This window comes from Yersinia mollaretii ATCC 43969, assembly GCF_013282725.1.
Classification (GTDB): domain Bacteria; phylum Pseudomonadota; class Gammaproteobacteria; order Enterobacterales; family Enterobacteriaceae; genus Yersinia; species Yersinia mollaretii.
On the sequence record NZ_CP054043.1, the window covers coordinates 1268774 to 1326444 of the forward strand.

Sequence of the window (57671 nt, forward strand, 5' to 3'; positions counted from 1 at the left end):
ATAGACGGCAGCGCTTCGATAGTGACGCCAGCAGGCGCTAATTTAGGCAGCGCGCGGGCCACCATCGCATTGTAGGAACCACTGCGCAAGCTACCTAGCAGGGTAACAATTTTAAGGGGTTGCTGTGACATAACGTACTCCCGATAAGTGAATAAATGATGCTGTTCCACCCCCAGAGTAGGACAAACTTGCGCGATATAACAATCACTATCTGCTGTCTCCCGCCTGAAAATTTCACTTAACTCTTTGTCATCAGCGGATTTATTGCACTGAAATTGTGATCGCCGGATAAAAACGGAAAAATCGTTTCAATCCGTTATCAAGTCTGCGCGTGGAATGCCGTTAATAGATCTTGAGCTATCCAGCTCTCTGACATTGAGCGACACGATAATGCTAAAAACCACTCAAGCCCGATTCACCTTACTCGTAAGTGTGTTTTTTATTCTTTTGCTAGTCATCACTGTGGTGGTGATTCAGCTTTTTGTGACACCACAACTCAAACAATCTGAAAGTACCATTGTTGGCAATAGCGTTGACCAAATCGCGACGGCCATCACCGCGCAAATGAATAAAGTGGAAGCACAAGCCCGCAGTATTACTCAGGCGGTTGCCATTATGGACAGTAATACCATCGACTCATTATTACCGGGGCTGGTGGATCAATACGGCGACAGCAATGTGTTTGGTGGCGGTATTTGGCCACTGCCCAATAAACGTGAGCAAGGAGTGGCTAAATTCAGCACCTTTTTTGCCCGAAATGGGGAAAATAAGTTAACGGTTAACACCCATTGGAACTCCCCGGAATCGCAGAATTATTTTGAGCAGTCGTGGTACAAAGATGGCTTAAATGCGCCGAAAGGCTTCTGTGCCTGGGCTAAAGCCTATCAGGATGACGCCAGCCCGCAGCCGAGAACCAACTGCGCGATGGCGATTTATAAAGGCAACGAGGCATATGGCGTTTCAACCATTGACGTCACTTTAGGCTTCTTTAACCGCTTGGTTAAAGAGATGGAGCAGAAAGTGAACGGCACCATTCTGATTGTCGAAGCAGATGGCAAGATTGTGGGTAGCAGTGCCTTGGCGGATGGCAAAGCAGAGCTAAAAAATCTGTCTGATTTTGCGAGCAGTTTGCCGATGGCAGCAGAAACTCAGCGGTTGTTGCCGCAAATGAAAGACCAAAAATCGCTGGAGAGCGAATTTGATGTCGATGGCACCTCTCACACCCTGTTTATCCGCCCGATCGCCAATAGCCCGTGGTATTTGGTGACTGACCTGCCAACCAGCTTACTGGTCAAGCAGAGCCACAGTATCCTGATGCATTTGGGGCTAGTGCAGATTCCTATCATGTTGTTATTGCTTCTGTTCTTGGTGTTCTCTATCCGCGTCTTTATGAAGCGCTTAGCGAATTTGAAGGAGAATATCACCGCACTGTCTGCGGGCGGGGCAGATTTAACTCAGCGCTTACCGGAGAGCAGCAGTCCGGAGTTCAATGCCATTAACCAGAGTTTCAACGCATTTATCGACTATTTGCAGCAAATGATGCGTCAGGTCGGTGAGAGCAGTCTGGCTATCGCCTCGGCATCGCGTGAAATCGCCAGCGGTAATCTGGATTTATCTGCCCGTACTGAAGATCAGGCCAGTTCAATTGAAGAGACGGCGGCTTCGATGGATGAGCTGACCAGCACGGTGAAGCAGAATGCGGATAACGCCAGCCACGCCAACCAACTGGCGATGGATGCCTCCGCCGTGGCGGTGAAGGGTAGCACGGTAGTGAAACAGGTGGTGGATACCATGGGTTCCATCAATCATTCATCGAAGAAAATTGTCGATATCATCAGTGTGATTGATAGCATCGCCTTCCAAACCAATATTCTGGCACTGAATGCGGCGGTAGAGGCGGCCAGAGCCGGTGAGCAGGGGCGTGGTTTTGCGGTGGTGGCATCGGAGGTGCGTAATTTGGCGCAGCGCTCGGCAACATCCGCCCGCGAGATCAAAAAGCTGATTGAGGATTCGGTATCTGATATTGCGATTGGTACGGGTTTAGTGGCTGATGCGGGCACCACCATGGATGATCTGATGAGCGGTGTCTCCAATGTGGCGGCATTGATGAATGAGATTATGTCATCTAGCCAAGAGCAGAGTCTGGGTATCGAGCAGGTTAATTTGGCGATTAATCAATTAGATAATTCGACTCAGCAAAATGCGGCGCTGGTGGAGCAAGTGGCGGCAGCGGCACAAGCCATGCAGGATCAAACCTTGCAGTTAGAAAGTGTGATTAGTGGCTTTAAGGTATAGATAGGAGTGTGAAGGGGTGACCGCACCTAGGGGCGCTTCGGTGGCTTACGCCACTACGACCCCAACGGCACGTTTCCCCTTCATTTGAATCTATAAACCCGTCCGGAGACTGTGGGGCGACTGCACCGATGGGCACTTCGGCGGCTCACGCCGCTACGACCCATTCGGCACATTTCCCCGCTTATCAATGGGCCATCAATCTCGGATTTTTACGTATTACTCGCGGCGAATTTTACTGGCAAATAAATTGCCCAGTGATTGGATTAATTGCACGGTGATAATTAACACAATGGCGGTAGTGACCGTCACAAAAGTATCAAAACGCTGATAACCATAAGTAATGGCTAAATCCCCAATCCCGCCGCCGCCGACAGTTCCCGCCATGGCGGTCGCCCCAATCAAACCAATAGTGGCGGTGGTCAGGGCCAATATTAGCGATGACAATGCTTCGGGTAATAGAAAATACCAAATCGCCTGCAAAGGGGTCGCGCCCATTGATTTTGCCGCTTCCAGAATACCGGGGTTCACATCCAGTAATGAGTTCTCTACCAGCCGACCAATATAGGGCGCGATAAAAATAATCAGCGGTACAATCGCCCCCGGTGTGCCAATAGTAGTATTCACAATCAGGCGAGTTAGCGGAATAATCGCGACCATCAGAATAATAAAGGGTAGTGATCGGATGATATTGATCACCGGATTAAGAATATTATAAAAGGTACGATTCTTAATTAATCCGCCCGGTCGGGTCACCACCAATAGAATCCCCAGCGGAATACCAATAAGAGAACCGATCACCAATGAGATACTGACCATCACCAGTGTGTCGTGTAGCGCTTGAACAAATTGATCCAGTGTAATGGCGGTTTCTATCATCAACTTATTTCCTGTATATCAATACCCGTTCCTGTCAGGTAACTGATGGCATCATCAATGGTGTGATTCTCACCGGTTAATAACAGCACCATGTGGCCGAGAGTGGTGTCCTGTATCTCTGACATGTTGGCAAACAGAATATTAACGCCAATGTCATATTGCTTGATGAGCTGATTTATCACCGGCTGAGTGGCTATCGACCCCATAAAGGCCAATCGGAATTGACGGCCTGCATGACTATGATTCAGCAATTTTTTCACACTCTCGGGCAAACTATCTTTTATGGCGGTGCGGACAAAATTAAGAGTAGTGGGGTGTGTTGGGTGACCAAATACGGTTAATACCGAACCCTGCTCAATAATTTGGCCATTCTCCATCACCGCCACCTTATTACATATTTTTTGAATCACTGACATTTCATGCGTAATTAGCAAGACCGTAATGTTGTATTGCTGATTAATTTTCTTCAGCAATAATAAAATTTGAGCGGTAGTTTGTGGGTCCAGTGAGGAGGTGGCCTCATCACATAATAGGATCGATGGGTTGGTGGCCAGTGCACGTGCAATACCCACTCGTTGTTTCTGACCACCCGATAATTCGTTAGGGAAGCTGTGGCTCTTATCACCTAGGCCAACAAAATCTAACAGTTCAGCGACACGCTCCTGAATAAATTTTTTGTTTTTTCCCAATAAGATGAGTGGCATAGCGACATTTTTATAAACCGTCTTTGATTCCAGTAAATTGAAATTTTGGAATATCATGCCAATGTCTTTTTTCAGCAGCCGGAGCTGCTCTTGGCTAAAATCATGCAGGTTTTTACCATCAATAATCACATTGCCTGATGTCGGGCTTTCCAGCGAGTTGACCATCCGTAATAAGGTGCTTTTCCCTGCACCGCTATAACCGATGATGCCAAATATATCGCCATTTTCGACAGTTAAACTGACATTATTCAATGCCTGTAATTTGATGCCTTTGCGCTCAAAGGTTTTAGAAATATGCTGAAGCTCAATCATCAGGTTATTCCATTAGTTCAGATAATCAGGCAGCATATAACCTGTATACTTTTCGTCTTCTAGAATATATTTTTTGAACTCAGGCGAGTGATATCCCGCAATAATATCTTTGGCAAACTCAGCGTCTCTGTTTTTACCCGCAACGGTAACGACATTAACAAATTGTGTGGTGGACTTTTCAAGTTGCAGGGCTGAAGTGAGTTTGATTCCGTTAGAGACGGCAAAGTTACCTTGAATGGCACCAAAGTCTACATCAGGCAGCGCCCTGACTTGCTGAGCATTATCCATCTCTTTGATCACCAGATGATACGGATTTTCTGCAATATCCTTCTGCGAGAAGGTCGCCGGATCAATTTTTGCTTTCAGCTTTATCCAGCCTATAGATTGCAGCAAAAGTGCCGCACGGTACTCGTTTGAGGGTTGGTTCGGGACTGAAATCCATGCGCCATCTTTGGGTTTATCTTCTTTTTGGTGCTTATTGGAGTACAGCCCCATGGGTGGCGTTGGCACCTGAACAATACCTGTATTATCAATACGTAGCCGTTCATTTATTGCTTGCAGATAGATCGGATGCTGCATGATATTGCCATCAATTTCACCTGTACTAACAGCATTATTAACCTGAATGCCATCATTGAAATCTTTATATTCAATGCGATAGCCTTTTTTTATCAAATAGGGGGCTACGCCTTTTTCGAATTGCTCTTTATACGGGCCAGGATTAAACCCTAATTTAATCAATTTCTTCTCCTCACTGTGAGCATTCAGTGAAGTTAAAATAATTAAGCTAAAGAGGGGGACTGCCAGTGAACGCATTCTCATCATCATTTCCCTGTGGAATAAAGTTTAATTCAGTGTCTAAAGAAGCATTTATTCACAAGGTTGCAGGTGATTGCGTTGGCGGTAAACGAAGAATATAGACTTAGCTTATCCATAATAAAGCTATGGCTGTGGCTATATTAGGAGAGCATCAGGAGAGTATCAGGGGGAGTCATAAGAAGATAATTAACCCACTGCGCGGTCGTGTTGTCGCGCAGCGAGTTTTATCGCGATAAAACTGAGTTTAGCCCTGAATCAGATTCGGGATTTTCACATCAGGATTAACATCGGCGTCATAGTCCACACCGTCGATCGAGAAACCGAACAGATTTAGGAATTCTGTTTTATAGCCAACAAAATCAGTCAGTTGATAAATGTTGTCATTGGTGACCTGATCCCACAACTGTTGTACTTGGCTTTGAACTTCAGGGGCCAGCTCTTTGTAGTCAGCACGCAGACGACCTTCCTGATCCAGGTGTGGTGCATTGCCGCACAGGCTCTCTTTATACAGCGAATAGACCTGCTCGATACAGCCTTCGTGCGTGCCTTTCTCTTTCATCACTTTGAATAACAAAGATAAATAGAGTGGCATCATTGGAATAGCAGAGCTGGCTTGGGTCACAACGGCTTTCAGCACCGACACTCGGGCATCGCCGCCGCCATGGGCTGCTAAGCTATCGCGAATCGCCAGCACCTTTTGGTCCAGATCCTTTTTGGCCGCGCCAATGGAGCCGTTCCAATAGATATCATGGGTGATTTTTTCGCCCAAATAGGTGAAAGCGGTGGTTTGCGCGCCTTCAGCCAGCACGCCAGCTTCCAGCAGTGCATCAATCCACATCTGCCAGTCTTCGCCGCCCATGACCGCAACAGTATTGTCGATCTCTTCTTGGGTTGCTGGTTGCAGCACCGCTTCTTTGATCACTTCTTTATCGGTATCAAGGCCACGGAACTTAACTTCATGACCGATCGGTTTCAGTGTGGAGTTGAACACTTCACCGGTTTTTGGGTGAGTACGGCGTGGCGAAGCCAGACTGTAGATCACCTGATCAACTTGACCTAAATCTTGTTTGATCGCGTCAATGGTGAGCTGTTTAATCTGATCGGAGAAAGCATCGCCATTGATGCTCTTCGCGTACAGACCTTTTTGCTCGGCAAACTTATGGAATGCCGCGCTATTGTACCAACCCGAAGTCGCGGGTTTGTTCTCTTCGCCAGGACGTTCGAAGAAAACACCCAAGGTATCAGCACCACAACCAAATGCAGCGGTAATGCGAGCTGCCAGCCCGTATCCCGTTGATGCACCAATCACTAATACTCTTTTTGGGCCGTTAGCGATTGCGCCTTTTGCGGTGACATAGTCGATTTGTTTTTTGACGTTGGCTTCACAGCCCGCCGGGTGAGCAGTCACACAGATAAAGCCGCGTACTCGTGGTTTTATAATCATGGATACCTCAAATTTAGGGATATAGTTAAGTGTTGAAGTCACTGGCAATGCTGATTTTGCTCGCTCAGGCCGCTGCACAGTTCAGACACATAAAGCAAGATTATCAAAATTAGCGATAATCTGCTCCAGCGCTATAGCTTCACACTCATTTTCCAATACAAAAACTGGAGAAAATGCGCCCCAGTAAGTCATCCGAGCTAAATTCACCGGTAATTTCACTCAATGACTGTTGTGCTAAACGTAACTCTTCTGCCAGTAACTCACCAGCGTAAGCGCTTACTAACTGCTCGTGGCCCTGCACCAGATGTTGTGCGGCAGTTTCCAGCGCCTGCAAATGGCGGCGGCGTGCCAGAAAACCCCCTTCAGTATTGCTGGTAAAGCCCATGCTCTGCTTCAAGTGGTTTCGCAGCAGATCAATACCTTCGCCTGTTCGGGCGGATAAGCGAATGAGTGAGTGACCATTCACTTCCGTTAGCCCTAGCGTCTCACCAGTGATATCTGCTTTGTTGCGCACTACAGTGATAGGGAGTGTTGAGGGTAAACGCGCCATAAACTCCGGCCAAATCGCGGCGGGCTCAGTGGCATCAGTGGTGGTACCATCAACCATAAACAGCACTCGGTCAGCCTGTTCTATCTCATTCCACGCACGTTCGATACCAATGCGCTCAACTTCGTCACTCGCTTCGCGTAAACCGGCAGTATCAATGATATGCAGTGGCATCCCATCGATATGAATATGTTCCCGCAATACATCACGGGTGGTTCCTGCAATATCGGTGACAATTGCCGCTTCACGACCTGCTAACGCATTGAGTAGGCTAGATTTACCGGCGTTAGGGCGGCCGGCAATCACCACTTTCATCCCTTCGCGCAGCAAACTGCCTTGGCGGGCTTCAGTACGCACCTGCTCCAGCTCGGCCATTACGCCGTTCAATTGACCTTCAATTTTGCCGTCGGAAAGGAAGTCAATTTCTTCATCTGGGAAGTCAATGGCAGCCTCAACGTAGATTCGCAGGTGAGTAAGTGCTTCCACCAATTGATGGATGCGAACTGAAAACGCCCCCTGTAATGAGTTCACCGCCGAGCGCGCAGCTTGCTCTGAGCTGGCGTCAATCAGGTCGGCAATCGCCTCTGCTTGCGCCAAATCCAGCTTGTCGTTGAGGAATGCGCGCTCAGAGAACTCACCTGGGCGAGCAATGCGCAGCTCTGGCAGGGCTAGAATGCGTTTTAACAGCAGATCCAGTATCACCGGGCCGCCGTGACCTTGCAGCTCCAGTACGTCTTCGCCTGTGAAGGAGTTCGGGCCGGGGAAGTAGAGAGCAATACCTTGATCTAGCGTGCTGCCATCGACGTCTTTAAACGGCAGATAATCGGCATAACGGGGTTTGGGTAATTTACCCAAAACTGCCTGCGCGACGGCGGCGGCGGCACGACCTGAAACACGTAAAATACCCACGCCACCCCGGCCTGGCGGCGTTGCTTGTGCGACGATAGTATCAGTGGCGCTCATGGTTATTTCTCTCTTTAACGTATTGTTTTTGCACAAGCCTGAATCACTAAAAATCAGGCTTCTGTAAAAAGAATAAGGCGGTCATATTGACCGCCTTGATACCCTGCTAGCTTGACGTCACAGCGTGGTTAGCTGTTTTCTTTCACCCAAATCATTGATTTGAGATTCGTTCGTTGGCTGTCTCGCTACAACGCCAATTAATGGGGTATCTATCCTACTAAGACTGTTTTTTCTTATCGCGGCTGTGTAAGCCACGTTTTTCCAGACCACGATAAATCAACTGTTGTTGCAGGATGGTCACGAGGTTACTGACGATATAGTACAGTACCAGACCTGCCGGGAACCACAGGAAGAACACAGTGAAGATAACAGGCATGAAAGTCATGATCTTCTGCTGCATCGGGTCAGTCACGGTGGTCGGTGACATCTTCTGAATGAAGTACATGGTGATACCCATCAGAATTGGCAGAATGTAGTACGGGTCTTGTGCTGACAGGTCATGAATCCACAAGATGAATGGCGCGTGGCGCAATTCAACCGAGCTCATCAACATGTAATACAACGCCAGGAAGATTGGCATCTGAATGACCAGCGGTAAGCAGCCACCCAGTGGGTTAACCTTCTCTGCTTTGTACAGCGCCATCATTTCTTGACTCATACGCTGCTTATCGTCGCCGATACGCTCACGCATGGCAGCCAGTTTCGGCTGTAGCAAACGCATTTTCGCCATCGAGGTGTATTGCGCCTTCGTCAGCGGGTACATGATACCGCGCACGATAAAGGTGATAACAATGATGGAGAAGCCCCAGTTGCCGACAAAGCTGTGAATGAATTTCAACAGTTTGAACAGTGGCTGAGAGATAAACCATAACCAACCATAATCAACTGTCAGGTCCAGATGTGGTGCGATAGCCGCCATTTTGTCCTGAATTTCCGGGCCAACCCACAAGGTGGCACCCAGTTGTTTCTGCTCACCCGGTTGAATCACGACTGGCATACCTTTAAAGCCGATAGCCGCCAGACCGTTACCCAAATCAGCAGAGTAGAAGGTGTTGGTTTCGTTGGCCGCAGGAATCCACGCCGTGGCGAAATACTGCTGCAACATCGCAACCCAGCCACCTTTGGTGGTGATGTCTAATGTTTTGTCTTCGATATCACTAAAGCTGTATTTTTTATATTTAGTGTCATCAGAAGAGAATGCCGCTCCACGATAAGTATGCAGCGCAAAGTTATTGCTGCCGGTATCACGGTGTTTAGGCAAGTTAATGCTTTGTTTCAATTGACCAAACAGCGTCAGTTCCAATGGGGCATCTGAGGCGTTTTTAACGTGATAATCCACGCCAATGGCGTAATCGTTACGTTTTAGCACGAAAGTCTTGGTGAAAACGGAGCCGTCTTTGCCGGTGAAGGTCAATGGAATGCGCAGTTCATCCTGACCATCTGCTAATACAAAGCTGGTCTGTGGGACTTCAAACAGCGGGCGCTCACCATTCGCTGGATTATCCGGGCCGCTTTTGCCTGTCAGACCGCTTTGCGCCTGATAAACGAAAGCTGGTGTGGTTTCCAGTAATTCGAAAGTTTTGTCTGAACCCAGAGCATCCGGGTAAGCCAGCAGGTTAGCCTGCTCGATGTCACCGCCACGGGTATTAATGGTCAGAGACAGCACATCAGTTTTGACAGTAATCAGTTGACCCTGACCACTGGCTGGCACGGCCTGACTTGCTTTATCACCGGGAGCAGTATTCGCAGTCTGTTGCGTGGTCTGGGCCGTGGATTGTGGATTGTTATCCACTTGCCAGGCTTGCCAGATCATGAAAGACACGAACAGCAGAGCGATGAGTAGAAGATTGCGTTGCGAATCCATCGTTAGTGTTCTCTGTTATCGTCGGGTTTCGGCGGCACGGGATCATCGCCACCTGGGTTCAAAGGGTGGCATTTTAATACGCGTTTCAGTGTTAACCAACTGCCTTTTATCATGCCAAACCGGCGCAATGCCTCAATTCCGTAATGAGAGCACGTCGGATGGAAACGACAACGCGGCCCCAACAGCGGACTTATCACGAGCTGATAGCCCCTGATTAGCCCGATCAGGATGCGGGAGCCTGGCGACAGTGGCGACGCCATAATTTTTCCAAAGCTTCCGTCAACGCACGGTTATCGAGGTCAGCCACACCTTTTTTCACCAAAACGACAAAATCCATAGACGGCAACGTGTGCTGATGCAAACGGAAGCTTTCGCGGGTTAGGCGCTTTATCCGATTGCGTTCATGAGCACGTTTGACATGTTTTTTGGCGACGGTAAGACCGATGCGGGGATGCCCCAGCTCGTTCAGGCGGCCGAGGATGGTGATTTGCGGCGTGCCAGCCCGTAGTGGCTGCTGGAAGACGAAAGTGAAATGACTGGGAGTTAACAAACGTAACTCCCTAGGAAATGCTAGCTTAACCACTGAGATGGTTAGCTTTTATTACTTAGAAACAGTCAGACGAGAACGGCTTTTCGCACGACGGCGAGCCAGAACTAGACGACCATTTTTGGTGGCCATACGAGCACGGAAACCGTGGCTACGGTTGCGCTTCAATACGGACGGTTGGAAAGTGCGTTTCATAGCGATTTCTACCTAAACTTAAAATAATTACTGATTCAGTAAACGCGTTTGGCTGCTCGGAGTGAAGACACCGACGCCTCAATCGCAACATATAAAGAAGCGGGATTGTAATAATTGTACAGTCCTGAGTCAATTGACATTGCGCACGCCCGCACAGAAGTTTTCTGTATCGGGAGTTTACCAAGAGCCTGTCCGTGTTTACTGCTGGTCTCTTTTTGACCGAGGCCATCAAGATAACAGTCATCACACGTAGGGGTGAAGATTATACGGACTCCCGAATAAATCGCAAGGATCGCCGTGAGATCCTTTATGGAATAATGAGGATCAGTTGCCGGAAAAGGGGAAGGTGATACCAGTATAATCTGAAATATTTTGGGATCCTTGACGATGAGGGGCACGAAAAGCTGTGCGCTGGGTTACACTCCTAACAGAAGTTATGCCCTGTGGATAAAAAGGATCTAATCTGTGAGGAAGGGGAGGATCTATTGCTCCTTTTGCGCTATGATCCGCCATTCCGATCGCATCTACTACTCTGGGATCACTACTCCGGGATCGTGGGGAGATGTTAGTCGTAAAAACAACCGAAAAACGGTTCGCATGTCACCTTGGCTTGCTACAGGCCATATTGGCGTGTGTCAAAAACGATGAGTTGCAAAAATCCTGATTTCTTTCTTTTATTGATCTTGTTCGAGTGGAGTCCGCCGTGTCACTTTCGCTTTGGCAGCAGTGTCTTGCCCGATTGCAGGATGAATTACCTGCCACAGAATTTAGTATGTGGATACGCCCCCTACAGGCGGAACTGAGTGACAATACTCTGGCGCTTTACGCACCTAATCGCTTTGTACTGGACTGGGTCCGTGATAAGTACTTAAACAACATCAATGGCTTACTTAATGACTTTTGTGGCAGCGAGGTTCCCTTACTGCGTTTTGAAGTTGGGAGTAAACCCGCAGTAAGAGCGGCACACAGTCATCCAGTCACCGCCAGCGTTAGCGCACCTGTCGCTCCGGTTACCCGTAGCGCACCTGTGCGTCCGAGTTGGGATAGTTCGCCTGCTCAGCCTGAACATTCTTACCGTTCGAATGTTAACCCGAAGCACACATTTGATAACTTCGTTGAGGGTAAATCGAACCAATTGGCCCGCGCAGCAGCACGTCAGGTAGCTGATAATCCGGGAGGTGCGTACAACCCGTTATTTCTCTATGGCGGTACAGGCTTGGGTAAAACTCACCTGTTACATGCTGTGGGGAACGGCATCATGGCTCGTAAAGCCAATGCCAAAGTGGTTTACATGCATTCAGAGCGTTTTGTGCAAGATATGGTCAAAGCCTTGCAGAACAACGCGATAGAAGAGTTTAAGCGCTATTATCGTTCGGTTGATGCACTATTAATCGATGATATTCAGTTCTTTGCCAATAAAGAACGTTCGCAGGAAGAGTTTTTCCACACCTTTAATGCCTTGTTAGAAGGTAATCAGCAGATCATTCTGACGTCAGATCGCTATCCAAAAGAGATCAATGGTGTAGAAGATCGTCTGAAATCGCGGTTTGGCTGGGGCCTGACGGTGGCGATTGAGCCTCCGGAACTGGAAACCCGTGTCGCGATCCTGATGAAGAAAGCGGATGAAAATAATATTCGCTTGCCGGGTGAAGTTGCGTTCTTTATTGCCAAGCGTCTGCGTTCCAACGTCCGTGAGCTGGAAGGGGCATTAAACCGTGTGATCGCCAATGCCAACTTTACTGGGCGGGCAATCACCATAGATTTTGTTCGCGAAGCGCTACGTGACTTACTGGCATTGCAAGAAAAGCTGGTGACTATCGATAATATTCAAAAGACTGTCGCAGAATATTATAAAATCAAGATCGCTGACCTGCTCTCCAAACGGCGTTCCCGTTCGGTAGCCCGTCCACGCCAAATGGCGATGGCACTGGCAAAAGAGCTAACCAACCACAGCCTGCCTGAAATCGGCGATGCGTTTGGTGGCCGCGACCATACCACGGTGTTGCATGCTTGCCGCAAAATTGAACAATTGCGCGAAGAAAGTCATGACATCAAAGAAGATTTCTCTAACTTAATCAGAACATTATCCTCCTAGCGCTATGAAATTTATCATTGAACGTGAGCATCTGCTAAAACCGCTGCAACAGGTCAGTAGCCCGCTGGGTGGACGCCCGACATTGCCTATTCTGGGTAACTTGTTGCTGCAAGTGACGGAAGGTTCTTTGCGCCTGACTGGTACTGATCTGGAGATGGAGATGGTGGCTTGTGTTGCCCTGTCCCAGCCCCATGAGCAGGGTGCTACGACGGTACCCGCAAGGAAGTTTTTTGATATCTGGCGTGGTTTGCCGGAAGGGGCCGAAATTACCGTCGCATTAGATGGTGATCGCCTGCTGGTGCGCTCTGGCCGCAGCCGCTTCTCGCTATCCACCTTACCGGCGGTAGACTTCCCGAATCTGGATGACTGGCAAAGTGACGTTGAATTCACTTTACCGCAAGCCACCTTGAAGCGTCTGATTGAGTCCACTCAGTTCTCGATGGCCCATCAAGATGTGCGCTATTACTTGAACGGCATGCTGTTTGAGACCGAAGGCGAAGAGTTGCGTACTGTCGCGACCGATGGCCATCGTCTGGCGGTATGCTCAATGCCGATTGGTCAGACGCTGCCGTCACATTCAGTGATCGTGCCACGTAAAGGCGTGATGGAGCTGGTGAGATTACTCGATGGTGGTGATACGCCACTGCGTCTGCAAATTGGCAGTAACAACATCCGCGCCCATGTCGGTGATTTTATCTTCACCTCCAAGCTGGTTGATGGCCGTTTCCCTGATTATCGCCGCGTATTGCCGAAAAATCCGGACAAAACGCTGGAGGCGAGCTGTGATTTGCTGAAACAGGCTTTTGCCCGGGCAGCTATCTTGTCTAACGAGAAATTTCGCGGCGTTCGGCTCTATGTTAGCCAAAACCAGCTCAAGATTACGGCCAATAACCCTGAGCAGGAAGAAGCAGAAGAGATCCTCGATGTCAGCTACGACGGGACGGAAATGGAGATCGGTTTCAATGTCAGCTATGTGCTTGATGTGCTCAACGCACTGAAGTGTGAAGATGTGCGCCTGTTACTGACGGATTCAGTCTCCAGTGTGCAGATCGAAGACGGAGCCAGTCAGGCAGCAGCCTACGTTGTCATGCCAATGCGTTTGTAATATTTATCGGGCTATCTTACTTGCCCCTTTGCGATTGGGCAGTGCTCGCCATCCTCACGTACATTAAGTACGCTCCGGTGGCTGTGCGCTGGCCGCACGCAAAGGGCCTGCGACGATAACGCCCTTGATAGTTCGATTACTTTGATAGTTCGATAATGAAGAAATTTGCAGCATGGCTTTGACGCGTTTACTGATTAAAGATTTTCGAAATATCGAATCGGCAGACTTGGCGCTGGCGTCGGGTTTTAATTTTCTTGTCGGCCCCAACGGCAGTGGAAAAACCAGTGTGTTGGAGGCGATTTATACCTTGGGTCATGGCCGTGCTTTTCGTAGTTTGCAGGCTGGGCGAGTGATTCGTCACGACTGTGCCGAATTTGTGCTGCATGGTCGGGTTGATGTGAATGAGCGCGAATCATCTGTAGGCCTAAGTAAAAGCCGGCAGGGTGATAGCAAAGTGCGTATTGATGGCACTGACGGGCATAAAGTGGCTGAATTGGCGCAAATGCTGCCCATGCAACTAATTACCCCCGAGGGTTTTACCTTATTGAATGGCGGGCCAAAATTTCGGCGCGCTTTTTTAGACTGGGGTTGCTTTCATAACGAACCCGGTTTTTTTACGGCCTGGAGCAATCTGAAAAGATTACTTAAGCAGCGCAATGCCGCGCTGCGCCAGGTTAGTCGCTATGCACAAATCCGGCCTTGGGATCAAGAAATCATCCCGCTGGCCGAGCGTATTAGCGAGTGGCGGGCGGCATACAGTGACGCAATTGCGGCAGATATTTCAGCCACATGCGCCCTGTTCCTGCCAGAGTTCGCCCTGAGTTTCTCTTTCCAGCGCGGTTGGGATAAAGAGAGTGACTACGGTGAGTTGCTGGAACGCCAGTTTGAGCGTGACAGAGCGCTAACCTATACCGCCATCGGGCCACATAAAGCGGATTTCCGCATTCGGGCCGATGGTACGCCGGTAGAAGATCTGCTATCGCGCGGTCAGCTAAAATTGCTGATGTGCGCACTGCGGTTAGCGCAGGGTGAGTTTCTCACCCGACAGAGCGGGCGGCGTTGCCTGTATCTGCTTGACGATTTTGCTTCCGAATTAGACACCGGCCGTCGTCGTTTATTGGCCGAGCGTTTGAAAGCTACCCAAGCCCAGGTTTTTGTCAGTGCAGTGAGCGCTGAGCAAGTGACCGACATGGTAGGCGAAAAGGGCAAGATGTTCCGCGTGGAACATGGCAAAATAGAGGTTCAACCACAGGATTAAAGATGAGCGAGAAACGTTGATGTCGAATACTTATGACTCCTCAAGTATCAAGGTATTAAAAGGGCTGGATGCGGTTCGTAAGCGTCCGGGCATGTATATCGGTGATACTGATGACGGTACCGGTCTGCACCACATGGTATTCGAGGTTGTGGACAACGCTATCGACGAAGCCCTCGCTGGCCACTGTAAAGAAATTATCGTCACCATCCATTCGGATAACTCTGTTTCTGTACAGGATGATGGCCGTGGTATCCCAACCGGTCTGCACGAAGAGGAAGGGGTATCAGCAGCTGAGGTCATCATGACCGTGCTGCATGCTGGCGGTAAGTTTGATGATAACTCTTACAAAGTTTCCGGCGGTTTGCATGGCGTGGGTGTGTCAGTTGTTAACGCCTTGTCTGAAAAACTGGAGCTGGTCATCCGCCGTGAAGGTAAAGTTCACGAGCAAACTTATAAAATGGGTGTGCCGCAGGCCCCTCTGAAAGTTGTGGGTGAAACTGACCTGACCGGGACTACCGTGCGTTTTTGGCCGAGTTTCGAGACGTTCACCAATAACACTGAATTCCAGTATGAAATTTTAGCTAAGCGCCTGCGCGAGCTGTCATTCCTGAACTCCGGCGTTTCAATCAAGCTGAAAGACAAACGCAATGATAGAGAAGACCACTTCCATTACGAAGGTGGTATCAAGGCGTTTGTTGAATATTTGAGCAAAAACAAAAACCCAATCCACCCGAAAGTGTTCTATTTCTCCACCGTGAAAGATGATATCGGTGTGGAAGTGGCATTACAGTGGAACGATGGTTTCCAAGAAAATATCTATTGCTTCACCAACAACATTCCACAGCGTGATGGTGGTACCCATTTGGTGGGCTTCCGTACGGCGATGACCCGCACGCTGAACAGCTACATGGATAAAGAAGGCTACAGCAAAAAAGCGAAAATCAGTGCTACCGGTGATGATGCCCGTGAAGGTCTGATTGCTGTGGTTTCGGTGAAAGTGCCAGATCCTAAATTCTCCTCACAGACCAAAGATAAACTGGTCTCTTCTGAGGTGAAAACAGCGGTCGAAACACTGATGAACGAAAAGCTGGTTGAGTATTTGTTAGAAAACCCAACTGACGCCAAAATCGTTGTAGGCAAAATCATCGATGCAGCCCGTGCTCGTGAAGCTGCGCGCAAAGCCCGTGAAATGACCCGCCGTAAAGGCGCGCTAGACTTGGCTGGTCTGCCAGGCAAACTGGCTGACTGTCAGGAACGTGACCCTGCATTGTCCGAACTCTACTTAGTGGAAGGGGACTCAGCGGGCGGCTCTGCTAAACAAGGCCGTAACCGCAAAAATCAGGCCATTTTGCCGTTAAAAGGTAAAATCCTGAACGTTGAGAAAGCACGCTTTGACAAAATGCTCTCTTCGCAAGAAGTGGCAACACTGATCACCGCGCTGGGTTGTGGCATTGGTCGGGATGAATATAACCCGGACAAATTGCGCTATCACAATATCATTATCATGACCGATGCCGACGTCGATGGTTCGCACATCCGCACTCTGTTATTGACCTTCTTCTACCGTCAGATGCCGGAAATTATTGAGCGTGGTCATGTCTTTATCGCTCAGCCGCCACTGTACAAAGTGAAGAAAGGCAAGCAAGAGCAGTACATCAAAGATGATGATGCGATGGAAGAGTACCAGATGTCGCTGGCACTGGATGGCGCAGCACTGCACATCAATGCCCATGCTCCGGCACTGGCGGGTGAACCGTTAGAAAAACTGGTGGCTGAGCACTACAGTGTTCAGAAAACCATTGCTCGTATGGAGCGCCGTTATCCGCGTGCTCTGCTGAATAACCTGATTTATCAGCCAACGCTTCTCGAAGAAGATTTGAGCAATAAAGAGGTGGTGACGCAGTGGATTGATTCGCTGGTAGTCTTGCTGAACGAGAAAGAGCAGCACGGCAGCAGCTACAGTTCAGTGGTGCGTGAAAACCGTGAGCGTCAGTTGTTTGAGCCAATTTTACGTATCCGTACTCATGGTGTGGATACTGACTATGAGCTGGACTTTGATTTCATCCACGGTGGTGAATATCGCAAAATCTGTCTGTTAGGCGATAAATTGCGTGGCTTAATCGAAGAAGACGCCTTTGTTGAACGTGGTGAGCGCCGTGTACCAGTTTCAAGTTTCGAAGACGCATTGGATTGGTTAGTGAAAGAGTCCCGTCGTGGTCTGGCAATCCAGCGCTACAAAGGTTTGGGTGAAATGAACCCAGAGCAGCTGTGGGAAACCACAATGGACCCAACCAGCCGCCGTATGCTGCGAGTGATGGTGAAAGATGCCATTGCAGCAGATCAGCTATTCACTACTTTGATGGGCGATGCGGTTGAACCTCGCCGGGCATTTATCGAAGAGAATGCGCTGCGCGCAGCTAATATCGATATCTAATCTGCGGGTAAGATAAGCGACAAAAATCCAGAGCAGGAAACTGTCTCTGGATTTTTTTTGCCTGAATAGAGTGCATTTGGGGTGCTGAGGGGGCAACTATTGTGCGGCACACAGACCTTACTAGCATTTGTGCGCTGAATCGCGTTAGCATGAAGTATTAGTTAAATAAATCTGAGGACCCTATGGCAATTGAATTGATCGCTATCGATATGGACGGCACGTTACTGAATCCGCAGCATGAAATCACACCACGGGTCAAGCAGGCCATTGATGCCGCCCGAGCGAAAGGTGTTTGCGTGGTCTTAGCCACAGGCCGACCTTATATCGGGGTCCAACGTTATTTACGCGAACTGAATATGGAAAACAGTGGCGATTATTGCATCAGCAATAACGGTGCATTGGTCCAAAAGGCCGCCACAGGTGAATGTATTTTGCAGGAAACTCTCAGTTTCGAAGATTATCTCTATTTCGAAGCCTTATCGCGCAAAATGGGCGTCAGTTTCCAAGCTTTTGATTTTGATACTCTCTATACCGCTAACAAAGACATCAGCAAATACACGCTACATGAAGTGTTATTGACCGGTATCCCATTGAAATATCGGGCTGTGGAAGAGATGGACCCGACATTACGCTTCCCGAAAGTGATGATGATCGATGAGCCTGAAGCACTTGACCGCGCATTAGCCATGATGCCCGCCGAGGCTTTCGAGCGCTTCACCATCATGAAGAGTGCGCCGTTTTATCTAGAAATCCTGAGCAAGCGCGTTGATAAAGGGACTGGCGTGAAAATGCTGGCTGACCATCTCGGCATCGCGCAAGAAAATGTGATGGCGTTGGGTGATCAGGGCAATGATATTGCGATGGTTAATTACGCGGGTGTCGGGGTGGCAATGGGCAATGCGATTCCTGAGCTAAAAGAGATCGCGCAGTTTATTACCACCACGAATAGTGATGATGGTGTGGCGGTGGCCATTGAGGAGTTTGTAATTTAGGTTTGGATCACTCGTTTTGGTGATCGGTTCGGTTGTTATAACTTCAGTGTTCACCTTGGCTCTGATGCCTCAACCGCCAAATGGGCCATGAGCGTGGCCCCTTTGGAAACCCGCGCTTCGCACGTATCGCTTGTCCACTGCGTGGATTCCCTCTCTCATCGTTTCGGCTGACGGACCGCCGTGATTCGCTCCTGCTCAAGCACGGCTCGCTCGGCATCCATGCCTCGCGTCCTACCTTCACTCTTCACTCGGCAGCTCAAATGTGCTTTTAAACTTCAAAGTCAAAACCATGATTTTTAGGTCTTGGGTCTTGGGTCTTGGGTCTTGGGTCTTGGGTCTTGGGTCTTGACCTTGAGCGCAATCAGAAAAATTGCCGACAAAGTTTGCGGGCCGAATGAGCCGCATGGACGCGGCGAAAGGGGCTGTCGAGCTGGGAGCGAGTCAGCGCCGGTTCGATAAGCCGGCAAGCTGTAGGAGGGAATGGCGAAGCCACAATATTTCGCGCAAAGGCGCGGGTGTTGGGCCGCCGCCCTGCGGCCCGACTCGGTTGAGGCGACGCAGGTAAAGTGATCACCGAACGAATATCAACCGAAACCAGATCCAGTCCTCAACCGAAACCAGATCCGGTCATCTGTTGAAGTATCAGAGCTAAAGTAAACACTCAAGCCTCAACACAAAAAACCGGAGCTACCTCCGTAGCAGACAATCGATCACCAAATTCACGCCCCCAAAATCCCCTTCACTATCTGCACATCCTGAACCCCTAACCCGGTTAAATCTGCCAAGGTTAGCTGTTGATCATTGTCCCTGAAAGAGGCATTTTCCGCCAAAACAGTCCCTATCTCAGTCAAGTTGTGATGGGCCAAAAGTCGTTGCTGAAATGCGGATGAAATTTCCCCAAATTCAGTGCATTGCGCCCATGAGTCCACCAGGATTTTATCAGCCTTCGCCACCAATTCTGGTGCCAGTTCGTGTTTGCTCGCGCCATCTGCGCCAACGGCGGTAATGTGTGTGCCAGTCTGAATATCCGCAGCTTGCAAAATCGCCTCTCGGCTGGGGGTGGTGGTGACAATAAACTGGCAGTGGCTGGCTAATTCTGCGGCACTTTGCGTGGTATTGACCTCAAAACCTTCCGCCTGAGCATATTGCCGATACTCCTCTAATGCGATTTCACTGCGGCCCCAAACCCATAGCTGGCGGCATGAAATCACACTTTTCAGGTACATCAGATGCAACCGCGCCTGCATACCTGTGCCGACGATGCCGATGGCGTTGATATGTTTGGGGGCGCAAAGTTCGGCAACAATACGCCCGGCCAGCGCAGTGCGCAGTGCGGTCAGCCAACCCTCATCAAGCAAAATGGCTTGTGGCTCACCGGTTTGGGCCGAAAAAGCCATCATCAACCCCTGATTACTGGCTAGCCCTTGCGCTGGATTATCATAAAATCCACCAGAAACCTTCACCACGAACTGTTCATCGCCCTGTAGATAGCCACTTTTGATGCAACAATCACCATTGGCTTGCGTAAAGAGTAAATGCTGAACGGGCGGCATCTGTACCCGCTGTTGGCTAAAAGCAATAAAACCCTGTTTGAGCAGCAACGTGATGGCATCGGCATCGAAACGGTCGAGAATTTGTTGTTTGTTGAGGATGATCATTCGCCAACGGCTCCCAGATATTTTTCCAGCACAATGTTTTTCCCGCACAATACCACCGCGATCTTCTTACCTTGCCATTGTGGGGCCAGCTTCAGGGCTGCGGCGAGTGCCACACCCGCCGCGCCTTCAATCATCCAGCGGTCAGTGCGGGCAATCAGGCGCATCGCCTCTTTAATCTCCTGTTCGCTGACCAGCACTTTCTGATCGATTAACTGCTGGCAAAGCGCGAAGGTGATTGCCTCTGGCTCGACCCCTCCAGCCGTGCCGTCTGACAGTGTCTCTTGCTCTGCCACTTCCTGAATCTGCCCATTTTGCAGGCTGGTGTACATGCTGGTGGCATTGGCGGGCCAGCAGCCAATAACCTGTGTCTTATCAGCGAGTTTCTTCAGCACGGTTGCGATGCCAGAGATCAGTCCGCCACCGCCGACGGCCACAAATACCGCATCAAGATCCGGCTGTTGCTCAACCATCTCCATACCACAGGTACCTTGCCCGGCAATAATTTGCGCATCGTTATAAGGGGAAATATAGATTTTTCCTTGCTGCTGCGCGGCGATACCGGCGGCTAACTCCGCATTTAAGGCATTTCCCGCTATCAGCTCAATGTGGCCGCCGAGTGCGCGAATGGCTTCCAGCTTGATAGCTGCCGCCTGTTCCGGTGCATAAATAGTGGATTTGACCCCGGCTAATTTTCCTGCCAGCGCCATTGCCTGACCATGATTACCGGTGGAGGCCGTGATAACCCCCTGCTGGCGCTGCTCATCTGTTAATAACCGCAGCTTATTGCTGGCACCGCGAAATTTAAAAGAACCGGTGTGTTGCAGATGCTCACATTTGAGATAGACCTCGCAACCTGTGTGTTGTGACAGTAGTGGGCTGTGATCCAGTGGTGTCACTCTCACTTGTGGCCGCAATGCTTGGTGGGCTTCTTTGATGGCATCAAATAGTGTATTCATGTCGGTTCCTTAAAATTCTTCAGCGTTTTTTTATACTTTTCAACTGGTTGTAAACAGTGGCACGGCCGATGCCAAGGATTTTTGCCACGTAGCCCGCCGCATTCTTGCCGTTAAATGCCCCTTGTTGATAGAGCGTTTCAACCAGCATTCGGCGGCTAGCGTTGTTCAGTGTCGCCAGTGTGAGTTGCTGCTGTTGCAGCCATTGATGGATATAAGTATTGATGCGCTCCTGCCAATCATCTTGAAACAGCACATCAGGCTGTGGTTGGAGTTGATGGCCTGATAGAAACTTATCCAGCACGGCTTTGGCACTTTCAAACACCGTAATATCCAGATTGATGCACAACAGCCCGATAGGTTGCCCCTGATCATCCCGCAGCACAGTGCTGATGGAGCGCAACTGACGACCATCCCAGTTACGCTTTTGGTATGGGCCGATCACCTGTGAATGCGGGTCAAATTGCAGTTCACTGAGATTGGAGTCCTCGCCTAATTCCCGCTGTGAATAGTTATTGGCGATATAGACCAGCGACTGGCTGGCTAAGTCGTGAATGGCGACCTCCGCATAGGGGGAGAAAAGCATGGCGATCGCATCGGCAATCGGTTGGTAGCGGCTAAGCATAGATCACATCATTTAGAATAAAAAATCCATATTAGACTTATTATTCTAAATATCTACCTATAATGTCGGCTCTGTCCAACATTGCCATCAGTGGGTTTACCTGAATCGGGTACGGGCAGTGATATAATCTCTATAAATGATTTCGCCCGTTGTATCACCGGAGCCAGCATGATTAGCCAGAAAGATGCCCCTTGTCAGGAACAGCAACTCACTTTTGATCCCAGAGGGCATCAGCTCACCAATATCAATGTTTGGACGCCGGACAGCCAGTGGCTGGTGTACGACGTGCGGCCCAATGGTGGGATGTTTAGCGGCTTAACCATTGAGCGGGTTAATTGTGTCACCCGTCATATTGAGGTGATCTATCGCGCTCAGCATGGCGCTCATGTCGGGGTGGTGACGGTAAGCCCTGATCTGCCCGCGCGTTATGTGTTTATCCACGGGCCGGAGTATCCAGACAGTTATTGGCATTATGATTTTCATCATCGGCGAGGGGTGATTGTTGCTGAGCCGGATAGAGAGCTGGCGGTGACACTGGATGCCCTAGATATCACCGCACCTTATACGCCCGGCGCTTTGCGTGGCGGCACGCATGTTCACGTTTTCAGCCCTGACGGTAGCCGCCTTAGCTTTACCTACAACGACCATGTGCTGCATGAATTAGATCCCGCGCTGGATTGCCGCAATGTCGGTATTGCTCTGCCGCTGCATGGAGTTAATCCGCCGAAGCATCACCCCCGTGAATACGATGGTAGCCACTTTTGTGTGTTGATCAGCCGCACGACGCCCACACCACAGGCGGGCAGTGATCAAATTAATCGCGCTTACGAAGAGGGGTGGATTGGCACGCAGGGGTATCTGAAAGCAGACGGCACCCGCCAGCGCTGGGCGCTCGCTTTTATTGGCGATACCCTTTCAGCGCAGGGTGAGAAAATCCCAGAAATCTTTATTGCTGATCTGCCTGAGCAGGATCGAGACTATGCCCGTGCGGGCGATGCGCCGCTTGAGGGGACGCCAACTACACTGCCTGCACCACCTGCGAGTGTCAGTCAGCGGCGTGTCACCTTTACTGCTGAGCGCCGCTTCCCTGGTCTTGCTACCAGCCCGCGCCACTGGCTACGCGCTTCACCTGATGGCAGTGTCATTGCTTGCCTGATGAAAGATGAAAAGGGTGTTGTGCAGCTATGGCTAGTCTCGCCAAATGGCGGTGAACCACGGCAATTAACCTCGGGTCAGTGGGGGATTCAATCCGCTTTTAGCTGGCATCCACAAGGTCATAGTCTGGCGTTTGTTTGTGATAACAGCGTGATGCGGTGTGATAGCGAGAGTGGCCAACTTCGGCGGCTGACGGTGCGTAGTGCCATCGCTCCATTGGCGGACGCGGTGGTGTTTTCACCGGACGGCACCCAAATTGCATTTATGCGGGAAATAGATGGGTTAGCTCAAATCTTTACCGTAAATGCGGATTAGATTATTGCGCTGGGGTTTCGCCAATGTGTGCTGTTGACTGATTGGCGGCTTCAGATTGGCGGACACGTTCACGTGGGGAGCTGGCCATTTTATCTTCACTGTCTGAACGCAGATAGTCATACGGCAAGAGCAGGGTATCCATGACGGCTGAGAAGGGCAGATCCACTGCTAGCAAAGGGCGTAGCGCCCAGCCGGTATTGTCATCTTTGAGCATCGCCACATTGGCTTCTGTGCCGGAGTAGTAACCCTGACTGCTGCTGGAGTGCGTCATAATGCTGGAGCAGCCGCTGGATAAAAGCAGCGAACAGCCAGTAACAAAAGGAATAACGGTGTTTCTCATTGTTTTTTAGCTCTCATCATCATGCCAAGCGATTACTCACTCAATAGTGTCAGGTTTTGTCGTCATTTTTTACACTCTCTTACAGACAGTTCCTATGGTCAAAGATTCAATCTTATGGCGCAATTTAACTTAAGTGTAAGTTATAGCGACTGATTTATCGAATATTAGTTAAATAAAAAAGCTAACTAGGATTTTTCCCGTAAATTTTTTTGTTTTTGCTCTTGAAAAGTCGCAGAGCGATACCATCTTATTATCAGGTCAGAGAGAATACGCCGACAGGGTATTTTGACCATGAGCCTGTCCATAGAGGAAGGCTTAATTAAATATAGGATAACACCCTTGCTAATCTATTTAGGAGGCAGTTTTTATGCGTAATTCCGAGCTTGCTCCACTGTATCGTTCCGCTATCGGTTTCGACCGCTTGTTTAATCTATTAGAGTCTGGCCAGAACCAAAGTAATGGGGGTTACCCTCCATATAATGTCGAGCTGGTTGACGACAACAACTACCGCATCGCGATTGCGGTGGCAGGCTTTGCAGAGCATGAGCTGGATATCACCACTCAAGACAACTTGTTGATTGTTCGTGGTTCTCATGCCGATGAACCTGCACAGCGCACCTACTTATATCAAGGTATTGCTGAGCGCAACTTCGAGCGTAAATTCCAGTTGGCTGAGCATGTCAAAATTAAAGGTGCCAACTTGGTTAACGGTTTGCTGTATATCGATCTCGAACGCGTCGTACCTGAGAATTTAAAACCACGACGTATTGAAATTAAATAAAGAGTCTTTATATAGAGCAAGTAAACTATTTAATCACAGAGTTCAGCCTGCCGTAATCGGGGGCTAACCGGTCACGGAGTGATTGCAGTATATAATATAACGCCGCTGTTTTGCGTTAGGACTGTTTATATCATTAATTCGTGACTGTTCTAATACCCAATAGATTTCAAAACTCAGGAAGGCGGCAAAGGAGTGAATCCCGATGAGCTTACATAAGTAAGTGATTCGGGTGAATGAGAGCAGCCAACACACCTGTGATTTGAAAGATGATGGGAATATCTCGCTTCAAAGAAGGAGTTATATCTATGCGTAACTATGATTTGTCACCCTTACTTCGTCAGTGGATTGGTTTTGATAAACTGGCTAACTCAATGCAAGGCAGTCAGGATGCCCAAGGCTTCCCGCCATACAACATTGAAAAAACTGACGATAACCACTATCGCATCTCACTGGCATTAGCCGGTTTTAAACAGAGCGAACTGGATATTGAAGTTGAAGGCCCACGCCTGACCGTGCGCGGTAAGCCAGCACCGGCTGAAAAACAGGTTGAATATCTGCATCAGGGCTTGGTGCGTAAAGAGTTTGCGTTAACCTTCACACTGGCTGAGCATCTGAATGTTGATAATGCTCAGTTTGAAAACGGCTTGCTGCACATTGATCTGTTGCGTCAGGTGCCAGAAGCGCTGCAACCACAGCGTATCACTATCGGCAGTGCCGCTCCTCAAGAGCAGCAAGTGCTAGAGAGTCCGGTCAACACTGACCCGCAGTAATTATGATGATCGGCACCTCCGAGTGGGGTGTCGGTAGTTATGACCCTCTCCTTGTTTTTTTCTTTTAGCGTCAAGCTGTTCGCTGTTTATTTTTCACCGGAGAGATTCCCCGCTCTCCGGTGCATTTTGTGGTGCATCCCACATTCAACCGCCCTCTCTTCTGACAGAATCCTTACTAATTGTATACCCGTTATCCTTCGAGCCGCATGTGCGTTGGCTACACTCAATAACCCGAATCACTTACTTGTGTAAGCTCATCGGGATTATCTCGCTTGCCGCCTTCCTGCAACTCGAATTCTTTAGGGTATAAGAATTTAAGGCCATGCATGACATTGATGATAATTCGGATGGCCGACCCGTTTTTAAACTTAGGCAAGGAAGTGATTTATGAGTGCTATCGCCCTTACCGTCAGTATGTTGGCGCTGGTCGCCGTATTGGGGTTATGGATCGGTAATTGGAAGGTCTATGGTGTTGGGTTAGGTATCGGCGGGGTGCTATTTGGCGGCATTATTGTGGGCCACTTCGCACAAACATATGACGTTGTGCTTAACGGGGACATGCTGCATTTCATTCAGGAATTTGGCCTGATTCTGTTTGTTTATACTATTGGTATTCAAGTCGGGCCGGGGTTCTTCTCTTCACTGCGGGTTTCGGGGCTGCGGCTTAACTGTTTCGCTATTCTGATGGTGTTGGTCGGCGGCTTGGTGACGGCGATTATCCATAAGCTGTTTGCGGTACCACTGCCGATTATTTTGGGCATATTTTCGGGGGCGGTCACTAACACGCCCGCACTTGGGGCCGCACAACAAATCCTCACTGATTTAGGGTCGCCACCCCAATTGGTCAGCCAAATGGGGATGGGATATGCCATGGCCTACCCATTCGGCATTTGCGGTATTTTGCTGGTGATGTGGCTGATCCGTTTATTCTTTAAAATCAACGTCGATCGCGAAGCAAAAGAGTTTGATAGCAGCCACGGGCAGAACCGTGAATTGCTGCAAACTATGAATGTGGCGGTACGTAATCCCAATCTGAATGGATTATCGATGCAAGAGGTGCCGTTACTCAACAGTGATGAGGTGGTTTGTTCCCGCCTGAAACGCGGTGATCTGCTGATGGTGCCACTGCCCGCCACGGTCATTGAGCTGGGGGATTACCTGCATTTGGTCGGGCAGCGCGAAGCTTTGGAGAAAGTGCGGCTGGTGGTGGGTGAAGAGGTGGATGTCACCCTATCTACCGCCGGTTCGGTACTGCAAACGGCCCGCGTGGTGGTGACCAATGAGGCGGTTTTGGGCAAAAAAATCCGCGATCTTAATTTGAAGCAGAAGTATGACGTGGCGATTACCCGTCTAAATCGTGCGGGCATCGAGCTGGTCGCCAGCAATAGCGCCAGTTTGCAATTCGGTGACATATTGAATCTGGTGGGTCGGCCGGAAGCTATCGAGGCGGTCTCCGCCGTGGTCGGTAATGCGCATCAGAAGCTGCAACAAGTGCAGATGTTACCGGTCTTTATCGGCGTCGGTCTAGGGGTGTTGCTGGGTTCTATTCCGCTGTTTATTCCGGGATTCCCAGCAGCATTACGTCTGGGGCTGGCGGGGGGGCCGCTGGTGGTGGCACTGATTCTCGGGCGTATCGGCAGCATCGGCAAGTTGTATTGGTTTATGCCGCCGAGTGCCAATCTGGCGCTGCGTGAACTGGGGATTGTGCTGTTCTTGTCCGTCGTCGGGCTGAAGTCCGGAGGTGATTTTATCAATACGCTGGTCAATGGTGATGGGCTGGCGTGGATTGGTTATGGCGCGATGATTACCGGCATACCATTGCTAACCGTGGGGATTTTGGCGCGCATGTTAGCCAAGATGAACTACCTGACCTTGTGCGGCATGTTGGCTGGTTCAATGACGGATCCACCAGCGTTGGCGTTTGCCAATGGCCTGCACCCGACCAGCGGTGCGGCGGCGCTCTCTTATGCCACCGTTTATCCGCTGGCGATGTTTTTGCGGATTATGTCGCCGCAGATACTCGCAGTGCTTTTCTGGACGACGATGTAGGGGTCCGCTTGGAAAAGGGAAAATATCCCACGCTAAGGCTGATTTTTCTCGTTTCAGTTCCCGATCCGGTTTAGTTAAAAACGTCCTCGAGCAAAAGAAAAACGGTAGCAAATGCCTGATTGGAGACGGGTTCGTTGTATTCCATCTTTCCCGGAACATTCGCCTTAGGGTAGGTAAAGGAATGCACCGTATTCGCATAGTTAATGAACTGCCAGCCGACTGAAGCTTCCGACATTTCATGACAAAATATGCCAACCTGGTCAGGTGTAACGAAAGGATCCTGAGCACCGTTCAGTACCAGGATCTTGCCTTTTATCTTACCCGGCTCAGCAGGGTGTTGGGTCGACAGCGTGCCGTGTATACAGATGGCCGCTTTAACGTACGCACCGCTACGGGCAAGTTCCAGTGCACAGTGCCCGCCGTAGCAAAAACCCACGACCGCCAGCCTCTGGTGATCGACTTCTGGTTGTGTGGCCAGCGCTGTCAACGAGGCATACATACGATCGCGCTCCAGAGGGGAATCTTTAAGCGCGTTCATTGCCGCTGCTGCCTGTTCTGCCGTGGTGGGGATATAGCCATAAAGATCTGCCACCAGTACAACGTACCCTTTTTCGGCAATTTTTCTGGCCTGAGAAATATTCGATTCTGTCACGCCCATCATATTGGGCGCCAGTACAACACCTGGGCGGATCATCGTACAGTGTTCGTCAGCGACCAGTACCCCTGTCATAGGAGTACCTGATGAAACCCATGACAGGTTCCTCTGCGTAATATGGCTCATTGTTGTTCCTGTCTTTCAGATGGCTTTTACAGGGAGTCTGGTATCCCTGCAGAATTCCCCTATGCTGAGATCAGAGCATGATGGAACCTCAGAAGGGGAAGAAACTGGCATTTTTTATGACTTCAACCAAGTGTCGTATCTTTCTTTCCAGTCAGGATGCCAGCGCGACAGAGGTGGGCGGTTCATCAGAATGTCCTGACAGGCCCAGGCAATACGTTTGGCATCAAGCGCTGAATAGACGGCGTTGTCCGGGCAGATAATATAAAAATCACCGCGTTCAAAATGCTCAAGGAAGTAATCAATGACCTGTGCTGCTGTCCAGGCTTCAGCAGGTTTTTCAGTAGCAGCTTCATCCAGACCGGGGCAGTTCATGTCAGTCCAGGTATAGCCGGGGACCAGCAGATGTGCTGTCACTTTATCGCCCGTGATTTTAAGCAGTTCATGTGCAAGCTGTTCAGTGAGGACTTTGATGCCCGCTTTTGCCGCACTGTAGGCCGCGTTTCCAGGCGGGGTGGTAATACCTTCTTTTGATCCTAAATTAACGATGGCGCTCTTTTGGTTTTGTGCCAGCATCACCGGGACAAAAAGGTGCTGCATCGTGACCATCGAAAGCAGATTGACCTCAAGTTGATGCCGCCATGCTGAAGGCGCATCCCAAGGACCGCCACTGTCTTTGATGCCGGCATTATTAATAAGCAGGGACACTTCACCAAATTCAGTGAGAACGGTGTCACGTAGGCATATTAAATCGACCTCACTTGTCACGTCACCGGTGACAACTGAACACTCCGTATCAATATTTTTGACTAGGGCGGACAACGCTTTTTTATCCCGGTCAAAGAGACATAAACGCATACCCTCAGCGGCCAGGCGGCGGGCGGCGGCGGCTCCGATCCCTTTGGCTGCACCGGTGATAACGGCCACGCGACCTTTTGCGATCACTGGATCAGTCATGATGTTTCCTTTTGGCTATTTGGATAGAGAGGTACATGAACACAAGTGCAATAAAGGCAAAAAAGACACCGACCCAACCGGTCGAGACCCATCCCCAGCCGAAAGAGATAGCCATCCCGCCGAAGGTCGCGCCGAGTGCGTTAGAAATGTTGAATGCGCTGTGGGTTAATGAGGAGGCTAGCGTCTGGGCTTCACCGGTGATATTCATCATATGGGACTGCAACGCAGGTACGAGACAGCACCCGCTCCCCAGGAAGAACAGACATATCAGAGCAGGTATCTTCCATTGGGCAACCAGGGCAAAGAGCGCAAGAAAGAGCAGGTTCCACAGGATCATCCCGTAAATTGCGGGAATCAGTCCTTTGTCCGCAAGGCGGCCGCCAACAATGTTACCAAACACCATTCCCATCCCCCACAGCACTAAGATCCAGGGGACAGATGAAAGGGCAAAACCGCTGACCTCTGTCAATGCCGGTGTGATGAAGCTGTATACAGCGAACAACCCGGCAAAGCTCACTGAAGCTGTTGCGAATGTCATAAGAACCTGTGGGCTTTTCAGGGCACCGAGTTCTTTTATGGGTGATGCATCCTTATCCGCAGGAACTGAAGGAATGAAAAAAGTGACCATTAAACCCGTCAATACAATCCCTGTTGCGATGACTGCAAATGATATACGCCAGCCAAATGTCTGACCGATCCAGGTAACTAAAGGAACGCCGACAACATTTGCGACAGCAAGGCCCAGCATGACATATCCGATGTAACGGTTTTTTTGATTTATCGGAACCATGGAAGCAGCGACCAACGCGGCTACGCCGTACCAGGCACCGTGAGGCAGACCAGAGATGAACCGGGAGATCAGCAGTGAGGTATAACCTTGCGCTCCTGCACTAAAAATATATCCAAACATGGTGATTATCAGCAGAAGGATAAGCAGTTTTTTACGGGGCCAGCGGGCTGCCATAATGGCAAATGCCGGTGCACCAACAACCACGCCTGCAGCATAAGCGCTGATATAGGCTCCCGCCGAAGGAATGGAGACCTGGGTTGCCTGGGCCAAATCAGGCAAAAGGCTCATGGGTGCGAATTCACCGGTACCGATGAACAGACCTCCGGAACCCAGTGCAAGCATTGCCGGTAATATACCTGACGGGGGGACGGGTCTTGCGGCTGGTGAAGAATTGCTTTCATCCGCTAAGGCATTAACGGACGGGTTTTGTGAGTTTTGCATCTAACATCCTGATTACCGTTATTAATTTGAATTAATGGCTGCAATAAGAGCAAGCCTGGCCCGTACAGGCTTAAACCGTATTGGTACGGTTTGATAGAGTGAATAGCAGTATTGTTGAAGCGGAATAAACTATAGCGGAGAAACACCTGCACATTGATGACCTGAAATAGATGCTTTATTTAATTAAATTCAACAAAGCATCTAAGCATGTTTTATCAGCCCGCCTTTGTGTGCAAACGGATGTGCGTTATTTCAGAGGGCCTGCCCAAACGAAGGGGAAATCCATTCCACAAACCCGCGCCGTTACTGACATACAAAATCATGTTGCCCACCTGATATTGTCCGGAAATGAATCCGTTATTTGCCAGTGCAGCCGCAAGATCCAGTCCGCGGATCATCCCACCATGCGTATGTCCTGAAAGCTGAAGGGCAACGCCTTCCACTGCACTTAGCCTGGCATTAATGGGCTTATGGTCGAGCAATATCACGGTATCCGTAGCTGCCGTTCTCCTGAGAGCCTGCCTGAGAGAAGGTGCAATCCCGCCGTGCTGCGCGGCAATGTCATCGGTCACGCCAGCCAGGACGAAAGACGCCTGACCACGATAAATGCGCACATGGCTGTTGTTGAGAAAGCGAAGGCCAAGATGTGTGTAGGCTGTAACCCATTCTCCGGCATTGAAATAATATTCATGATTGCCGGTAATGGCATAGACCCCGTCGGGGGCTTTCAGTTTAGCCAGGGGCTCCACGTCTTCAAACCGGTCTTTGACCGTACCGTCAGCCAAAAAGATGGAATTCGCAGCCTGCCACAACCACCAGGGCTAGGAGTACTTTTATCTTTTTTGTCAGTGGCAGAAAAACGATAAAACGCGCGCAGACATAAAGTGCCGGTAAAAGGGTCCATACATAAAACAAGAGGGTTTCTCCAGTGGATGATATTCAGAGATCCTTCCCCCTCACAGAGCTAAAGGTAGGACGTTTTAAAAGATGTTGTATCTTATCTGTGAATTTCTCTAAACTTACCATCTCCAGAATTTGCTGCTATTGAATGTTTTTGCATGAAGCATTGAATTCAGTTCATCCTTCAGGGCGACCCTATGCCAGTCAGACCATTATCACGACTTTCCCGCAGCGATCTCGCGGACCTCAATGCCTTCCGGGCGGTAGAGCGATTAAAAAGCTTCACGAAAGCCGCGGTTGAACTGGGTATCACAACCTCCGCGCTCAGCCACGCCATACGTAATCTGGAAACCCGCCTTGGGGTGCGTTTACTAAACCGAACCAGCCGCACTGTGGCCGCGACTGAAGCCGGGGCTAGCCTTGCCATGAGACTCAATGTGGGATTCCGGGAAATTGGTGAAGCCCTTGATGAGATAAACCGGTTAAGAGACCGCCCAGTAGGCAGGCTCCGGTTAAATATCCTGAGCGACAGCGCCCGCTTGATCATGGCACGCCATTTACCCAAGTTCCTTAACCAGTTTCCTGACGTAGAGGTAGAAATCAGCGTTGATGACCGGATGGTCGATATCGTGTCAGAAGGATTTGATGCCGGGATCCGCTTCGGCGGTACAGTCCCGGAAGACCTGGTGGCTATCAATCTGGGAGAAGAACTTAAATGGGTCGCTGTCGCGTCCCCTCACTATCTTTACCGACGGCCGATACCCATTACCCCGGAAGATCTGCGTTCTCATGCCTGCATTCAGCTCCGGACGGGCCAGGGGACTATTTACAAATGGGAGTTCAGGAAAGGAGAAGAAGAGCGTGTTATCGACGTGCCCGGAAAGGTATGCGTCAGTGAAACAGAGTTAGCCATCGAACTGGCTCTTGCCAGTGCGGGGATCGCATACTGCCTGGAGGACAGGGTGGCAACATATTTAAAGAGTGGCAGCCTGAGGGTAATCCTGCCAGAGTGGTCCCCTGTCGAACCGGCGATGCAGCTCTACTATCCAGGGCATCGGCGTATCCCTCAGGGGCTGCCTGAGCTGATCAATCTGTTGCGTGAAGAGATTGAAGCCGAAACGGTTTTAAAAAACTCGCCGGTGTGAAGCCGGATGTTTAAGGGAAGCATTACCCGCGTTGGTGGGCGGGTAATGTCTGACGGAGAGAATGAGTTTTACTGTTCAGGGTGGTCCGCACCGCGGCTTATTGCTTCCCGATCCGCCACGTCTTCACGCACCCACGGTCCGGAGCACCCGGTTCTTTGCCGGCACCTTTCACGAAACGCTTTTCTCTGTACGCCGGCTGTCGGCTCATAATCAGCAATGATTTTACGTGGTATCACCTCTGCGGCCGAGTTACCCGCCCAGTCGGTGGCAAATACACTCGGTTCAAGCAGGATAACCCGAATTCCCAGCGGAGCGACTTCGAGGGAGAGTGCCTCGGATAACCCTTCCACAGCAAATTTTGATGCGTTATACCAGCCAACTGCCGGGAAAGAGCGCACCATTTCTGACCAGTGCTACGGGTTAATGGCCCATTTCAATAGCGGTATTCACGACATGAAGACCAATACTTCCTGTCGCCCCAGCAACGAGTATTCTCATGATAAACCTTCTGAAAATTCAGACTTATTTTCGATATAGTTAGAATATCAATTATCATTATTGTCAGTAATGGGGCTAAAATGATTGTGTCTATGAACACCCTTCATGAGTGCGCGTTGAAGGAAATGCCTCCATAAGGAAATCGCCGATGCTCAAAGAAAACTTCAACGAACTGCAAATCTTTCTTGTGGTGGCAAGGGAGCGAAGTTTTACCAAAGCAGCGGGCAAACTGGGTGTTTCTCAGTCTGCACTCAGCCATGCGATGAAGGCACTGGAGGAAAGGCTAAATATCCGTCTTCTGACCCGCACTACCCGAAGCGTTGCACCTACAGAAGCCGGTGAGAGAATTATTGCCTGCCTTGAACCCCGTATTGCCGATCTTGAGCAGGAGCTGGAATCGCTTGTTCAGCTGAACGGCACTGCCTCCGGCAATATCCGTTTATCTGCCGGGGAACATGCCGCGCGAAGTCTGGTATGGCCGAAGTTAAAACCCTTCCTCAGGGAATATCCGGAAATTAATCTCGAACTGGTGGTTGATAACGGCTTTGTCGATATTGTTGAGGGGCGTTTTGATGCCGGGATCCGTCTGGGCGAAAGCGTGGATAAGGATATGATTGCTGTAAGAATTGGACCGGATATGCGCATGGCTGTGGTGGGAGCACCGTCCTATTTTGCTGCTAACCCTGTGCCCGAAACACCTCACGAGCTACAAAACCATCGGTGTATCAATATGCGCCTGCCGACTGCCGGTGGACTTTACCACTGGGAGTTTGAGAAGGAAGGGAAACCTTTACGGGTTAGAGTGGAAGGACAGGTAACGTTTAATCAGCAGGCGGAAAGAATTGATGCTGCTTTATCTGGTTTTGGCATCGCCTGTATACCTGAAGATAGGGTGCAGGATTATATAAAGTCAGGAGAGCTTATTCAGGTTCTGCAAGACTGGTGCCCATCTTTCCCCGGATATTATCTTTACTACCCCAGCCGTAAGCAGCATCCACCCGCTTTTGCGCTGATGATCGATGCGCTTCGCTACTCAGAATGACGGGTCCGCCATTAGCTGTGGACCCGTCCGGGTATTAACGTCCTACGCGAGCCTGATGCTCAGGGGAGTAACGCTCGCCGACGATTTTAATCGTTTCAAGCGCCAGTGTTATCTGACGTGAGTCATCCTGCGAAAGAATGATGTCGACAGCCCCCAGGTTTTCCTCCAGCCGGTGTAGTTTAGTGGTGCCAGGGATGGGAACAATCCACGGCTTTTGTGCCAGCAGCCATGCCAGAGCGATTTGAGCAGACGTCACGCCTTTCTCTGCAGCCAGTTCACCCAACAACGAGACCAGCTTTTCATTGGCTTCAATTGCCTGTTCGGCGAAGCGCGGCACGGTGCTGCGGTAATCATCCTTGCCAAAAGTCGTTCCTGGCTTAATCGCCCCGGTCAGGAAGCCTTTACCTAATGGGCTGAATGGTACGAAACCAATGCCCAGTTCCTCCAGCAACGGCAGGAGCTCCTGCTCAGGCTCACGCCACCACAGGGAGTATTCGCTTTGCAGGGCAGTGATGGGTTGTACAGCATGTGCACGACGAATGGTTTGCACACCCGCTTCGGACAGACCGAAATGTTTGACTTTGCCTTCAGCTATCAGGTCTTTCACGGTTCCCGCAACATCTTCAATGGGGACATTCGGGTCGACACGGTGTTGATACAGCAAATCAATGACATCAGTCTTAAGACGGCGTAATGACCCTTCAACCGCTTGACGGATATGCTCAGGACGGCTGTTTAAAATCTGCTGCTTGTTGTCCGTACCGAAGGTAAAACCAAACTTGGTGGCGATGACCACCCGGTCACGAAATGGTTTTAAGGCTTCACCGACCACCTCTTCATTAAGGAAGGGGCCATAGACTTCGGCGGTATCGAAGAATGTTACGCCACGTTCAACCGCAGCGCGAATGAGCTCGATAGCCTGACGCGTCTCTGTCGCTGGACCATAGCCGTGGCTGAGGCCCATGCAACCGAGCCCAAGAGCGGAAACTTCAAGTCCGGATTTACCCAGATAACGTTTTTGCATTGAATGAATACCTCTTTTATCGCGACTTAAACATTAAGTTTGCGGCCAGTCAGCCATTCCACCATCGCCCACGCTTTTGCCGTACTTCTGACCAATTGCCGTTAACACGGGATGCTGGAACAGGCCATTTCTATCTATGGACGAAAGTGTCGTCTGGCATCAATAACGAAGTTTTATTTTTTTAGCTGGACGGTCAGTGCCATCAAGGCGCTGGCTGTTGTAAACAGCGCAATTATCCAGCCCATCGTCCATGGTGTGCCATCACTGAACAGAGCAAGAAGAAGTGAAGAGATGATGCCACTGCCGTATTGTAACGCTCCCATTAGCGCCGACGCTGAGCCTGCAACATTAGGCACTGCGTCAAGTGCGCAAGCTGTGGATGTTGCAGCGATGATGCCATTCATAGAGAAGAATACGAATACAGCACCGACAATCACGGTAATTCCGCCTACACCGAGGCCGGTCGTGACCGCCAGCACTATTGCCGCAATAGTGGCGATGAACACGGCATTCTTGAGCAACGTTTCCAGTGGATAGCGGTGAACCAGACGTCTGTTGACCATACTCACAGCCATTAATCCCACAATGTTTATTGCAAACAGCCAACCGTAGTGCTGTGGATCAACGCCGAAGTACGTGATGAACACAAACGGAGAACCAGTGATAAAAGCGTAGGCCGCGACGTAATAAAATGTCAGACACAGAGTAAACTGCATGTATTTGGCATTGGTTAGCAAGGCATAATAGTTTTGAAAAGCATTGGTAACTGAGGCTTGCGAGCGCTTTTCAGCAGGTAATGTCTCCGGTAACCAAAATAAAGACATCAGCATTAACATTCCGATAATCGCCAGCAGCCAGAAAATGGCGTGCCACGAGGTGACTTTAATCATTTGCCCGCCGAGCAGTGGGCCAGCAATTGGCGCGATGGCCATAATGATCATCAGAGTTGAAAGCATTTGTGCTGCACGAGTGCGGCTAAACAGGTCACGGATCATTGCTCGTGCCAACATCGGACCGGTACAGGCACCTAACGCCTGAAAAACACGCCAGAAGACAATTTGCACGATATCTGTTGATAACGCGCAGCCCACCGAGCCGATGATGAATAGACCTAAACCGATAAACAGCGGCAGACGACGCCCGTAACGATCGCTAATCGGTCCCCAAATCAGTTGTGCAATGCAAAAGCCGATAAGGAACCCTGTGATCGTCAGCTCTGAATCACCTTGTAAATCTTTCGCCATGACGGGCATAGCCGGAAGATAGATGTCGGTTGATAAAGAGGTAACAGCCATCAGGGCGCTGAGAATGAGTAGAAACGATAGACCGGTTTTGTTAGCTGTAGCCGACTGTGTACGTGCCTGTTGATTAAGCATGGTGATCCGTTGGACATGAAGAGATAAGGGCATGTTAACGGGTTTATGCTCGCTGATAATCACAGGGGGAGGATAGGGACTATGAATAACATTCATTAATATTGGGAATGACGAAGGCAGTGAAAGAATGATTTGAACAGGCAGATCGTAAAGACGCCGTCTTCCCTTTGTAAAAATAAGCCTCCAAGGAGGCTCGAGCCGCGCCATTCATGGCGCGGACGCTTTACTCTTCTGCCTATCCTCACTGTATAGAAGCTAATGTGATGTTTTCCGGAGGAATAGCGAAATACGACGTTCGCTATTTAATCATTACTTCGCTTCCTGAAACGCCAACTCAATCTCTTCCGCCAGTATCGCCACGCCCTTTTCAATCTCTTCTGGTGCGGGGACGTAGTTCATCCGCATACATTGATGGGTATGGGGCCAGTCATATCCCAGACCGGGGAAGAAGTAGTGGCCCGGCACCATCAATACGCCGCGTTTTTTCAGGCGCTGATAGAGCAGTTCGGTGCTGATCGGCAAGTCTTTAAACCATAACCAGAGGAAGATGGCCCCTTCCGGTTTGTGGATCAGGCAGCGCTCAGGCGGCAGGTATTTGCGCAGAATGGCAATAGTTTGCTGTACCCGCTCAAAATAGAATGGCCGAATCACCTCGTTGGATAAGCGCAATAAATCACCACGCTCAATCATTTCGGCGGCAATTGCTGGCCCCATGCTGCCCGGAGATAAGCTGATAATGCCATTCATATTGGTGATGGCCGAAATCACTTTCTCATCGGCGATGACAATGCCGCAGCGCGAACCCGGCAGGCCCAGCTTCGACAGGCTCATGCACAGAATGATATTTGGGTTCCACAAAGGGGTGGCGTCAGTAAAGATGATGCCGGGGAAGGGCACGCCATAAGCATTATCAATCAATAGCGGAATATCACGCTGCTGAGCAATAGCATCGAGGCGAATTAACTCTTCGTCAGTAATCACATTCCCGGTCGGATTGGTTGGCCGTGATACACATATCAGACCAATATCATCGGTAATATTCAGGTGATCGAAATCAACGTGATACTTGAATTGGCCTTCCGGCAGCAGCTCAATGTTGGGTTTGGCGGAGACAAATAAATCCTCGTCCAGACCCGCATCGGCATAACCGAGATACTCAGGAGCTAGCGGGAACAGCACCCGACGACGGCTACCATCAGCATAGCGGCCTGCGAATAAATTAAATAAGTAGAAAAATGCGCTCTGACTGCCATTTGTCAGTGCAATATTCTGTGGCTCAATTTGCCAACCCAGTTCGTCGCGCAGCATTTTTGCCAGTGCTTTGAGCAGCAAATCTTTGCCCTGTGGCCCGTCGTAATTGCACAGCGCCTCGGTCAATTGCCCGCGCTCCAGCATCTCCTGACAAAGTTGCTGGAAGTAAGCATCCATCTCTGGAATATGGGCCGGATTACCTCCGCCGAGCATGATAGAGCCTGGGGTTCTCAGGCCGTCATTGAGGTCGTCCATCAGTCTGGTGATCCCCGCGTAGCGGGTGAATTTGTCGCCGAAAAGTGAGAACTTCATAAATGAAAATTTATTGTTATCCGTAAGTGAACAAGTACCATACTCGCAGATAAAAGCGGGTGCAATGCGGCAAGATTTCTTACTGCCGATCGAAAATGTCGGCAGTAAGAGTTATTACGGAACAATACGCTGATTTACTCTTTTTTGTCGCCGACCCAAACCACCAGCACTTTATCACCCTGATATTGGCGGCTAAAGGCATAGTAATCAGCCGTTTGCTGTGACTGTTGCACTCCGGCACCAATGGCGGGATGGCGAGCGCGGAACTGACTCACTTTCTGCCAGTGCGCCAGCAACGCCCCTTTTGCGCCGGATAACTCACTCCAGTTCATGTCTGATCGAGTGCCCTGTAGGGGGTCTGAACCGGTGGGGCCGAACTCTCGCCCGCTCTCATCGCCGTAGAAAATCTGTACCGCCCCCGGTGCTAGCAGCAGCAGATCCGCCGCCCGTTGCTGTTTTACTAATGACTGTTGCGCGTCATCTTTGAAAAACAGTCGGGTATCGTGCGAGGAGAGATAGCTCAGCACATTGAAACCTTGCAGCTTCTCCGCCATTAGTTGATAAGTGCCGTCAATGGATGAGAAGCAGGTGAGCGCCTGTTTTGCCTGATCCTGAAAATCAAAGTTAATCATGGCATCAAAGCCATTTTGGTAGTAATCGCTCTTCATCACCCCGTGGCCCCAAGCCTCGCCAGTCATCCAGAAAGGTAAATTATCCAGTGCTTGATCGGGATGAGCAGCTTTCCATGTCGCCAGTGCGGCGCTGGCTTGTTGCTTCAATTGCTGCCATGCGGGCTTCTCCACATGCTTGGCGGTATCCACCCGAAAACCGTCAATGCCGTAATCGCGAACCCATTGGCTCAACCAATGGGTCATGTAGTCTCGCGGCGTGGCCCCCGGAATTTCCCGTGCGGCAGTGTCTGGTTTGTGGCGGTAAAACACGGGTAAGCCACTGGGTTGAGTGGATTCAGTTTTGATGTCCGGGAGGAAAGCCAGCGACATGGTCAGGTCATCATAGCCGGGGGAGTCATAATCGCCAATATCGGTGCGAATCCACTTCTTGCCCCACCAGTTATCCCACGCCGCTTTATCACCGAAATTGATGTAATCGTTGAAACTATGCCAGGTTTGGCCGCTGCCGGGTCGCCAATCCGTCCAGTTTTTACCTAAGGTTTTCTCCCGTTGATCACCTTGCAGATAGAGCGCGCCAAATTGGTAACTCTGCATATCTGCCAGCGTGGCATAACCGACGTGATTCATCACCACATCAAATAGGATACGAATCCCGCGTTTATGCGCCTGTTCCACCAGTGTATGCAGCTCCTGTTCGGTGCCCATATTGGCATCTAGACGGGACCAATCCAGCCCGTAATAGCCGTGGTAGGCGTAATGCGGGAAGTCACCTTTAGTGCCGCCGCCGACCCAGCCGTGAATCTGCTCAAGGGGGGAGGTTATCCACAAGGCATTGACGCCAAGTTGTTGCAGGTAATCCAGTTTTTCGGTTAACCCCGCCAGATCGCCGCCGTGGAAGGTGCCGATCTCCTGCATTCCATCGCCGTGGCGGCCATAGCTGTGGTCATTCGCCGGATTGCCATTTTCAAAGCGATCCGTCAGGGCGAAATAGACAGTGGCGTTTTGCCAGCTAAAGGGCGCGGCTTGCTGGGTCTGCGCGGACTCCAGCAGCAGTAAACCGCCACTCTCGGGCGCGGGTTGCAGGGTAATTTTACCGAGGGAGACTTTGGCTGTTTGGCCGGAGTAGAAATCCCGCACCATTTCGCCTTCAGCAAAGATTTTGCTGACATCAATGGTCACCGGCTGACCATCCCAGCGCTGACAGCTATGCACGACGACTTTGACGGTTTCTGCCACTGGCTCTTTCAGGCTGAGGGTGAGTGTCGGTGTGCCGCTGCGGGTATCAATGCGCGCCTGATACTGACCATCGCGGAACAGTCGCCATTGAATATCAGCTTGATTCTGGCAGGGTTGCAGCGAAAAAGTTTGATTCAATTTCACCGCGCTGGTGGGCTGCCAGCACTGTTTATCCTGATAAAACTTGAGCGGATATTCCCCTTTGGTCAATGCACTGCTACTGAGAAACACCCCGCTATCCTGCTCAGTAAACGCGGGGAAATGCTGAAGTGACCAATTAGCCATGGCGGCGGGCGAGATCAGCAGAAGCAAAGGGACAGTGAGATGTTTCATGGCACATCGTCCTTAAATCAGAATAAAGTTTGATGAGTAGCAGTGTGCCGATTGGCGAAGAAATAGCCTCATCCCTAAGTGATTTTTGTAGGGAGGAGAGCAGTGGAGGAGATGTTTTGGCCTGCAAGCAGGCCAGTGGGCGATTGGCTCAGCTTATGATTTCGGCAAAACCTGCGGGTTGACGCAGTTTTCTGTGACGGTGCCGGTCAGGGCGGCAATCAGGTTATCCACGGCGCAGGCGGCCATGTTGTAACGGGTTTCATGGGTGGCAGAACCAATGTGCGGCAGGGCAACCACATTACGTAACTTGAGGAGTGGCGAGTCTACGGGCAGCGGCTCATGCTCAAACACATCCAACCCCGCAGCATGGATAGTGCCCTCTTGCAGGGCAGCAATCAGCGCCTGCTCATCCACGACAGGGCCACGGCCCGCATTAATCAGGATGGCGCTGGACTTCATTTTTGCCAATTGATCACGGCCAATCATATGGTAAGTCTGCTCGGTCATCGGCAGAGTAATGCACAGGAAATCAACCTCCGCCAGTAAATCATCCAGTGAGCAGCGGCGCGCACCAAAGCGCGTTTCGGCCTCTTCGTGGGGGCGGCGGCTGGTGTAGAGCACGGGCATACTAAAACCAAAATGCGCCCGCTGGGCCAGCGCCATACCAATGCGGCCCATGCCGAGAATGCCGATAGTTTTATGGTGAACATCCACGCCATACCACTCATCACCAATGCTCCCTTGCCACTCACCGGCTTTGACTCGCTCGGCTAACTCCACTACCCGGCGAGCAGTGGAGAGCACCAGCGCCATCATGGTGTCGGCCACGGTTTCGGTCAGCACAGTTGGCGTGTGCATCAACGCCACACCCCGCTGATTCAGCGCCTCCACATCAAAATTATCATAACCAACAGAAATGGTTGAGGCTGCACGCAGACGCGGTGCCAATTGCAAAAATGCCTGACCAATCTTGCCACCAGAACCAATCAGCCCCTCCGCCTGTTGCAGCGCCGCTAATAACTCGGGCTGATTCTCCGGTGTTAAACCCTCAAAACTGTTGACTGTAAAATGTTGTGCTAATCGTTGGTGCAGGTCGGTGGGGAGACTTTTGTACAGCACTATGGAAGGCTTCATCGCAAACTCCAATTGATTTGGACCCGTGAGATCTGAAGCCAGCATAACAGTGAATACTACTGCGAGATCAAGTAATAATCTCGCTGATAATGTTACGGCTAATTAAAATATCAGGCTTCGCTACTGGCGATATTCTTTGCCGTCAGGCTGTGCGAGCGGATTGCAGCACAACGTAGCGCGGTAATGATCGCCAGTGCCGGGGCAATGGCAAACAGGGTAAATAGCCAGTGGGCGGTGTTCTCTGCGCCTGCGACGCCGCCGGGGAAATTGAGGCCCGAGAGGTTGGCGACCATCCCCGCCATCGCGGCTCCGACGGCGGTGGCAAACATCTGCACCGTGGTAATCGACGCGCCAGCAATGTCCTTATCTTCGTCAGCGGCCACTTGCAGAATGCGCGTCAGCAGGTGCGGCCAGCCAAAACCAATACCAAAACCCACCATGGTGAGCGCGATGGCGATAGGGGCCATCTGTTGCCAGTGACCGAGTGAGGCGGTTGGCATCAGGATAGCCAGCGCCACGATCCCCGCCAGAACTATGATTGGGCCGCTGATAATCGCCCAGCGAATACCTGATTTCTTCCAGCCTGCACTCATCACTTCAGAAATCGTCCAACCCGCCGCCATGGTGGCGGCAATATAGCCGGAGAGCAGGGGCGACTGGCCGTGTAGCGTTTGCAGGAAGTAGGGGACGAAGATCTCGCAAGTAATGCCGATCGCCAGCAGGGAGATGGTGATATAGAGTGCCGCCAGCGGTGAGCTGAGACGCAATGCCCCTTTCGGCAGCAGGCGCGAGGTGGCGCGAGACTCTATGCGGAATAACAGCAGTAACAGTAAGACCGCCAGCGCCATGCCCGCCATGTTTATCAGGCCGCTACTGGCGATGCTGCTGGCAGAGATGGTCAGGACAATGGCAGTTAATAGCACCAATTGCGTGGTGGGCAGTGACGAGGCGGTGGTAGTGCTGGATCGGCCCGCTGGCAGGATGCGCCAAGTAAAAATGGCATAAATCAGGGTGACTGGAAGCAGAGTCCAAAACGCGAAACGCCATGCATCCATTTCAGCAAAAATACCGCCGATGGCCGGGCCAATCAGGGTTGCGACACCCCACATGCCAGAAATGAGTGCCATTGCCCGTGGCCAGAGTGATTGCTGAAAGACCAGATTAATCATGGCGTAAGAGAGTGCAAACAGGAAGCCGCCTCCCAAGCCCTGCACGGTGCGGCCAACCAGCATCATCGGCATATTCGGTGCCATGGCACATAACGCACTGCCCAACATAAAGACCAGCGAGGCAAAGAGGTATGCGCTGCGCGGGCCGTAGCCACTGAGGAGGCGAGCAGAGAGGGCCGAGCCGAGGATGGAGGCGGTGACGAATAAGGTGGTGTTCCAGGCGTAGAGACTCAGGCCGTTAATCTCCAGCACCACAGAGGGTAAAATGGTGGTGGCGATATAGATATTGATGGCGTGCAACACCACTCCACCCGACAGCGCTATAGCAAAGGCCGCATTTTTACCGGAGAACAGGTCACTCCAACGGCTTGCATCATTCATTATCACGTTTCCATCCTGCCAGAAGTCTGGTTGTTGAGTTGATTTTATTGTTACTATAAAGTTAAACAAGAAATTTCTTGGAATAAGGTAGGCCACTCAGTGATAATAAGTCAAGCATCAGCTTGGGAAATGTTATGCTGATAATGATTCATCGAAAATCAAAAAAGTCGCAATGATACCGGGGATGATATGAATATCGACCAGACAACCAGCCCACACCCCTCTGTTGCCAAGCGCTTACTGATGCTGCTCAAGACCCGTGGCCCGCTGCAAGCGAGTGACGCCGGGATGATGTTGGGCACCACCGGAGAGGCGGCCCGCCAGCAATTTGTCAAACTGGCGAAAGAGGGGCTGGTGCTCTCCGAGGCACAAACGCGCGGTGTGGGTCGCCCTATCCAGCTTTGGCAGCTAACCGAGGCGGGCCATGCCCATTTCCCTGATGCGCATGGTGAGTTAACTGTGCAATTACTGCGCTTGATCCGCACCCAATTGGGTGACAGCGCCCTCGAGCTGCTGATTGATAGCCGTGAGCAGGAGACGAGCAATCAATATTGTCAGGCGATGGAGGGGGCTGATGATGTGACCGAACGTGTTGAGCGGCTGGTGGCGATTCGCACCCGCGAAGGTTACATGGCGGAGATGCAGGTTGAGGCGGATGGTTCGCTATTGCTGATCGAGAATCACTGCCCAATTTGCGCAGCCGCCACCCAGTGTCAGGGTTTTTGTCGCGCCGAACTGGCGGTATTCCAGCAAGCTTTGGGCGCGCCCGTCGAGCGCGTTGAACACATCTTATCGGGTGCTCGCCGCTGTACTTATCGCATCAAACTGGATCCATTATGATGACCGGAAGGTTATCGCCGTCAGAAAAGTGCGGATAAACCGAGCTGTTTATCCGCATAGAGCAGGCTGGGATTACAGTGGGCTTAGGGTGATCTCTACCCGACGGTTTTGGGCTTTACCGGCGGCAGTGCTGTTACTGGCGACCGGATTATCTGGGCCTGCGCCGCTGGTGCGGATGCGGTTGGCAGCCACACCTTGCACGATCAGTGCGCTGCCTACACTGTCCGCGCGCTGCTGTGAAAGTGTCATGTTATGGGCTCTGGCACCGCTGCTGTCGGTAAAGCCCGTCACATTGACGGCGGTTTTATCATACTCTTTCAATACCATGGCGACCCCGGTCAGGGTGTTGGCACCCGCCGGTTTCAAGTTGCTGCTGTCGGTATCAAAAGTGACATTATTGGGCATGTTCAACACGATATTGTCGCCCTGACGCGTCACACTGACCCCGGTGCCACTCATTTTTTCGCGCAGTTTAGCTTCCTGCACATCCATATAGTAGCCCGCACCACCGCCTAGTGCGGCTCCCGCTGCGGCCCCGATTAACGCCCCTTTGCCACGGTCATGTTTGGATGATGACAACATGCCGATCCCCGCCCCTAAAACGGCCCCAATTCCCGCGCCATAGCCGGATTTCCCTGCCTGCGATTCGCCGGTATAAGGATTAGTGGTACAGGCGGAAAGAGTGAGCGCGAGAGTGAGGGCGGTCACCGTGGCCAGAATGCGTTTTTTCATCAAATGTTCCTTAAATGGTGCTCTATTTCGGCGAAAATCTGGCAATGTCGCCCAATAGCGGACTGAATCATCGTTAAACCGCCTCAATTTTTTGGGCGGGTATTTGTGTGCCATCGTTATCCGGCAAAAGGTGAGGGAATACCATTGAGAAAACTCTCATAGTTTCAACCCAAGCATTCACTTGATGGGTTTAGCAGCAAAATGCGCACGGAAAAGCTGCCGATGGGCGAATGGCTTTTGCACTACCCCTTATCGGTAGTCATAGGGGCAGTGCAATAGTGGCGGCGACCTATTTGGCAGGACTTGGTGTGGATGGGGGGGGCATGGCATATCTGTCAGGAACAAAGACAAAACCGATGCGTTTTTTGATGACGGCGGAAGGGGTTGAAATCACTTCTGCTTCAAGCTCAGTCACACCCGTGGCTTGAAGATGCTGAATGGTGGCGTGCAGTGCGGCCGACCCCGCCCCTCTGATCGCCCCCTCAGTTTGCGGGGTCAGGACATAAGCGGGGTTGGTTATTGTTGCCCCTATGACAGCGTGGGTTCTCTCCGCATTACCATCAACAAAATAGGTGTAGGCAATGCTGGTGCTGACAATTTGATGATTAAACCTGACCACGACAATGATCTGATTGTGGCGTTGATACTGCGCGTAACTCTTTATCAGCCGGCTGGTCACTCGACCCGCATATCTATTGGTCTCCATGTCGGTTGGGAACAGGCCATGGCGATTACACTGTATCGGTTTTTCGAAGTATGTGTTCTCCCATTGCGCAATGACTTCAAGTAATGCATATAGGCTCTGACGGTTTTGTGAATAGGGTCCTTGAATCACCTCAATCTCGAATCTCTCCTGCGGTACGATCCATTCCCCATTTTGCAGTATTCGTGGTAATACCGCTTGGTAAACATAGGAAGAGAGCGGCATCTGATAGCTTCCCAGCGGGTATTGTTGCGCTTGCCGTGGTGGTGCGATGTCACTGCTGGATTCGCTATCACAGCTATCATAGTGATCATTTTCATCGAAACTATCATAACTGTCATAGCCCTCGTTACTGGGGAAGTTGCTGGCACCCTGTGAACTGCTCGGCAAGTGACTCGCCCCCTGCGAGCTACTGCTGGCGACATACTGGGCATAGTTTTGTTCAGCATAGGTGAAGGTTTGTGTGATGCTATCGATGAGTGCCGATCGCCCCTGCTCTTCAGCCACATCGGTCAGGGTTTGGATCAAACGATTTCCCGCAATCGGCGAATGAATAAAGGCATCAATGGCATCGTTATCATTGTCTATGGCCCCTCTGTCCAAAATGCCATTGATGGTCTGAATGAGATATTCCGTTGACCAAGTCCGCAAACTATTACCGAACAGCAGGGTAAAATCAGTTAATACCGCTGACAACCATGTAGAGCATGAATAAGTGGCTTGGCGGGGATAGCGGGTGCTAATAATGTTATCTAATGATTTCTGGCAATGACGAGAGACCGCAGGCAGGGTCAGTGATTGACCATGAAGTTGGGTATTGAGCTGGGTTAATGTGAGTGTCGGGGTATCCTGTTTTTGTGGGGCGGAGGTCTCGACGGGCTTGGGTTTTAAGGGTTCACCAGTGCCCGCCACCACCCTATCTGACGCGTCATGCCCTGCGAAAATGGCTTTAATGTGCCGCCATGCAGACTCAACCTGATTGCAACGCCCTTGGGTCACGAGGTTGTAGAGTGCTAGTGGGCCAGATAAAAAACAGCCAACAATGCCTGCGGTTCCGCGCTTGGTTCTGTGCGGTTCGCTGTGTGAGGCTATCAGCACTTTTTGCAGGGTCAGTGGTTGCCGATCATCACTATTAAAGATAACTAACTCCATTCCCTCCTGATGAATATCATGATCAGGGGACATTGACACTATGGGTGATGAGTGGAGTAACTCACCGTCTGCCGTCTCCAAATAACTCAGGATTAATTCATTCTCAAACCAAGAGATCAGAAAAGAAATGTGAGTTGCATCTTTGTGTAACGCAAAGTCAATTTGTTGAGAGTTCGGTGGTTGTATTAATACCATGCCATCATCAATGGTAATATCTAAGAAATTATTAATGCCAATGTTAAAGCTATTAATATGGGTTTCAAAACTGAGTAATACTGATTTTTCTTGATATTGTGAATCTGGAATGTAATAAGAGAAAATTCGCGAGAGCGGAATGACCATTTTTTGCGTGATAATACAATTTGTATCACAGTTGAGTGGTTTTTTATCTGTGGTGAATATCTCAGTGACTTCATCCCCCGCTATCATTTTTTGCCAGGCTTCCTGTAGGATGTTGTCTGTTAAGGTGAAAAAATGTTCGCCTTGGTAGACCGTTATCTGGCTGCTCTTGGGGATGCTAATTGACTTTATTTTATTAGTGTGAATTTGTATATTGTTTTCTCTTGTAAAATCAATAAGTTCGGGTGAGCTAAGGCAGAATTTTTCTCCCTGAAAATAATTTTCATAATAGAAGCAGACGGGTGAGGTTATGGCAGATCTTACTGCCATGTCATGATGTATTCGGTCTATGACATTACGGGTTAAATTATTTTCGGCCAAAGCGATTTCTGTGGATGATAAATATATTAATAGAGATAACAGAATGCGTTTATTCTTCATATTACTACCCCCTTGTTTTCTCATTGAAAACCAAATGTTTTCAGTAACAGATTAATACGATAGTTAATCCAAATCGTTATTAAAATTTGTCAGATGATAGGAGGGAATAAAATGATAAATTAATTAAATGGCCGTTGCCAATGTAGGGTCAGAATAGTGGCTTTGGTTTCGGCATTATAGGTTTTCTCGGTAACACTAAAACCTTGTTTACGATAAAAACGGTAGGCGCGGCGATTTTGTTGATAAACCTCCAGTGTTAACGCGGAGTAGTGTTGTTGGGCATGATTCATCAATGCCTGACCCACGCCATGACCGTGGTAAGGCTGGGCGACAAAGAGTGCGCCCACCAGTTGCGCTTCCAAGATACTGATAAACCCAACGATGGGGCGGCTCTCGCAGAGGGTTTCTGGGGGGGCTTCCGGTAAACAATAGACCCAAGTTTTTGCCGCTGGAAGGTAGGTATTCCGCACCAACGGGGCGCTCTCGTGCCAGTATTGCTCCGCAACAAAAGGGTGTGCAGCAATGGTGCTGGGTAGCCACAATTGCATCAGGGCATCAAGATCAGAAGGTTGATAATCTCTAATCATTTCACTGTGTTATCTGGGTGGCAGAAGCAGCTTGCCAGATGATCGTTCACCAGACCACTTGCCTGCATAAAGGCATAGCAAATGGTGGCACCGATAAACTTAAAGCCGCGTTTTTTCAGCGCTTTTGACATTGCCTCGGCAGTGGGTGTGGTGGCGGGGCACTCTGCCAGACACCACCAATGATTCACTTTTGGCTCGCCATCCACAAAATCCCAGATAAAGCGCGAAAAATCCTCGCCGTTGGCTTCCATCGCCAGATAGGCTTGAGCATTGGTGATAATGGCCTGAATTTTACCCCGATGGCGAATAATACCGCTGTCTTGCATCAGTATTTCGATATCGTCTGGCCCCATTTTTGCCACTCGAACGGGATCAAAATGATAGAAGCAGTGGCGGTAGCGCTCACGTTTTTTCAGTACCGTTATCCACGATAGCCCTGCTTGCTGGCCCTCCAGACAAAGCATCTCAAACAGTGACTGGCTATCAGTGCGCGGGATACCCCATTCGGTATCGTGATAGGCGAGATAGAGCGGATCCGTCGAGACCCAACCGCAGCGTTGTTGATCCATATTAATACTCCCTTCCAGCACTTAATTTGGCAGTGATAGTCGCCGTTCAATGGATGATATGCAACCTATCGATGCCCTATCTATGTTGACGTCCGTCATACCCTAAGTGACATGTGGGTTGGCCGCCTCTCTGTTACCCAAATTATTTTCGGGTATATACCGTACATTTCTTGACGAGAAATCAATCTGTACAATAATTGAACTGCAATTGGTGTTTTATTTCATTTTATCTTAATTAATTAGCATTATAATGAGGTTATTTCATGAATGTTAAATATTTAAAACTAATTCCTGTTGTTGCTCTGATGGCTTCGGTCATTTTCTTTGCGAGTGTCCGTCCCAGCTTGGCTCAGATCCCTACGTATTATCACGATATCAAAGGTGAGAATTGTGATCAGGACCCCGGCTCGACTCTCTGCGATCCTGGGCCTGTCTATATGAATGCTGAAAGAGTAATGGATGTGATACCCACTCAGGCGGTTCAGTTACAGTTTTTATCTCCGCCGCCCATTAAATGGTGAAAAAATCCCATTTAATGATGGATTCACTGAATAACTGAGGCTATTTTTCACGTCAATTCGCACGTGTTACCGGATTCTGGCTGTATATCTTACGGTCAACGGGTATACTGTTTCATTCTCTTTTATCCACTTGTATCGCGTGCGAATCCAACATGCAAAAGTTTGATACCAAGACCTTTCAGGGCCTGATCCTGACCTTACAGGACTATTGGGCGCGCCAAGGCTGCACCATTGTTCAACCACTGGACATGGAAGTCGGCGCGGGTACTTCCCACCCAATGACCTGCCTGCGTGCACTTGGCCCTGAGCCAATCGCTGCCGCTTATGTACAACCTTCACGCCGTCCGACTGATGGTCGCTACGGTGAGAACCCGAACCGCTTGCAACACTATTACCAGTTTCAGGTGATCATTAAGCCTTCACCAGACAACATTCAGGAGCTGTACTTAGGCTCGCTGAAAGAGCTGGGTCTGGACCCGTTGATTCACGATATTCGCTTTGTCGAAGACAACTGGGAGAACCCGACTCTGGGGGCTTGGGGTCTGGGCTGGGAAGTGTGGCTCAATGGGATGGAAGTGACGCAGTTCACTTACTTCCAGCAAGTCGGCGGTTTGGAATGTAAACCGGTCACGGGTGAAATCACCTATGGTCTGGAGCGTTTGGCGATGTACATTCAGGGCGTAGACAGCGTTTATGACCTGATTTGGTGCGACGGCCCGCTGGGCAAAACCACTTACGGCGATATTTACCATCAGAATGAAGTGGAGCAATCCACCTATAACTTCGAATATGCCGACGTGGACTTCCTGTTCTCCTGCTTTGAGCAGTATGAGAAAGAAGCTAAATCGTTACTGGCGCTGGAAACCCCGCTGCCGCTGCCCGCTTACGAACGCATCCTGAAAGCGGGCCACACGTTTAACTTGCTGGACGCCCGTAAAGCCATCTCAGTGACTGAGCGCCAGCGTTATATCCTGCGTATCCGCACATTGACCAAAGCTGTCGCCGAGGCGTATTACGCCTCCCGCGAGGCATTGGGCTTCCCTATGTGCAAAAAGAATCAGAACTAAGAGGCTGTCATGACTCAACAGACTTTCCTGGTGGAAATCGGCACGGAAGAGCTGCCGCCGAAGGCTCTTCGTTCTCTGGCCGAATCTTTTGCTGCCAACTTTACTGCTGAACTAGATAACGCCAACTTGCCTCATGGCGAAGTGGTTTGGTATGCCGCGCCGCGCCGTTTAGCGGTAAAAGTCGCTCATTTAAGTGCCGCTCAGGCGGATCGCGAAGTCGAAAAACGCGGCCCGGCGATCGCGCAAGCATTTGATGCTGAAGGTAAACCAAGCAAAGCGGCTGAAGGCTGGGCGCGCGGTTGTGGGATTACCGTCGATCAGGCCGAGCGCTTGGTGACAGATAAAGGCGAATGGTTGCTGTATCGCGCTCATGTCAAAGGGGAATCTGCACAACTGCTGCTGGCGGGGATGGTTAATGCCGCACTGAGTAAGTTGCCGATCCCTAAACTGATGCGTTGGGGTGATAAAGAAACTCAATTCGTTCGCCCGGTTCATACTGTAACCATGCTGTTAGGTAGCGAATTAATCTCTGGCACCGTATTGGGCATCGATTCAGACCGTATTATCCGGGGTCACCGCTTTATGGGTGAAGCGGAGTTCGCTCTTGATAATGCTGACCAATACCCGCAACTCCTGTTGGAGCGCGGCAAAGTGATCGCCGATTATGAATTGCGTAAAACTATCATCAAGCGTGATGCAGAATTGGCGGCCCAGAAGATGGGCGGTGTTGCTGATCTGAGTGAAAGCTTGCTGGAAGAGGTGGCGTCACTGGTCGAGTGGCCGGTGGTATTGACCGCCAAATTCGAAGAGAAATTCTTGGCTGTCCCTGCGGAAGCGCTGGTGTACACCATGAAAGGCGACCAGAAATATTTCCCGGTTTACGACACCGCCGGTCACTTGCTGCCAAACTTCATTTTCGTCACCAACATCGAATCTAAAGATCCTCAGCAGATTATTTCCGGTAACGAGAAAGTGGTGCGCCCACGTCTGGCCGATGCCGAGTTCTTCTTTAATACCGATCGCAAAAAACGTCTGGAAGATAACTTACCGCGTCTGGAAAGCGTGCTGTTCCAACAGCAACTGGGCACCCTGCGCGATAAAACCGATCGTATTCAGGCGTTGGCAGGTTGGGTTGCCGCACAAATTGGTGCGGACGTTAACCATGCCACACGCGCGGGTTTGCTCTCCAAGTGTGACCTGATGACCAACATGGTCTTCGAATTCACCGACACTCAAGGTGTGATGGGGATGCACTATGCCCGTCACGACGGTGAAGCGGAAGATGTTGCGGTCGCGCTGAATGAGCAATACCAACCCCGTTTTGCGGGCGATGATTTACCGTCTAATCCGGTGGCCTGTGCGCTGGCGATTGCCGATAAAATGGACACGCTGGCGGGTATCTTCGGTATCGGTCAACACCCGAAAGGCGATAAAGACCCATTCGCGCTGCGCCGTGCGGCCTTAGGTGTGCTGCGGATTATCGTCGAGAAAAACTTGCCGCTGGACCTGCAAACTCTGACTGAAGAGGCTGTGCGTCTGTACGGCAGTAAACTGACCAACACCAAAGTGGTCGATGAAGTGATTGAGTTCATGCTGGGTCGCTTCCGCGCTTGGTATCAGGATGAAGGTCATAGCGTTGATACCATTCAGGCGGTGTTGGCGCGCCGTCCAACCCGCCCGGCTGATTTTGATGCCCGGGTGAAAGCGGTAACCTATTTCCGCACACTCGATGCTGCCGCGACACTGGCCGCCGCGAACAAACGTGTGTCGAATATTCTGGCGAAATCGACAGATACCCTGAATGACCATGTTCATGCTTCGGTGCTCAAAGAGCCGGCAGAGCTGAAACTGGCTACTCATTTAGTGGTCTTGCGCGATAAGCTGGAACCGGTCTTTGCCGCGGGTCAATATCAGGAAGCGCTGGTTGAACTGGCCGCATTGCGGGAAACCGTCGATGAGTTCTTCGACAGCGTGATGGTGATGGCGGAAGACGATGCGGTTCGCGTTAACCGACTGACACTGCTCAGCAAATTACGCGAGCTGTTCTTGCAGGTTGCTGATATTTCGTTGTTGCAGTAAATCTTGTACTTGGCTCGTCACAGGGGAGCGTATATCGCTCCCCTTAGGCTATACCCGTCATACTTCAAGCTGCATGTGCGTTGGCTGCGTTCGATAACCCGAATCATTGACCTGGTGTCAACTCATCGGGATGACCTCACTTGCCGCCTTCCTGCAACTCGAATTATTTTGGGTATATTCTTACATAGGAGTAGTTTCACATGACTTTTGCATTGAATACGACCCGATATTCGCGTTGGTTAGCGCCATTTTTGGCACTGTTGGTGGTGTTTCAACTGACTGCCTGCGGGGATAAAGAGCCTGAACAACGTAAGGCGTTTATTGATTATCTGCAAAACACGGTAATGCGTAGCGGGATGAAGCTGCCGACACTGAGTGAAGATCAAAAGCAGAAATTTGGCCCTTATGTCAGCGATTACGCGATTCTAGTCACTTTTTCGCAGCAACTCACTAAATCTGTGGATGCCAGCTTGACGCCGGCTATCGCCCAAATCAATGAGATTCGTGTGGCGCAGGATTATTTGAATAAGCGCGATGCACTACAGCAGTCTGCGGGGGCTTTGAATCTGTTAGTACAGCAGATTCGCACCGCCAAAACACAGGCCGATAGTGCTGTTGCCGCGTTGAAACAGCCTGATGATTTGAAGGCGGTATTCAATAAAGCCTTTGAGAACATTGTGACTCAGCCCACCAATGTGTTGATCCCAGCCATTCCGGTGGTCTCTGCTTTTGTGCAAGACTTGGCCCAAGTTGGCGATTTCCTGCAACAGCAGGGGGCGCAGGTCACCTTTAATAATGGTGGCATTCAGTTCCAGACACCACAGCAAGCCGCCTTGTATAACACCATGATGGCTAATTTGGTCGCCAAGTATCCGGCGATGATGGCGGCACAGAAGAGTGTGATGAGTGTGATGCAGTGATTTGATTTTGTGTTTTTGGATAGCAGTAACAGCTTGTCCTACATCATTGCGGATGTAGCTGAGTTCGGTAGCGGTGAGAGCCTGGCAGTTATCATTTTGATGACAGAGCAGTATGCCAGATAGGCTCCATCGCTTTTTTTTGCAGTAAGCAGGGCTAGGGAGCTGTATTTTAGGCACTTTCTGTACATTTATCGATTAATGAAAGTAATGACTAATAAGCTTAAATATAATTCTTTTTTATCAAAAAAAGGTGTTAGTTATTATGTCGGTAATCAAATGTCATACCCAAAGAAATATAAGCTCGCTTTTTACATCTCAATCTCATTCTGCTCGAGAAAATTTAGAAAAAAATCCATCATTTTCTTTCAAAGACACGATATCAAGCATAAAGAATTATTTGGTGAAAAACTCATACTCCCCTTACATAATGGAAATTAAATTAAAACTAAAAGAACATAAAATTAAAGTTGAGTTAAAAGAAAGAGAAAATCAAGCTAGAGAAAGGGATATTGAACATGATTTTAAAAAGATAACTATTTCAAAGCCTATAGCTGCCGTGGTTCCAGTGACTGTATTTGGGGGTAATGTGCCTGCCGATATCAAGCGTTATACTAAAGATGGGGAGGTGGAGCTTTCTGGAGATTATTACCGGGAAAATAAAAAAACGCTAAAGATTAACACGATTAAAAATTTCTCAGAAATATCGTCAAAAAATGCAATGGTTCTGTTTGAGACCACTGAGTTACAAGTCGGTGAATTATTTAGCTAAGAAACGTGCAAACTATAATTCATCAAGTGACTGAGCCACTATTGGGTAACATGTATTTTATGATGTTACCCGATGATATTTTTGATGTGAAGTTTCCCCATTTGTCGCTGTTGCTTTATTACACACTCCCCACGCACCTCCCCCGCATGGAAGTTATTGGGCAGGTGAATGTCACATATCTTCTCTGCGAACAAAAATAACTTGTGATTAACATCACATTTTCAAAACAAATCCACCCACGCAAAATGTGATGAATATCACTATTTATCGCATTTTTAGCTTAAAAATTATCCGCCGTGACTTTCTTACAGCTCAGTAGTGTGATCAGTGTCAACAAATAGCCCCCCGTTATGGGGGTGTAAGTGTGATATTGATCACATGAATCCCACGAGCTACGCGTAGGTAAAGGAGCGTGCTAGAGTTTGTTTTGCATACAGCGTGTTTGTATCCGATAGCATCGGCGGGTTTTGCAGAACTGCCTCAACAAAACAATTATATCGCGCTCTTATTGTTAGCGCGTACCAATAGGGGTGTTTTATGTTTTCACCGGACGCAAAGGTCAGAATTCAAAATTTTGGCCGATTCCTCAGTAATATGGTTATGCCCAACATCGGCGCATTTATCGCCTGGGGTATTATCACCGCACTGTTCATTCCTACCGGCTGGCTGCCCAATGAAACTTTAGCCAAACTGGTCGGCCCGATGATCACCTACCTGTTACCACTGCTGATCGGTTTTACCGGTGGCCGTTTGGTGGGGGGCGATCGTGGTGGTGTGGTGGGTGCGATTACCACCATGGGGGTTATCGTTGGTGCGGATATGCCAATGTTCCTCGGCGCGATGATCGTCGGCCCACTGGGCGGCTGGTCAATCAAACACTTTGACCGCTGGGTTGAAGGCAAGATCAAAAGCGGCTTTGAGATGTTGGTTAACAACTTCTCAGCCGGTATCATCGGTATGCTGTTGGCGCTTCTGGCCTTCATGGCGATTGGCCCACTGGTAGAAGTGCTGTCTAAAGCATTGGCTGCTGGCGTGCATATCATGGTGCAGAACAACCTGCTGCCATTAACCTCTGTCTTCGTCGAACCGGCCAAAATCCTGTTCCTGAATAACGCGATTAACCACGGTATCTTCTCACCTCTGGGTATCCAGCAGGCGACGGAAACGGGTAAGTCTATCTTCTTCCTGATCGAAGCGAACCCAGGCCCAGGTATGGGTGTGTTGATGGCTTATATGTTCTTCGGCCGAGGCAACGCCAAGCAATCTGCTGGCGGCGCGGCGATCATCCACTTCTTTGGTGGTATTCACGAAATCTATTTCCCATACGTTCTGATGAACCCACGCTTATTGCTGGCGGTGATTCTGGGCGGTATGACTGGCGTGTTTACCCTGACTCTGCTGAACGGCGGTCTGGTATCACCCGCTTCTCCTGGCTCTATTCTGGCGGTATTGGCGATGACACCTAAAGGTGCTTACTTTGCCAACATTGCTGCGGTGGCTGCGGCCTTTGCGGTCTCCTTCGTGGTCTCCGCTATCCTGCTGAAAACCTCGAAAGTGAAAGACGACGAAGAGGACACACTGGAAGACGCCACTCGTCGTATGCAAGACATGAAAGCGCAGTCTAAAGGTGCACAAGCCGCGAATGCCGCTGCTGCGGCGGGCGACTTAAGCACCGTGCGTAAAATCATCGTGGCCTGTGATGCCGGTATGGGTTCCAGTGCGATGGGTGCCGGTGTATTGCGTAAAAAAGTGCAGGACGCGGGTCTGAAACACATCTCCGTGACTAACTGCGCGATCAACAACCTGCCGGATGATGTCGATCTGGTGATCACGCACCGGGATTTGACTGAGCGGGCGATGCGCCATGCACCGCAGGCGCAGCATATCTCGCTGACTAACTTCCTCGACAGCCAGTTGTATACCAATCTGACGACACGTTTGGTTGAGGCAAGTGCGAGCTTGGCAACCACACAGAAAGTGATTGAAACACTGGATGATAGCTTCGAGGCTTGGGAAGCTAACCTGTTCAAGCTGGGTGCAGAGAATATCTTCCTCAATCAACATGCTACGGCCAAAGAGCAAGCGATCCGCTTTGCGGGTGAGCAGTTGGTAAAAGGCGGTTATGTCGAGCCAGAGTATGTTGAGGCGATGTTGGAACGTGAAAAACTGACCTCCACCTATCTGGGCGAATCTATCGCCGTACCTCACGGGACGATTGAAGCCAAAGACCGCGTGCTAAAAACGGGTGTGGTGTTCTGCCAATACCCTGACGGTGTGCGTTTTGGTGATGAAGAGGATGAAGTAGCCCGCTTGGTGATTGGTATCGCGGCGCGTAATAACGAGCACATTCAAGTGATTACCAGCCTGACAAACGCGCTGGATGATGACTCAGTGATTGAGCGCTTAAGCAAAACCACCAGCGTGCAAGAAGTCTTGGATCTGCTCGGTGGCAAAAAATCATAACTGAATGGCGCTAAGTGTTATCCGGCGGTGTCGGATAACCGCCGTAACCTGAATAGGGCCGTTGGGAGCAAACGGCCCTTTTACAGCAAAACAGTTAAAGGTAAATAAATATGAAAGCATTACATTTTGGCGCAGGTAACATTGGCCGAGGCTTTATTGGCAAACTGCTGGCGGATGCTGGCGCACAACTGACCTTCGCGGATGTTAACCAGCCGCTGCTGGATGAGCTGAATAAGCGCAAAAGTTATCAGGTCAACGTGGTGGGCGAACAAGCACGAGTCGAAGAGGTCAACAATGTCAGCGCGGTCAACAGTGGTAGCCCAGACGTGGTGGCACTGATTGCGCAAGCTGATATTGTCACCACCGCCGTTGGTCCGCAAATTCTGGCCCGCATCGCCGGGACGGTGGCGCAGGGCTTGATTGCCCGCCATCAACAAGGTAACACCCGCCCGCTTAATATTATTGCCTGCGAGAATATGGTGCGTGGCACCAGCCAGCTAAAACAGCATGTTTTTGCCGTTTTGCCGGAAAGTGAGCAGGCGTGGGTGGAGCAACATGTCGGTTTCGTCGATTCTGCGGTTGACCGCATTGTGCCGCCATCCGAAGCGGGCAGTACCGATATTCTGGCGGTGACGGTCGAGACCTTTAGCGAGTGGATTGTTGATAGCACCCAATTTAAAGGGCCGCCGCCAGAAATAGCCGGTATGGAGTTGACTGACAATCTGATGGCGTTTGTGGAACGCAAACTCTTCACCCTCAACACCGGTCACGCCATTACCGCCTATTTGGGCCAGCTTGCCGGTCACCAGACCATCCGTGATGCGATTCTGGATCCTGCTGTGCGCCAGACAGTGAAAGGCGCGATGGAAGAGAGCGGTGCAGTGCTGATTAAGCGCTATGCGTTTGATCCACAAAAACATGCCGCTTATATCAACAAAATTCTCTCCCGTTTTGAAAACCCTTACCTGCATGACGATGTTGAGCGCGTTGGCCGTCAGCCGCTGCGTAAACTGAGTGCGGGCGATCGTTTGATCAAACCGCTGCTGGGAACGCTGGAGTATCACTTGCCCCACGATAATCTGGTGACCGGCATCGCCGCTGCCATGAGCTACCGCAGTGAGCAAGATCCGCAAGCACAGGAACTGGTTGAATTACTGGCGAAATTAGGGCCGAAAGCTGCGTTAGCGCAAATTTCAGAGTTGCCTGCGGATAGCGAGGTTGTCGAACAGGCGGTGAATGTGTATAACGCCATGCAGGATAAGCTGGCGCACTGATTCTCAGTATTGGCCTGATATCACTCATTGGTCTGGTATTATTATCAGGCCAATGATTAGGCATTCAAGTATTCACCCACCACCCCAGTGACAAGCGATGATTGAAAAAACACAGGCATTTGAGAATCGGGTACTGGAACATCTGAACGCCGGAAAGACGGTTCGGAGTTTCTTGATGGCCGCTGTCGAGCTCTTGGCAGAAGCACTGAATATTCTCGTGGTGCAGGTTTTTCGTAAAGATGACTATGCGGTGAAATATGCCGTGGAGCCATTGCTGGTCGGGGATGGGCCGCTGGGTGAGTTATCGGTGCGGTTAAAGCTGGTTTACGCCTTGGGTGTGATTACGCGTCATGAATACGAAGATGCCGAGCTATTGATGGCACTCCGTGAAGAGCTGAACCACGATGGCACCGAGTATCGTTTTACTGACGACGAAATCCTCGGGCCATTTGGTGAGTTACATTGTGTCGCGGAGCTGCCTCCCGTCCCCACTTTTTTGCGCCCCGACGAAGCAGACGCCTCATTAATTGCCATGCAACGCCAGCGGTATCAGCAAATGGTGCGCTCAACCATGGTGCTGTCGATCACTGAACTGCTCTCCCGCATCAGCCTGAAACAAGTTTCCAAGCTTTCGCCCCTCGGCCACGTCTGAATTAGCGCAACACGCTAAGCCACTCATCCACCAACAGCCACAGTGCTGTGATTGCCATCAAGCCACCC

At 50.3% G+C, this 57671-nt stretch carries 51 protein-coding genes and 1 pseudogene (2 of these 52 running past the window's edge); 21 read left to right on the forward strand and 31 right to left on the reverse strand.

Annotation, left to right across the window (positions count from 1 at the left end; translation table 11 throughout):
- Nucleotides 1-131, reverse strand: the 5' end (the start) of a protein-coding gene (locus HRD69_RS05550) for an NADPH-dependent FMN reductase (RefSeq protein ID WP_032814803.1). 442 nt of this gene lie to the left of the window's left edge; the window shows 131 of its 573 coding nt (coding positions 1-131); its start codon is at nucleotides 129-131; the stop codon falls past the left edge of the window.
- Nucleotides 132-390: 259 nt separating this feature from the next.
- Between HRD69_RS05550 and HRD69_RS05555 the strand changes: the two genes are divergently transcribed.
- The gene (locus HRD69_RS05555; RefSeq protein ID WP_032814801.1) at nucleotides 391-2295 is read left to right on the forward strand and encodes a methyl-accepting chemotaxis protein; all 1905 of its coding nucleotides are present in this window, start codon (nucleotides 391-393) and stop codon (nucleotides 2293-2295) included.
- A gap of 216 nt (nucleotides 2296-2511) precedes the next feature.
- On the opposite strand, the gene HRD69_RS05560 is transcribed toward HRD69_RS05555, so the two are convergent.
- The 9 genes from HRD69_RS05560 to rpmH form a co-directional block, all read right to left on the reverse strand.
- Nucleotides 2512-3171 carry a methionine ABC transporter permease gene (locus HRD69_RS05560; protein WP_032814800.1) on the reverse strand — a complete coding sequence of 220 codons (660 nt, stop codon included), beginning with the start codon at nucleotides 3169-3171 and terminating at the stop codon, nucleotides 2512-2514.
- A complete protein-coding gene (locus HRD69_RS05565) occupies nucleotides 3171-4187 on the reverse strand; it encodes a methionine ABC transporter ATP-binding protein (protein ID WP_004875696.1) in 1017 nt (338 codons plus the stop codon). The genes HRD69_RS05560 and HRD69_RS05565 overlap by 1 nt, the downstream gene beginning before the upstream one ends.
- A 12-nt stretch (nucleotides 4188-4199) precedes the next feature.
- On the reverse strand, nucleotides 4200-5009 hold the full coding sequence (locus HRD69_RS05570; protein ID WP_032814798.1) for a MetQ/NlpA family ABC transporter substrate-binding protein: 810 nt from the start codon (nucleotides 5007-5009) through the stop codon (nucleotides 4200-4202).
- A gap of 241 nt (nucleotides 5010-5250) precedes the next feature.
- Entirely contained in the window at nucleotides 5251-6450 is a 1200-nt protein-coding gene (fabV, locus tag HRD69_RS05575) for an enoyl-ACP reductase FabV (protein WP_032814797.1), read from the reverse strand.
- Nucleotides 6451-6595: 145 nt separating this feature from the next.
- On the reverse strand, nucleotides 6596-7960 hold the full coding sequence (gene mnmE, locus HRD69_RS05580; RefSeq protein ID WP_004875693.1) for a tRNA uridine-5-carboxymethylaminomethyl(34) synthesis GTPase MnmE: 1365 nt from the start codon (nucleotides 7958-7960) through the stop codon (nucleotides 6596-6598).
- 217 nt (nucleotides 7961-8177) lie between these two features.
- Nucleotides 8178-9824 carry a membrane protein insertase YidC gene (yidC, locus tag HRD69_RS05585; RefSeq protein ID WP_032814796.1) on the reverse strand — a complete coding sequence of 549 codons (1647 nt, stop codon included), beginning with the start codon at nucleotides 9822-9824 and terminating at the stop codon, nucleotides 8178-8180.
- Nucleotides 9825-9826: 2 nt separating this feature from the next.
- Nucleotides 9827-10084 (reverse strand): membrane protein insertion efficiency factor YidD, encoded by a 258-nt coding sequence (yidD, locus tag HRD69_RS05590; RefSeq protein ID WP_032906726.1) that lies wholly within the window; start codon nucleotides 10082-10084, stop codon nucleotides 9827-9829.
- The gene (gene rnpA / locus HRD69_RS05595; RefSeq protein ID WP_032814795.1) at nucleotides 10048-10407 is read right to left on the reverse strand and encodes a ribonuclease P protein component; all 360 of its coding nucleotides are present in this window, start codon (nucleotides 10405-10407) and stop codon (nucleotides 10048-10050) included. Before rnpA ends, yidD begins: the two co-directional genes overlap by 37 nt.
- 18 nt (nucleotides 10408-10425) lie before the next feature.
- Nucleotides 10426-10566 carry a 50S ribosomal protein L34 gene (rpmH, locus tag HRD69_RS05600; RefSeq protein WP_019212655.1) on the reverse strand — a complete coding sequence of 47 codons (141 nt, stop codon included), beginning with the start codon at nucleotides 10564-10566 and terminating at the stop codon, nucleotides 10426-10428.
- Nucleotides 10567-11269: 703 nt separating this feature from the next.
- Here rpmH and dnaA point away from each other — a divergent pair.
- The 5 genes from dnaA (at nucleotide 11270) to yidA (ending at nucleotide 18450) form a co-directional block, all read left to right on the forward strand.
- A complete protein-coding gene (gene dnaA / locus HRD69_RS05605; RefSeq protein ID WP_004875690.1) occupies nucleotides 11270-12661 on the forward strand; it encodes a chromosomal replication initiator protein DnaA in 1392 nt (463 codons plus the stop codon).
- 4 nt (nucleotides 12662-12665) lie between these two features.
- The gene (dnaN, locus tag HRD69_RS05610) at nucleotides 12666-13766 is read left to right on the forward strand and encodes a DNA polymerase III subunit beta (protein ID WP_004875689.1); all 1101 of its coding nucleotides are present in this window, start codon (nucleotides 12666-12668) and stop codon (nucleotides 13764-13766) included.
- 172 nt (nucleotides 13767-13938) lie between these two features.
- Nucleotides 13939-15024, forward strand: a complete 1086-nt coding sequence (gene recF / locus HRD69_RS05615) for a DNA replication/repair protein RecF (protein ID WP_004875688.1) — start codon at nucleotides 13939-13941, stop codon at nucleotides 15022-15024.
- Nucleotides 15025-15043: 19 nt separating this feature from the next.
- Nucleotides 15044-17458, forward strand: a complete 2415-nt coding sequence (gene gyrB, locus HRD69_RS05620) for a DNA topoisomerase (ATP-hydrolyzing) subunit B (RefSeq protein ID WP_004875687.1) — start codon at nucleotides 15044-15046, stop codon at nucleotides 17456-17458.
- 182 nt (nucleotides 17459-17640) lie between these two features.
- Nucleotides 17641-18450: a sugar-phosphatase gene (gene yidA, locus HRD69_RS05625; RefSeq protein ID WP_004875686.1), complete on the forward strand. Its 810-nt coding sequence runs from the start codon at nucleotides 17641-17643 to the stop codon at nucleotides 18448-18450.
- Between the two features lie 719 nt (nucleotides 18451-19169).
- On the opposite strand, the gene HRD69_RS05630 is transcribed toward yidA, so the two are convergent.
- Genes HRD69_RS05630 through HRD69_RS05640 form a run of 3 tightly spaced genes read right to left on the reverse strand, consistent with a single transcriptional unit; the run spans nucleotide 19170 to nucleotide 21686 of the window.
- Nucleotides 19170-20108, reverse strand: a complete 939-nt coding sequence (locus tag HRD69_RS05630) for an ornithine cyclodeaminase family protein (RefSeq protein ID WP_032815488.1) — start codon at nucleotides 20106-20108, stop codon at nucleotides 19170-19172.
- Nucleotides 20105-21064: a threonine/serine dehydratase gene (locus HRD69_RS05635; protein WP_004877606.1), complete on the reverse strand. Its 960-nt coding sequence runs from the start codon at nucleotides 21062-21064 to the stop codon at nucleotides 20105-20107. Before HRD69_RS05635 ends, HRD69_RS05630 begins: the two co-directional genes overlap by 4 nt.
- Nucleotides 21065-21083: 19 nt before the next feature.
- Complete coding sequence (locus tag HRD69_RS05640) at nucleotides 21084-21686, reverse strand: helix-turn-helix transcriptional regulator (protein ID WP_004877604.1); 603 nt, start codon at nucleotides 21684-21686, stop codon at nucleotides 21084-21086.
- Nucleotides 21687-21854: 168 nt separating this feature from the next.
- On the opposite strand from HRD69_RS05640, the gene HRD69_RS05645 reads away from it, so the two are divergent.
- On the forward strand, nucleotides 21855-23156 hold the full coding sequence (locus tag HRD69_RS05645) for a YidR family protein (protein WP_032815486.1): 1302 nt from the start codon (nucleotides 21855-21857) through the stop codon (nucleotides 23154-23156).
- 1 nt (nucleotide 23157) lies between these two features.
- On the opposite strand, the gene HRD69_RS05650 is transcribed toward HRD69_RS05645, so the two are convergent.
- A complete protein-coding gene (locus HRD69_RS05650) occupies nucleotides 23158-23496 on the reverse strand; it encodes a YceK/YidQ family lipoprotein (RefSeq protein WP_004877599.1) in 339 nt (112 codons plus the stop codon).
- A 367-nt stretch (nucleotides 23497-23863) separates the two neighbouring features.
- Here HRD69_RS05650 and ibpA point away from each other — a divergent pair, with 367 nt between their 5' ends.
- The 3 genes from ibpA (at nucleotide 23864) to HRD69_RS05665 (ending at nucleotide 27096) form a co-directional block, all read left to right on the forward strand.
- On the forward strand, nucleotides 23864-24277 hold the full coding sequence (gene ibpA, locus HRD69_RS05655) for a small heat shock chaperone IbpA (RefSeq protein ID WP_004877597.1): 414 nt from the start codon (nucleotides 23864-23866) through the stop codon (nucleotides 24275-24277).
- A 305-nt stretch (nucleotides 24278-24582) separates the two neighbouring features.
- Nucleotides 24583-25047, forward strand: coding sequence for a small heat shock chaperone IbpB (ibpB, locus tag HRD69_RS05660; protein WP_004877595.1), 465 nt, complete (start codon nucleotides 24583-24585; stop codon nucleotides 25045-25047).
- A gap of 387 nt (nucleotides 25048-25434) precedes the next feature.
- Nucleotides 25435-27096: a putative transporter gene (locus HRD69_RS05665; RefSeq protein ID WP_004877593.1), complete on the forward strand. Its 1662-nt coding sequence runs from the start codon at nucleotides 25435-25437 to the stop codon at nucleotides 27094-27096.
- Between the two features lie 70 nt (nucleotides 27097-27166).
- On the opposite strand, the gene HRD69_RS05670 is transcribed toward HRD69_RS05665, so the two are convergent.
- The 4 genes from HRD69_RS05670 to HRD69_RS05685 all read right to left on the reverse strand — a co-directional run bounded on the left by HRD69_RS05670 (nucleotide 27167) and on the right by HRD69_RS05685 (nucleotide 30847).
- On the reverse strand, nucleotides 27167-27877 hold the full coding sequence (locus HRD69_RS05670; protein WP_004877592.1) for a dienelactone hydrolase family protein: 711 nt from the start codon (nucleotides 27875-27877) through the stop codon (nucleotides 27167-27169).
- A gap of 114 nt (nucleotides 27878-27991) precedes the next feature.
- Nucleotides 27992-28831 carry an SDR family NAD(P)-dependent oxidoreductase gene (locus HRD69_RS05675; protein ID WP_032815485.1) on the reverse strand — a complete coding sequence of 280 codons (840 nt, stop codon included), beginning with the start codon at nucleotides 28829-28831 and terminating at the stop codon, nucleotides 27992-27994.
- Nucleotides 28824-30062 carry an MFS transporter gene (locus HRD69_RS05680; RefSeq protein ID WP_004877590.1) on the reverse strand — a complete coding sequence of 413 codons (1239 nt, stop codon included), beginning with the start codon at nucleotides 30060-30062 and terminating at the stop codon, nucleotides 28824-28826. The genes HRD69_RS05675 and HRD69_RS05680 overlap by 8 nt, the downstream gene beginning before the upstream one ends.
- A 215-nt stretch (nucleotides 30063-30277) precedes the next feature.
- Nucleotides 30278-30847, reverse strand: coding sequence for a metallophosphoesterase (locus HRD69_RS05685; protein ID WP_204365655.1), 570 nt, complete (start codon nucleotides 30845-30847; stop codon nucleotides 30278-30280).
- A gap of 312 nt (nucleotides 30848-31159) precedes the next feature.
- Between HRD69_RS05685 and HRD69_RS05690 the strand changes: the two genes are divergently transcribed.
- The gene (locus HRD69_RS05690) at nucleotides 31160-32107 is read left to right on the forward strand and encodes a LysR family transcriptional regulator (protein ID WP_004877587.1); all 948 of its coding nucleotides are present in this window, start codon (nucleotides 31160-31162) and stop codon (nucleotides 32105-32107) included.
- Nucleotides 32108-32175: 68 nt separating this feature from the next.
- Here the strand turns inward: HRD69_RS05690 and HRD69_RS20825 are convergent, their stop codons facing one another.
- The gene (locus HRD69_RS20825) at nucleotides 32176-32508 is read right to left on the reverse strand and encodes an SDR family NAD(P)-dependent oxidoreductase (RefSeq protein WP_004877585.1); all 333 of its coding nucleotides are present in this window, start codon (nucleotides 32506-32508) and stop codon (nucleotides 32176-32178) included.
- 22 nt (nucleotides 32509-32530) lie between these two features.
- Nucleotides 32531-32605: pseudogene (locus HRD69_RS20570) on the reverse strand (SDR family oxidoreductase); the annotation flags it as partial.
- A 148-nt stretch (nucleotides 32606-32753) separates the two neighbouring features.
- On the opposite strand from HRD69_RS20570, the gene HRD69_RS05700 reads away from it, so the two are divergent.
- Entirely contained in the window at nucleotides 32754-33647 is an 894-nt protein-coding gene (locus HRD69_RS05700) for a LysR family transcriptional regulator (protein WP_004877583.1), read from the forward strand.
- Nucleotides 33648-33681: 34 nt separating this feature from the next.
- Here HRD69_RS05700 and HRD69_RS05705 read toward each other — a convergent pair whose 3' ends face one another.
- The 6 genes from HRD69_RS05705 to HRD69_RS05730 form a co-directional block, all read right to left on the reverse strand.
- Nucleotides 33682-34671 carry an aldo/keto reductase gene (locus HRD69_RS05705; RefSeq protein ID WP_032815484.1) on the reverse strand — a complete coding sequence of 330 codons (990 nt, stop codon included), beginning with the start codon at nucleotides 34669-34671 and terminating at the stop codon, nucleotides 33682-33684.
- A gap of 173 nt (nucleotides 34672-34844) precedes the next feature.
- Nucleotides 34845-36047, reverse strand: a complete 1203-nt coding sequence (locus tag HRD69_RS05710) for a multidrug effflux MFS transporter (protein WP_032815483.1) — start codon at nucleotides 36045-36047, stop codon at nucleotides 34845-34847.
- A gap of 309 nt (nucleotides 36048-36356) precedes the next feature.
- Nucleotides 36357-37610, reverse strand: a complete 1254-nt coding sequence (locus HRD69_RS05715) for a valine--pyruvate transaminase (RefSeq protein WP_004876192.1) — start codon at nucleotides 37608-37610, stop codon at nucleotides 36357-36359.
- A gap of 134 nt (nucleotides 37611-37744) precedes the next feature.
- Nucleotides 37745-39811 (reverse strand): alpha-amylase, encoded by a 2067-nt coding sequence (locus tag HRD69_RS05720; protein ID WP_004876191.1) that lies wholly within the window; start codon nucleotides 39809-39811, stop codon nucleotides 37745-37747.
- 153 nt (nucleotides 39812-39964) lie between these two features.
- Entirely contained in the window at nucleotides 39965-40945 is a 981-nt protein-coding gene (ghrB, locus tag HRD69_RS05725) for a glyoxylate/hydroxypyruvate reductase GhrB (RefSeq protein ID WP_032815079.1), read from the reverse strand.
- Nucleotides 40946-41055: 110 nt separating this feature from the next.
- Nucleotides 41056-42495 carry an MFS transporter gene (locus tag HRD69_RS05730; RefSeq protein WP_004876189.1) on the reverse strand — a complete coding sequence of 480 codons (1440 nt, stop codon included), beginning with the start codon at nucleotides 42493-42495 and terminating at the stop codon, nucleotides 41056-41058.
- Between the two features lie 189 nt (nucleotides 42496-42684).
- Here HRD69_RS05730 and HRD69_RS05735 point away from each other — a divergent pair, with 189 nt between their 5' ends.
- A complete protein-coding gene (locus HRD69_RS05735; protein ID WP_004876188.1) occupies nucleotides 42685-43335 on the forward strand; it encodes a helix-turn-helix transcriptional regulator in 651 nt (216 codons plus the stop codon).
- 72 nt (nucleotides 43336-43407) lie between these two features.
- Here HRD69_RS05735 and HRD69_RS05740 read toward each other — a convergent pair whose 3' ends face one another.
- The 4 genes from HRD69_RS05740 to HRD69_RS05755 all read right to left on the reverse strand — a co-directional run bounded on the left by HRD69_RS05740 (nucleotide 43408) and on the right by HRD69_RS05755 (nucleotide 47858).
- Entirely contained in the window at nucleotides 43408-44067 is a 660-nt protein-coding gene (locus HRD69_RS05740; RefSeq protein WP_004876187.1) for an OmpA family lipoprotein, read from the reverse strand.
- Nucleotides 44068-44356: 289 nt separating this feature from the next.
- Nucleotides 44357-46351: a hypothetical protein gene (locus HRD69_RS05745; protein WP_161597841.1), complete on the reverse strand. Its 1995-nt coding sequence runs from the start codon at nucleotides 46349-46351 to the stop codon at nucleotides 44357-44359.
- Between the two features lie 470 nt (nucleotides 46352-46821).
- Nucleotides 46822-47289: an N-acetyltransferase gene (locus HRD69_RS05750; protein ID WP_032815078.1), complete on the reverse strand. Its 468-nt coding sequence runs from the start codon at nucleotides 47287-47289 to the stop codon at nucleotides 46822-46824.
- Nucleotides 47286-47858: a DNA-3-methyladenine glycosylase I gene (locus HRD69_RS05755; RefSeq protein ID WP_032815077.1), complete on the reverse strand. Its 573-nt coding sequence runs from the start codon at nucleotides 47856-47858 to the stop codon at nucleotides 47286-47288. Before HRD69_RS05755 ends, HRD69_RS05750 begins: the two co-directional genes overlap by 4 nt.
- 263 nt (nucleotides 47859-48121) lie before the next feature.
- Between HRD69_RS05755 and HRD69_RS05760 the strand changes: the two genes are divergently transcribed.
- The 8 genes from HRD69_RS05760 to HRD69_RS05795 all read left to right on the forward strand — a co-directional run bounded on the left by HRD69_RS05760 (nucleotide 48122) and on the right by HRD69_RS05795 (nucleotide 57603).
- Nucleotides 48122-48379, forward strand: a complete 258-nt coding sequence (locus tag HRD69_RS05760) for a hypothetical protein (protein WP_032815075.1) — start codon at nucleotides 48122-48124, stop codon at nucleotides 48377-48379.
- Nucleotides 48380-48531: 152 nt separating this feature from the next.
- A complete protein-coding gene (gene glyQ, locus HRD69_RS05765) occupies nucleotides 48532-49446 on the forward strand; it encodes a glycine--tRNA ligase subunit alpha (RefSeq protein ID WP_004876183.1) in 915 nt (304 codons plus the stop codon).
- A gap of 9 nt (nucleotides 49447-49455) precedes the next feature.
- Nucleotides 49456-51525, forward strand: a complete 2070-nt coding sequence (gene glyS / locus HRD69_RS05770; RefSeq protein WP_032815074.1) for a glycine--tRNA ligase subunit beta — start codon at nucleotides 49456-49458, stop codon at nucleotides 51523-51525.
- Nucleotides 51526-51725: 200 nt separating this feature from the next.
- Nucleotides 51726-52445: a DUF3053 domain-containing protein gene (locus tag HRD69_RS05775; RefSeq protein ID WP_004876181.1), complete on the forward strand. Its 720-nt coding sequence runs from the start codon at nucleotides 51726-51728 to the stop codon at nucleotides 52443-52445.
- 262 nt (nucleotides 52446-52707) lie between these two features.
- On the forward strand, nucleotides 52708-53214 hold the full coding sequence (locus HRD69_RS05780) for a hypothetical protein (protein ID WP_152412106.1): 507 nt from the start codon (nucleotides 52708-52710) through the stop codon (nucleotides 53212-53214).
- Between the two features lie 537 nt (nucleotides 53215-53751).
- Nucleotides 53752-55677: a PTS mannitol transporter subunit IICBA gene (locus HRD69_RS05785; protein ID WP_032815072.1), complete on the forward strand. Its 1926-nt coding sequence runs from the start codon at nucleotides 53752-53754 to the stop codon at nucleotides 55675-55677.
- 110 nt (nucleotides 55678-55787) lie between these two features.
- Nucleotides 55788-56951 (forward strand): mannitol-1-phosphate 5-dehydrogenase, encoded by a 1164-nt coding sequence (locus HRD69_RS05790; RefSeq protein ID WP_004876176.1) that lies wholly within the window; start codon nucleotides 55788-55790, stop codon nucleotides 56949-56951.
- A gap of 97 nt (nucleotides 56952-57048) precedes the next feature.
- The gene (locus HRD69_RS05795; protein WP_004876175.1) at nucleotides 57049-57603 is read left to right on the forward strand and encodes an MltR family transcriptional regulator; all 555 of its coding nucleotides are present in this window, start codon (nucleotides 57049-57051) and stop codon (nucleotides 57601-57603) included.
- A gap of 1 nt (nucleotide 57604) precedes the next feature.
- Here HRD69_RS05795 and HRD69_RS05800 read toward each other — a convergent pair whose 3' ends face one another.
- Nucleotides 57605-57671, reverse strand: the 3' portion of a protein-coding gene (locus tag HRD69_RS05800; RefSeq protein ID WP_032815081.1) for a LysE family translocator. It continues 542 nt past the right edge of the window; the window shows 67 of its 609 coding nt (coding positions 543-609); its start codon lies off the right edge, out of view; its stop codon occupies nucleotides 57605-57607.

Excerpts from the sequence above, each read along its gene's own strand:
- HRD69_RS05555 (WP_032814801.1), top strand. The coding sequence starts at position 391 with ATGCTAAAAACCACTCAAGCCCGATTCACCTTACTCGTAAGTGTGTTT.
- HRD69_RS05560 (WP_032814800.1), bottom strand. The coding sequence starts at position 3,171 with ATGATAGAAACCGCCATTACACTGGATCAATTTGTTCAAGCGCTACAC.
- HRD69_RS05565 (WP_004875696.1), bottom strand. The coding sequence starts at position 4,187 with ATGATTGAGCTTCAGCATATTTCTAAAACCTTTGAGCGCAAAGGCATC.
- HRD69_RS05570 (WP_032814798.1), bottom strand. The coding sequence starts at position 5,009 with ATGAGAATGCGTTCACTGGCAGTCCCCCTCTTTAGCTTAATTATTTTA.
- fabV (WP_032814797.1), bottom strand. The coding sequence starts at position 6,450 with ATGATTATAAAACCACGAGTACGCGGCTTTATCTGTGTGACTGCTCAC.
- mnmE (WP_004875693.1), bottom strand. The coding sequence starts at position 7,960 with ATGAGCGCCACTGATACTATCGTCGCACAAGCAACGCCGCCAGGCCGG.
- yidC (WP_032814796.1), bottom strand. The coding sequence starts at position 9,824 with ATGGATTCGCAACGCAATCTTCTACTCATCGCTCTGCTGTTCGTGTCT.
- yidD (WP_032906726.1), bottom strand. The coding sequence starts at position 10,084 with ATGGCGTCGCCACTGTCGCCAGGCTCCCGCATCCTGATCGGGCTAATC.
- rpmH (WP_019212655.1), bottom strand. The coding sequence starts at position 10,566 with ATGAAACGCACTTTCCAACCGTCCGTATTGAAGCGCAACCGTAGCCAC.
- dnaN (WP_004875689.1), top strand. The coding sequence starts at position 12,666 with ATGAAATTTATCATTGAACGTGAGCATCTGCTAAAACCGCTGCAACAG.
- recF (WP_004875688.1), top strand. The coding sequence starts at position 13,939 with ATGGCTTTGACGCGTTTACTGATTAAAGATTTTCGAAATATCGAATCG.
- gyrB (WP_004875687.1), top strand. The coding sequence starts at position 15,044 with ATGTCGAATACTTATGACTCCTCAAGTATCAAGGTATTAAAAGGGCTG.
- yidA (WP_004875686.1), top strand. The coding sequence starts at position 17,641 with ATGGCAATTGAATTGATCGCTATCGATATGGACGGCACGTTACTGAAT.
- HRD69_RS05630 (WP_032815488.1), bottom strand. The coding sequence starts at position 20,108 with ATGATCATCCTCAACAAACAACAAATTCTCGACCGTTTCGATGCCGAT.
- HRD69_RS05635 (WP_004877606.1), bottom strand. The coding sequence starts at position 21,064 with ATGAATACACTATTTGATGCCATCAAAGAAGCCCACCAAGCATTGCGG.
- HRD69_RS05640 (WP_004877604.1), bottom strand. The coding sequence starts at position 21,686 with ATGCTTAGCCGCTACCAACCGATTGCCGATGCGATCGCCATGCTTTTC.
- HRD69_RS05645 (WP_032815486.1), top strand. The coding sequence starts at position 21,855 with ATGATTAGCCAGAAAGATGCCCCTTGTCAGGAACAGCAACTCACTTTT.
- HRD69_RS05650 (WP_004877599.1), bottom strand. The coding sequence starts at position 23,496 with ATGAGAAACACCGTTATTCCTTTTGTTACTGGCTGTTCGCTGCTTTTA.
- ibpA (WP_004877597.1), top strand. The coding sequence starts at position 23,864 with ATGCGTAATTCCGAGCTTGCTCCACTGTATCGTTCCGCTATCGGTTTC.
- ibpB (WP_004877595.1), top strand. The coding sequence starts at position 24,583 with ATGCGTAACTATGATTTGTCACCCTTACTTCGTCAGTGGATTGGTTTT.
- HRD69_RS05665 (WP_004877593.1), top strand. The coding sequence starts at position 25,435 with ATGAGTGCTATCGCCCTTACCGTCAGTATGTTGGCGCTGGTCGCCGTA.
- HRD69_RS05670 (WP_004877592.1), bottom strand. The coding sequence starts at position 27,877 with ATGAGCCATATTACGCAGAGGAACCTGTCATGGGTTTCATCAGGTACT.
- HRD69_RS05675 (WP_032815485.1), bottom strand. The coding sequence starts at position 28,831 with ATGACTGATCCAGTGATCGCAAAAGGTCGCGTGGCCGTTATCACCGGT.
- HRD69_RS05680 (WP_004877590.1), bottom strand. The coding sequence starts at position 30,062 with ATGCAAAACTCACAAAACCCGTCCGTTAATGCCTTAGCGGATGAAAGC.
- HRD69_RS05690 (WP_004877587.1), top strand. The coding sequence starts at position 31,160 with ATGCCAGTCAGACCATTATCACGACTTTCCCGCAGCGATCTCGCGGAC.
- HRD69_RS20825 (WP_004877585.1), bottom strand. The coding sequence starts at position 32,508 with ATGGTGCGCTCTTTCCCGGCAGTTGGCTGGTATAACGCATCAAAATTT.
- HRD69_RS05700 (WP_004877583.1), top strand. The coding sequence starts at position 32,754 with ATGCTCAAAGAAAACTTCAACGAACTGCAAATCTTTCTTGTGGTGGCA.
- HRD69_RS05705 (WP_032815484.1), bottom strand. The coding sequence starts at position 34,671 with ATGCAAAAACGTTATCTGGGTAAATCCGGACTTGAAGTTTCCGCTCTT.
- HRD69_RS05710 (WP_032815483.1), bottom strand. The coding sequence starts at position 36,047 with ATGCTTAATCAACAGGCACGTACACAGTCGGCTACAGCTAACAAAACC.
- HRD69_RS05715 (WP_004876192.1), bottom strand. The coding sequence starts at position 37,610 with ATGAAGTTCTCACTTTTCGGCGACAAATTCACCCGCTACGCGGGGATC.
- HRD69_RS05720 (WP_004876191.1), bottom strand. The coding sequence starts at position 39,811 with ATGAAACATCTCACTGTCCCTTTGCTTCTGCTGATCTCGCCCGCCGCC.
- ghrB (WP_032815079.1), bottom strand. The coding sequence starts at position 40,945 with ATGAAGCCTTCCATAGTGCTGTACAAAAGTCTCCCCACCGACCTGCAC.
- HRD69_RS05730 (WP_004876189.1), bottom strand. The coding sequence starts at position 42,495 with ATGAATGATGCAAGCCGTTGGAGTGACCTGTTCTCCGGTAAAAATGCG.
- HRD69_RS05735 (WP_004876188.1), top strand. The coding sequence starts at position 42,685 with ATGAATATCGACCAGACAACCAGCCCACACCCCTCTGTTGCCAAGCGC.
- HRD69_RS05740 (WP_004876187.1), bottom strand. The coding sequence starts at position 44,067 with ATGAAAAAACGCATTCTGGCCACGGTGACCGCCCTCACTCTCGCGCTC.
- HRD69_RS05745 (WP_161597841.1), bottom strand. The coding sequence starts at position 46,351 with ATGATAGCGGGGGATGAAGTCACTGAGATATTCACCACAGATAAAAAA.
- HRD69_RS05750 (WP_032815078.1), bottom strand. The coding sequence starts at position 47,289 with ATGATTAGAGATTATCAACCTTCTGATCTTGATGCCCTGATGCAATTG.
- HRD69_RS05755 (WP_032815077.1), bottom strand. The coding sequence starts at position 47,858 with ATGGATCAACAACGCTGCGGTTGGGTCTCGACGGATCCGCTCTATCTC.
- HRD69_RS05760 (WP_032815075.1), top strand. The coding sequence starts at position 48,122 with ATGAATGTTAAATATTTAAAACTAATTCCTGTTGTTGCTCTGATGGCT.
- glyQ (WP_004876183.1), top strand. The coding sequence starts at position 48,532 with ATGCAAAAGTTTGATACCAAGACCTTTCAGGGCCTGATCCTGACCTTA.
- glyS (WP_032815074.1), top strand. The coding sequence starts at position 49,456 with ATGACTCAACAGACTTTCCTGGTGGAAATCGGCACGGAAGAGCTGCCG.
- HRD69_RS05775 (WP_004876181.1), top strand. The coding sequence starts at position 51,726 with ATGACTTTTGCATTGAATACGACCCGATATTCGCGTTGGTTAGCGCCA.
- HRD69_RS05780 (WP_152412106.1), top strand. The coding sequence starts at position 52,708 with ATGTCGGTAATCAAATGTCATACCCAAAGAAATATAAGCTCGCTTTTT.
- HRD69_RS05785 (WP_032815072.1), top strand. The coding sequence starts at position 53,752 with ATGTTTTCACCGGACGCAAAGGTCAGAATTCAAAATTTTGGCCGATTC.
- HRD69_RS05790 (WP_004876176.1), top strand. The coding sequence starts at position 55,788 with ATGAAAGCATTACATTTTGGCGCAGGTAACATTGGCCGAGGCTTTATT.
- HRD69_RS05795 (WP_004876175.1), top strand. The coding sequence starts at position 57,049 with ATGATTGAAAAAACACAGGCATTTGAGAATCGGGTACTGGAACATCTG.